We start from the raw sequence: 40,468 nt of genomic DNA, 5'->3' as shown, positions 1-40,468 counted from the left end.
CCGCAGACCTCCCCGCCCCTCCTGTCTCCCCGCATGCTCGGCATCGGCGCGGCCGTGGTCACCGTCGTGGTCTGGACCGCCTTCATCCTCATCGCGCGCGCCTCGGCCGCGCGCTCGCTCACGCCCTTCGACCTGGCCTTTGCCCGCGTCTGCGGCGCCAGCCTGGTGCTGGTGCCCTGGGGCGCGTGGCTGGCGACGAAGCACCGCGGCGCGGTGTCCTCGTTCTTCGGCCTGTCGCCGCTGTCGCTGCGCGTGACGGCCACCGCCGGCATCTTCGGCGGCGTGGCCTACGCGCTCATCGCCTACAGCGGCTTCTTCTTCGCGCCGGCCGGCCATGCGGCCGTGCTGATGCCCGGCAGCCTGCCGCTGTGGACCACGCTGCTGGCCGCGCTGGTGCTGCGCGATCGCATCACGCCCACGCGCGCCATCGGCCTGGCGATGATCGTCGCGGGCGACCTCGTGGTCGGCGGGCGCAGCCTGTTGCACGCCTTCGAGGGCGGCGAGGTCTGGAAGGGCGACCTGATGTTCATGGGCGCCGCCTTCTGCTGGGCCTGCTACAGCGTGGTGGCGCGCCGCCACGGCCTGGACGCCGTGCGCGCGACCATCGCCATCACCGTGTTCGCCTTGATGACCTACGTGCCGGTCTACACCTTGCTGGTGGCCTCGGGCGCGGTCGTGAGCCACATCGGCAGCGCGCCGTGGGGCGAGGTCGCATTCCAGATGGCCTTCCAGGGCGTCGGCTCGGTGGTGATCTCCGGCATCACCTTCACGAAGATGATCCAGCACTTCGGCCCCGTGCGCACCACGATGATCACGGCGCTGGTGCCGGGCCTGTCGGCCTTCGGCGCGGTGCTGTGGCTGGACGAACCGATGCACTGGAGCCTGGTCGCCGGCCTCGCGCTGGTGACGGCCGGCATCCTGTTCGGCGTGCGCAAGGCAGCGGCCGTGCGCGTGGCCGCGCCGGCGCCGGTCTGCCCGACGCCGTGCCCGGCGGGAATGGGGCGTCCGAATGTCTGACAAGCTCCTGGCCTTCGACACGAGCACCGAGCACCTGTCGGTCGCGGTGCGCCACGGCGACCGCGTGCTGGCGCACAGCGGCGTGGGCGGCGCGCAGGCGTCGAGCACGCTGCTGCCGCTGATCCGCGAGCTGCTCGCCGACGCGGGGCTCGCGCTGGCCGAGCTCGACGCCATCGTCTTCGGGCGCGGCCCGGGCTCCTTCACTGGCCTGCGCACCGCCTGCTCGGTGGCGCAGGGCCTGGCCTTCGGCGCCAAGGTGCCGCTGTTGCCGGTCGACACCCTGCTGGCCGTGGCCGACGAGGCGCGCCATGCCTTCGGCGCGCAGCGCGTGGTGGCCGTGCTCGACGCGCGCATGGACCAGCTCTACGCCGCGCACTACGACTTCGCCTCCGCCGGCCCGTTCGGCGGCGATCCCGAGCCGCTGCTGCTGGCCCCTGAGGCGCTCGAGGTGCCGGCCGGCTGGGCGCTGGCCGGCAATGCCTTCACCGCCTACGGCCCGCGCCTGGCGAACGCCACGGCCCGCCACGAGGTGCTGCCCACGGCCGCCGCCATGCTGCGGCTGGCGCCCGCGCTGCTCGCGGCCGGCCGCACCGTGCCCGCCGCGCAGGCCTGGCCGCTCTATGTTCGCGATAAAGTGGCGCAAACCACCGAGGAACGCGCCGCCATCAAGGCGGCGGCCGCCGTTCCGCCGAACCCCGCATGAGCGCTGTCCTCCAGTCCGTCGAAGCCCGTCTTGAACCGCTCACCGTCGAGCGGATCGATGCCGTGTGCGCGGTCGAGCAGACGGCCTACACGCACCCCTGGACGCGCGCCAACTTCACCGATTCGATGGCCGTGGGCTACCACTGCCAGTGCCTGCTGGCGCCCGGCGTGGCGCCGGGTGTCGACTCGCCCTGCACCAGCCTGGGCGAAACGCTGATCGGCTACTTCGTCGCCATGAAGGGCGTGGACGAGGTGCACCTGCTCAACATCACCGTGGCGCCGGCCTTCCAGCGCCAGGGCTGGGCGCCGCTCATGCTCGAGGCGCTGGCCGGCTGGTCGCGCGGCGAGGGCGCGCTGTGGCTGTGGCTCGAGGTGCGCGAAAGCAACCGGCGCGCGCTCGACATCTACCTGCGGCAAGGCTTTCGCAGCGTCGGCGTGCGCAAGGGCTACTACCCGGCGTTCGACGGCAAGCGTGAAGACGCGGTCGTCATGAGCATGCGCCTCAACGAAACAGGCTCCGCCTGGGGAGCTTTGCGATGACGGACACCGCAGTCCACACCCTGCGCCTGGACGCGCGCCAGCGCGCCATGCTCGACGAGATGGGCGTGAAAGTCTGGTGGCCCGTGCCTCCGGAACCCGAGATCGAAGTCGAAGCCGAGCCGGAGGCTCCCGTGGCCGCTGATTCCGGCATGCCCGACATGCCCGAAGGCCCGCCGCTGGAGCTCGACGATCGCGACCAGTCCTACGACGCGCCGCCCCCGCCGCGCCCGGCACCCGCACCCGTCGCCCGTCCCGTGGCCGCCCCGGCGCCGCGTCCTGTCGCGCCGGCGCCCGTGGCGCAAGGCGCCGCCGTGCTGGTCGAAGCGCCCTGCCGCCTGTACGCCGACAAGGCCGATGCCGCAGCGCCGGTGCAGGGCGGCTGGCTGGTCGTGGCCGACATGCCGCCCGAGGCCGACGGCCGCCACGGCGAGCCCTTCGCGGGCGACGCCGGCCGCCTGCTCGACAACATGCTGCGCGCGCTGAAGCTGCACGACGGCCGCACGCCCGTGCACCTGATGCGCACGCACCGCGGCGTGGCCGCCGGCCAGCCCGGCAGCCCGCAGCCGATCGATGCCGCCTTCGACGCCCACGCGGTGGCGCTGGCGCCCAGCATCGTGCTGGCGATGGGCCCGCTGGCCGCGCAGAGCCTGATGCAAAGCCGCGATCCGTTGGGCAAGCTGCGCGGTCGCGCCGTGCCGCTGGCGTCGGCCAACGGCGTGCCGGTGGTCGCCACGTACCACCCCGCCTACCTGCTGCGCAACCCGGCCGACAAGGCCCGCGCCTGGGCCGACCTGTGCCTGGCGGCAGAGCAGGCCACCCCCACGGCCTGAGGCCGGCGGGCGGGGTCCGTAAAATCGGGCCCCATGACTTTCCTCGACAAGCTGGCCGCTGCACAGCAAACCAACGGTTCGTTGCTCTGCGTGGGCCTCGACCCTGAGCCAGCCAAATTCCCGGGGGCGTACAAGGGCGACGCCAGCCGCATCTATGACTTCTGCGCGCGCATCGTCGACGCGACGGCCGACCTGGTCATCGCCTTCAAGCCCCAGATCGCCTACTTCGCGGCCCACCGCGCCGAAGACCAGCTCGAGCGCCTGATGGAGCACATGCGCCGCAACGCGCCCCACGTGCCCACCATCCTGGACGCCAAGCGCGGCGACATCGGCTCCACCGCCGAGCAGTACGCGCTCGAAGCCTTCGAGCGCTACGGCGCCGACGCCGTGACCCTGTCGCCCTTCATGGGCTTCGACTCGGTCGCGCCGTATCTCCAGTACGAAGGCAAGGGCGCCTTCCTGCTGTGCCGCACCAGCAACCCCGGCGGTTCCGACCTGCAGGGCCAGCGCCTGGCCAGCGTCGAGGGCCAGCCCTTCCTGTACGAGCACGTCGCCCGCCTGGCGCAGGGCCCGTGGAACCTCAACGGCCAACTCGGCCTCGTGGTGGGCGCGACCTACCCGGCCGAGATCGAGCGCGTGCGCGAACTCGCGCCGACGGTGCCGCTCCTGATCCCGGGCGTCGGTGCCCAGGGCGGCGACGCGGTCGCCACCGTGCGCGCCGGCTGGCGCGCCGACGCGCCGATCATCGTGAACTCGTCGCGGGCCATCATCTACGCCTCGTCGGGCGAAGACTTCGCCGACGCGGCGAAGAACGCCGCGCGCACCACGCGCGACGCATTGGAAGCAGCGAAGCCCTGACGGGCCTTCAGTTCCGTCGCAGGCGGGTGAAGAGCTCGAATTCCCAGTTGCGCATGCCAAGGAGCAGGGTGTAGCCCTCGCGGTCCTTGGCCGACAGCTTCTGGTCGGTCTGGTGCTGCTGCGCAAAGTCTTGCGCCACGCGCTGCAGCCGCTCCATGAAGGCGGGCGCCAGCGACCGGCTGATCGAGCCGTGCACCAGCAGCAGGCCCTCGGCCGGGCCGTCGAAGCCGCCCTTGTAGTAGTCGAGCACCACGTTCTCGCGGAAGAACTCCATCACCGGGCCGTGCGGGCGCCAGCGGAAGGTTTTCGCGAGCTTCAGGCGATACCGGTTGAGCGGGCGCAGCTCGATGATGCCGATGCGGTCCAGCTGCGCCAGGCAGCCGATGCACTCGGCCTCGGTGATCCGGTACGACGACACGATCTGCTCCAGCGTCCACTGGCTCAGCACGCTGATCGCCACCAGCAGCAGCTTCTTGTCCTTGACCACGGCCTTTTCCTGCTCGTGCGTCAGCTCCTTCAGCAGCGGCTGGGCGTCGGCCACGCGCCGTGCCAGCTCGGCGAAATCGATCTTCAGGGCGCGGCAGATCGCATCGACGCGCGACAGCGGCATGTCGCTCTTGGCCAGCATGCGCTTGACGCTGGATTCCGCCATGTCCAGCGACCGGGCCAGGTCGGCATACGTCATGCGGGCGCTTTTGAGTTCGTTCTTGAGGGCCTGGACCAGGTCGACGGTGGTGCTCATGAAGGGAGGGTACGGGTTGAAGGTATAGAAAAAGGATACCGAAGGGAGTGAAATAGTGCCTCGTATCGATTCTCGATGCCTGGGGGAGGGCTGGCAACTAGATTCCACCCGCCAGCCACCACCCCACCGAGGAACGCCATGCTTCTGCCCACCCTGACACGCCGCGAACGCGGACTGTTGTTCACCTTCGCGCTGCTCTTGCTGATCGCCTTCTTCGGCCCGGCGCTGCCGGCCGCCGACGTGGCGATCGCCTCCGTGTTCGCCGACAACCGGCCGCTGTTCCACCTGCCCAACGCGATGGACGTGCTGAGCAACCTGCCGTTCCTGGCGATCGGCTGCCTGGGGCTGTACCGGCTCAACCGCATCGACCGCTCGCACCAGGAGGCACTGGCCGGGTTCCCGCTGGCGCCGCCCGCCAACGACCCGCCCGACAACACGCTGGACTGCGCCTGGCTGTTCTTCGCCGGCCTGATCGCCACCGCTGCCGGCTCGGCCTTCTATCACCTGCTGCCCGACGCGCCCCGCCTGGCCGCCGACCGCGCCGGCATGGCCGTGGCCTTCGCGGGCCTGATCGGCATCGCCGTCTGCGAGCGCGTCAGCCAGCGCGCCGGCTGGCCGGCCGCCTGGTTCGTGCTCACGGCCGGCCTGCTGGCGGCCGAGGTCTGCCAGGAAACCGGCAACGTGCTGCCCTGGGCGCTGGTGCAGTTCGGCGGCATGGCGGTGGTGCTCACGCTGGCGCTGGCCACGCCGATGCGCGGCGCTGTCGGGCTCAAGCTGGGCTGGGTGATCGCGTTCTATGTGGTGGCCAAGGCCTTCGAACTGGGCGATCACGCCATCTACGAAGCCACCGGCCACCTCGTGTCGGGCCACACGCTCAAGCACCTGGTGGCGTCGCTGGCCGGCCTGCCTGTGCTGATGGCGCTGTACCGCCTCGAAAAGGGCTGGCGCGCCACCCTGCTGCGGCACAATCCCGACCCAGCCGCCATCGCGGCATGACGCGGCTTGGCCACTGGAACGCCCGTGGCGCAGCGGTAGAAGACAAAGAGGAGATTGCATCGCATGACAACCCCCGCCGCCGCCGCGACTGCGCCCGTGGTGCATGAGCCCAACGCCCACGCGAACCAGTTCGCCCTGCTCGGCCAGCGGCGCTTCGCGCCCTTCTTCTGGACCCAGTTCGCGGGCGCCGCGAACGACAACCTCTTCAAGTTCGCCTTCACCGTCATGGTGACCTACCAGCTGCAACTGAGCTGGATGCCGCCCGCCATGGCGGGGCTGGTGATCGGTGCGCTGTTCATCCTGCCCTTCCTGCTGTTCTCGGCCACGGCCGGGCAGCTGACCGACAAGTTCGACAAGACGAAGATGATCCGCTTCGTCAAGAACCTCGAGATCGCGATCATGGTGATCGCCGCCTGGGGCTTCGTGCGCGCCGACGCGGTGGTGCTGCTGGGCTGCGTGTTCCTCATGGGGCTGCATTCCACGCTGTTCGGGCCGGTCAAGTTCGCCTACCTGCCGCAGGTGCTCGACTCGCGCGAGCTCACGGGCGGCAACGGCATGGTCGAGATGGGCACCTTCGTCGCCATCCTGCTGGGCCAGGTGGCGGGCGGGCTGCTGGTGGCGATGCCGCAGATCGGCCACACCACGGTGGCCGTGGCCTGCCTGCTGCTGGCGCTGGTGGGGCGCGGCGTGGCGCAGGCCATTCCGCCCGCGCCGGCCACCGATCCCAGCCTGGTCATCAACTGGAACCCCTTCAGCGAAACCTGGCGCAACCTGATGCTGGCGCGCGAGAATATCGTGGTGTTCCGCTCGCTGCTGGGCATCTCGTGGATGTGGTTCTTCGGCGCGGTGTTCCTGAGCCAGTTCCCCAGCTTCGCGAAGGAGGTGCTGCACGGCGACGAGCAGGTGGCGTCGCTGCTCTTGGTGGTGTTCTCGGTGGGCATCGGCGTGGGCTCGCTGCTGTGCGAGACGCTGAGCCGCCGGCAGGTGGAGATCGGCCTGGTGCCGCTGGGCGCCATCGGCATGAGCGTGTTCGCCATCGACCTGTACTTTGCCTCGCGCGCCTTGCCGCCTTCGGCCGGCATGGGCCTGGGCGCTTTCGTCCACCAGGCCGCGCACTGGCGCGTGATGGCCGACCTCGCGCTGCTGTCGCTCTTCGCGGGGCTGTACAGCGTGCCGATGTACGCCCTGATCCAGCTGCGCAGCCAGCCCACGCACCGCGCGCGGATCATCGCGGCGAACAACATCCTCAACGCGCTCTTCATGATCGGCAGCTCGGTGCTGGCCGGCGCGCTGCTGGGCGCGGGTTTCACCATTCCGCAGATCTTTTTGTTCACCGGCATCGCCAACGCGGTGGTGGCGTTCTACATCTTCATGCTGGTGCCCGAGTACCTGCTGCGCTTCGTGGCCTGGGTGCTGTCGCGCTTCGTGTACCGCTTCGACATCAAGGACGAGCAGCACATTCCCACGGAGGGCGCTGCCGTGCTGGTGTGCAACCACGTGAGCTTCATCGACGCGGTGCTGCTGATGGCCGCAAGCCCGCGCCCGATCCGTTTCATCATGGACCACCGCATCTTCAAGGTGCCCGTGCTCGGCTGGCTGTTCAAGCTGGCCAAGGCCATTCCGATCGCACCGCAGAAGGAAGACCCGGCCGCGTACGAGGCGGCCTTTGCCAAGGCCATCGGCGTGCTGCGCGAGGGCGACCTGCTGGGCATCTTCCCCGAAGGCGCGATCACGCGCGACGGCGAGCTGCAGCCCTTCAAGGGCGGCGTGATGAAGATCCTCGAGGGCGCGCGCGCCGAAGGCATCGAGCCGCCCGTGGTCCCGATGGCGCTGACCAACCTCTGGGGCTCGTACTTCAGCCGCATCGAGCTGCGCGGTGGTGAGCGCGTGGCCATGGCCAAGCCTTTCCGTCGCGGCTTCTTCAGTCGCGTGGGCCTGCGCGTGGGGCACCCCGTGGCGCCGCAGGAGGTGCAGCCCGAGACGCTGCGCCAGCGCGTGGCCGGCCTGCTGGCCTCCTGAGGCGTGCACCCCAAAGTATCTCTTCGGGATACTGCGGGACGCCAGGATCGCAACTGGTTGAAGTATTCGAGCCTCGCGGCGTGAAGGCGAACCATCATTCGCTCACCTTCACTGCGCCGCGAGGCCTTCATGCAACCCCTCTCATCCTCCCCCGTTTCGATCACCCAGCGCGACCTGCCGGCTTCGCGCAAGACCGCCCTGGTGCGCTCGATGGCCGCCCTGGCCTTCGCCGCCTGCGCCGCGTTCGCGGGTGTCGCGACGCCGCTGCCCGCACGGGCCCAGAGCGAGGCCTCGGCCGCGCTGTCGCTGCTGCCCGTGGCCTCGGTGGTCGGCGCCGCTTCGGTCGTCGGGGCGTCGGCTACCGCGGTGGTCGCCGTGCCCGCGGCGCTGTCGGTGGGCGGCTCGGTGCTCACCGTGATCGCGGTCGAGGCTTCGGTCGACGGCACCGTCTACCTGCTCGAACGCGCCTCGGACGGCGCCCGCGCCAGCGTCAAGGTGATGGGGCGCGCCACCCGTGGCGTGTCGGCGGCCGCCGGCACGGCCGTGGTCGTCAGCGTGATCGGCACGGGCGTCGTGCTCTCGGCCGCCGGCGAGGTGCTGGCCTTCGTGCCCAACGCGGTCGGCCGCGCACTGCTCCACAACGAAAGACTGTCGTGAAACCCGCCTTGCGCCCCGCGTTGCTGCTGGCGTTCGCCATCGCAGCGGTGCTGCCCTTGCAGGCGAACGCCGGCCGCTCGTGCGAACAGGTCAGGCCGACGCCGGCGCTGATCGTCAAGGGCATGCAGCTGGCCGAGCGCACCTCGCAGCAGCTCGACGCGAGCGGTGCGCGCGTGGTCATCCTGGCGCGCGCCGGACAGGACCTGAGCAAGTACGGCCTGCGCTATTCGCACCTGGGCATCGCCTACAAGACCGACGAGGGCCCGTGGCGCGTGGTGCACAAGCTCAACCACTGCGGCACCGCGGTGGCCGCGGTCTACCGGCAGGGGCTGGGCGAGTTCTTCCTCGACGACCTGTGGCGCTACGAGGCCGCCTGGTCCGTGCCCACGCCGGCGGTGCAGGCGCAGCTGATGGCCGCGCTGCGCGAGCCCGATGCGCGCCTCGTGCGCCTGAACGTGGCGCCCTACAGCATCGTGAGCTACGCCTGGGGCCAGAAGTACCAGCAGTCGAACCAGTGGGCCATCGAGACCCTGGCCGCCGCGATGGAGCCCGCCACCATCGGCACCCGCGCGCAGGCGCAGGCCTGGCTGCAGTTCAAGGGCTACGAGCCCACCACGTTGAACCTCGGCCCGCTGACCCGCCTGGGCGGGCGCGTGGGCTCGGCCAACATCGCTTTCGACGATCATCCGAACGAGAAGCGGTTCTCGGACCGCATCGAGACCGTGACCGTCGACTCGGTGTTCGCCTGGCTGCCGCGTGCGGGCTTAGGCGCGGCGCCGGTCACACTCAAGCTCTGAGCGAAGAGAAGCAACGAAGAAAAGAAAGAACGAAGGTAAGACCATGAGCAAATCCCTGCGCCTGTCCGAGAAGTGGTTCCGCCGCGGCCTGTGGCTGGTGGCGTTCGTGTTTGCGAGCTTCCTGATCGGGCTGGGCAGCACGATCGTGGGCGACCTGCCGCAGGTCGAGCGCGTGCGCGTGCTCGACGACTTCATCGACAAGCCCGCGGCCGAACCGCTGCGCGCCACCATCAAGGCCTCGGAGGCCGCCGAGCTGCAGGCCGCGCGCGACCTCGACCAGGCGCAGCTGCAGCTCAACACCGCGCAGCAGGCCAGCGCCAACGCGCGCGAGACCTTCGGCAACTGGATCGCCACGCGCCGCGCCACCGCGCAGCCCGACCAGGACACCGAGCTCATCGCGCGCACCAAGGCGCTCGACGCCTTCAAGCAGAAGGAAGACGCGGCGCAGCGCAAGGCCGACGCACAACGGCAGATCGCGCTCGACGCGCGCCAGGCCGAGCAGCGTGCGCGCGCGGCATTGGGCGTGCTGGAGCACGACGCGCAGCAGCGCCTGGACGCCGAGTACCGCCGCGTCGAACTGCGCGTGTTCGGCTACCGGCTCGCGCTGACCCTGCCGCTGCTGCTGGTGGCCGGCTGGCTGTTCGTGAAGAAGCGCAAGAGCACCTACTGGCCCTTCGTGTGGGGCTTCATCTTCTTCGCCCTCTTTGCCTTCTTCGTCGAGCTGGTGCCCTACCTGCCGAGCTACGGCGGCTACGTGCGCTACGTGGTGGGCATCGTGCTCACGGTGCTGGTGGGGCGCTACGCCATCGTGGCGCTCAACCGCTACCTGGCGCGCCAGAAGCTCGCCGAGCAGCAGCCCGACCAGGTGCGCCGCGAAGAGCTGAGCTACGACGTCGCGCTGGCCCGCCTGGCCAAGAGCGTGTGCCCCGGCTGCGAGCGGCCGGTCGACCTGAAGAACAACGAGATCGACTTCTGCCCGCACTGCGGCATCGGCCTGTTAGACCACTGCGGCCACTGCAGCACGCGCAAGAGCGCGTTCTCCAAGTTCTGCCATGCCTGCGGTACCTCGGCCGCTGCGCAGGCGCTGCATACACCTGTGACCGGCACTGCGCAATCGGTCACGCCGGGCGCACCGGTTCAGCCGGCCACGTAGCGAAAGCGCCGCACGGTCGTGCTACAACCCCGGGCTGCGTCACGCAACGCCGTGCCGCGGGTTTTCCCATTCACATTGACGGAGCACACCCATGAGCATTTTCGGCAAGATTTTTTCCAAGATTTTTCCGTCGGCCAACGCCGCTGAAGTCGTCGCCGCACCGCCGGCGGCAGCACCCGGCGCGCCGGCCGTTGCCGCACCGCCGCCCGCGATCCCGCTGGGCGACGTGCCCGCCGTCCTGGACGCGATGCCGGGTGCCGCCGGCCTGAACTGGCGCACCTCGATCGTCGACCTGCTCAAGCTGCTGGGCCTGGACAGCAGCCTCGCCGCGCGCAAGGAACTGGCCAGCGAAATCCTCTACAGCAACGGCGAACCGGGTTCGGCCGAATGGAACATCGGCCTGCACAAGCAGGTGATGACTCGCATCGCCGCCAATGGCGGCACGCTGCCGGCCGAACTGCGCGACTGATCGTCCCGCCACCCACGCAGCAAAAAGCCCGGCACGCCGGGCTTTTTTCTTTGGGGCGACCGTCGACGCGCTTCAGGTCCAGCCTGCGTCCACCACGTAATCCTGTGCGGTGCACATGCGCGAATCGTCGGCCGCGAGGAACAGCGCCATCGCGGCGATGTCTTCCGCCATCACGCGGCCCGGCAGGCACTGGGCCGCATCGATCTCCGCGCCCGATTCGGGCTTCACCCACAGCTTGATCTGCCGCTCGGTCATCACCCAGCCCGGCATGATCGTGTTGACCCGGATGTTCTGCTTGCCCAGGTCGCGCGCCAGCGAGCGCGTGAGGCCGATCACGCCCGCCTTGCAGGCCTGGTAGACCGGGTAGCCGCGGCCCTTCATGAGCCAGCTGATCGAGCCGAAGTTGACGATCGAGCCGCCGCCCAGCGCGCGCATGTCGTCGGCCACGGCCTGCGCGGCGAAGAACTGGTGCTTGAGGTTGACGGCCACGAGGCGGTCGAAGTCGTCGCTGGTCACGTCGGCCATCTCGTGGCGCCGGTCGTTGGCGGCGTTGTTCAGCAGCACCGACACCGGCCCGAAGCGTTGGCGCACCGCGTCGATGGCGGCGGCGAGGGCGGCCGTGTCGGTCACGTCGCAGGGCACGAACAGCGCGGGGTGCGCGCCTTGCAGCTGCGCGGCGAGCGCGCTGCCGGCGGTCGTGTCGAGGTCGCAGAAGCCGACCTTCGCACCTTGGGCATGAAAGGCCCGCACCAGCGATTCGCCGATGCCGCTGGCGCCGCCCGAGATGAACACGGTGCGGCCGGCCAGCGAGGGGTAGCGGGCGGTATAGGCCGTGGGTAGGGAGGCGTTGGTCATGAGGGTGAGGACAACCGCAGTGAAGACAGGGCAAGCGTACCGGATGACGGCGTCCCTGGTGCCGGCCGGGCCTCCACCCGGCGTATGGCTTCCGGCCTGTGGGCAGGGCGCCGTGGCAGGCATACGCTTCGACCCATGAGCTCCTTCAACCGCCGCTTCGTCTTCTGCCTCGCGCTTCTTCCGGCCGCCTTCGCGGCGCGGCACGTCCGCGCACAGGCTCCGGCGCCCGTGCTGCTCTTCAAGGTGATCTCGCCGCGCGACGACATCGTGGTGGGCATCGAGGCGGCCCAGCTGGGCGCCGGCGCGGCGCCGCCCGTGCAGCGGCTTGCGGCCATGCTGGCCGAGAAGGGTCAGCTCACGCTCTGGCAGTACGCCTCGCACAAGGACGCGAGCGGGGCGCTGGTGCAGGCGCCGCTCAGGCAGGTCGTGGTCTTCAGGAACGAGCTGCTGCGCATCGAACCCTACGCGACGCCCCTGGCCATCAGGCCTTAGACGCCGCGTGCGCGGTCGGCCTTGAACTGCGCGCGGAACGCCGTGAAGGTGCCCGCGTCGAGCGCCGCGCGGATCTCCGTCATCAGGTTCAGGTAGTAGTGCAGGTTGTGGATCGTGCACAGCATCGGGCCGAGCATTTCGCCGCAGCGGTCCAGGTGGTGCAGGTAGGCGCGGCTGAAGCCTTCGCGCCCGCCGTCGTTCCACGACACGCCCGAGGTGCCGGCGCAGGCGTGGCAGGTGCAGCTGGGGTCGACCGGCTGCGGGTCGCTCTTGTGGCGCGCGTTGCGCATCTTCAGGTCGCCGAAGCGCGTGAACATCGTGCCGTTGCGCGCATTGCGCGTGGGCATCACGCAGTCGAACATGTCGACGCCGTCGGCCACGCCCTGCACCAGGTCCTCGGGCGTGCCCACACCCATCAGGTAGCGCGGCTTGTTCGCCGGCAGCCGGTGCGGCGTGTGGCCCATGATGTGCAGCATCTCTTCCTTGGGCTCGCCCACGCTCACGCCGCCGATGGCGTAGCCGGGGAAGTCCATGTCGACCAGCGCCGCCAGCGACTCTTCGCGCAGGTTCTCGAACATGCCGCCCTGCACGATGCCGAACAGTGCGTTCGGGTTCGAAAGGCGCGTGAACTCGGCCTGGCAGCGCTTGGCCCAGCGCAGGCTCAGTTCCATCGAGACGCGCGCCTCGGCCTCGGTCGTGATGTGGCCCTTGGTGTCGTAGGGCGTGCACTCGTCGAACTGCATCACGATGTCGCTGTTCAGGATGGTCTGGATCTGCATCGAGACCTCGGGCGTGAGGAACAGCTTGTCGCCGTTGACGGGCGACGCGAACTTCACGCCCTCTTCGCTGATCTTGCGCATCGCGCCCAGCGACCACACCTGGAAGCCGCCCGAGTCGGTGAGGATGGGCTTGTCCCATTTCTCGAACTGGTGCAGCCCGCCGAAGCTCGCCATCACGTCCAGGCCCGGGCGCATCCACAGGTGGAAGGTGTTGCCCAGGATGATCTGCGCGCCCATCTCTTCGAGGCTGCGCGGCATCACGCCCTTGACGGTGCCGTAGGTGCCCACCGGCATGAAGATCGGCGTCTGGACCTTGCCGTGGTTGAGCGTGAGCGTCGCGCGGCGCGCGTGGCTGTCGGGGTCGGTCTTGAGGAGTTCGAAGTTCAGCATGATGTCGTTCAGTCCTGGGTGCGTGCGAGCAGCATGGCATCGCCGTAGCTGAAGAAGCGGTAGCCGTTGGCGATGGCGTGGGCATACAGCGCCATCACGCGCTCGTAGCCCGCGAAGGCCGAGACCAGCATCATCAGCGTGCTCTTGGGCAAATGGAAGTTGGTCACCAGCACGTCGACATGCGCGAAGGCGAAGCCCGGCGTGATGAAGATGCGCGTGTCGCCCGTGGCCTCGCCACTCTTGGCCCACGACTCGAGCGTGCGCACGGTGGTCGTGCCCACGGCGACCACGCGCCCGCCGCGGGCCTTGCATTCGGCGATGGCGCGCTGCGTGGCCTCGGGCACTTCGTAGCGCTCGGCGTGCATCGTGTGTTCGGCGATGTTCTCGGTCTTCACCGGCTGGAAGGTGCCGGCGCCCACGTGCAGCGTGACGTTGGCGCGCTGCACGCCGCGCGCTTCGAGTTCGGCCAGCAGGCCTTCGTCGAAATGCAATGCGGCCGTGGGCGCGGCCACGGCGCCGGGCACGCGCGCGAACACGGTCTGGTAGCGGCTTTCGTCGTCGGCCGAGTCGGTGTGCGTGATGTAGGGCGGCAGCGGCACGTGGCCGCAGCGCTGCATCAGCGCATACGGGTCTTCGCCGGCGTCGCTCTCGAAGCCGAAGCGGAACAGCGCGCCGTCTTCCTCGGGCCAGCGGCCCAGCAGCGTGGCGCGAAAGCCGCCCACCATCTCGAGCGTGGTGCCCACGGGCGGCTTCTTGCTGACCTTCATGTGTGCGACCACCTCGTGGCCCTGCAGCACGCGCTCGACCAGCAGTTCGAGCTTGCCGCCGGTCGGCTTCTCGCCGAACAGGCGCGCCTTGACCACGCGCGTGTCGTTGAAGACCAGCAGGTCGCCCGCGCGCAGCAGCGAGGGCAGTTCCTTGAAGATGCGGTCGGCCGGGGCGGGGCCTGTGCCGTCGAGCAGACGGGAGGCGGTGCGTTCGGTGGCCGGGTGTTGTGCCACCAGCTCGGGCGGCAGATGGAAATCGAAATCGGAAAGCGTGAAGGCGCGCATGGTGCTTGAGGGCCGGACGGGCCCGTGCCAAGGAGGCATGGGAAGGGAAAAAGGCGGAGAGCGGCGATTGTCCCATGGCCCGGAATCACGGGCGCCGCCGGGGGTTGCCGAGGCAGAATCGACGCATGGTCGATTCTTCCGTCGCGCGTGTCACGCCAGCCCCCGCCCCACCTTCCGAAGGCGAGCTCTTCAAGAAGATCCTGGGCGGCGCCTGGATGGGGCTGCACCCCGACATCCGCCGGCGCTTCGACAAGAACCCCCTGCCGGGCAAGGCGCTGCACTACCTGGGCGCGCTCAGCGAGCTGCGCTGCTCGCGCTTCGGCAAGCTGCTGGGGCACCTCACGCAGCCGATGATCCAGGGCGCGCTGATCCCCTACAGCGACAGCCACTTCCCGGTCGAGATCCAGGTCTACGCCCGGCCCGAGGACCCGGCCATCTACAAGCAGCGCATCTACCGCCTGCACGACCGCAAGCCCATCCAGTTCACCAGCTTCATGCGCGAGAGCGAGCGCGGCGAGGTGCTGGAGTACGTCGGCATGGGGCTGGGCATGAAGCTGGTGCTGAGCGTGGAGCCCAACGGCAGCCTGCATTTCCAGAGCGACGGCTATTTCTGGGAGGTGTTCGGCTGGCGCATTCCGCTGCCGGGCCTGTTCACGCCGGGCAAGACCTTTCTCTGGCACCACAACGAGACGCCCGAGCGCTTCAACATCCGCATCGAGATCCGCCACTGCCTCATGGGCACCACCTTCACGCAGGTCGGCGTGTTCGAGGAAGTGCCGGAGCCGCCGCCGCAGCCGCAGGCGGTGTCCGCATGATCGACACGCACCTGCTGGCCCTGCAGCTCATGGCGGCGCAAGGCGCGCTGGGCGCCTTCGACACGCTCTACCACCACGAAGGCACCGAGGCCCTTCCACGCCGCAGCACGGCGGGGCGCGAGCTGGCGATCCACGCCACGCGCTCGTCGATCTACTGCGCACTGTTCCTCGGGCTGTCGGCATGGGCCTGGCACGGCGCGTGGGCGTGGGTGCTGCTCGTGGTGTTCGGCGTCGAAATCGTGCTCACGCTGTGGGACTTCGTGGTCGAAGACGGCAGCCGCCTGCTGCCGCCCACCGAACGCGTGACGCACACGGTGCTGGCCATCAACGCCGGCGCGTTCATCGCGCTGCTGGCGATGAGCGCGGTCGGCTGGGCAGCGCAACCGACCGCGATGGTGTGGCAGCCGCACGGCTGGCTCAGCGCCTTCCTGGCGTTGTGCGGCGTGGGTGTCGGTATCTCGGGCCTGCGCGACGGCTTCGCGGCGCGCGCGCTGTTCAAGCAGCAGAAGCAGGCGCAGGTGCGCGCCGTCGAGGCCCCGGTGCATTTCGGCACGAAGCCGCAGCAGGTGCTGGTGACAGGCGGCACCGGCTTCATCGGCCAGATCCTCGTGCGCCACCTGCTGGCCGACGGCCATGCGGTGACGGTGTGGACGCGCGACGCGCGCGGCGCCGCCTGGGGCTTCGGCGGCGCGGTGCGCTGCGTGCAGTCGCTCGACCAGATTCCCGCCGCGGACACGATCGACGTGGTCGTCAACCTCGCGGGCGCGCGCATCCTCGGCCAGCGCTGGAGCGCGCGGCGCCAGCAACAGCTGCTGCAAAGCCGCGAAGGCCTGACGCAGCAGCTCGTCGCGTGGATCGCCACGCGCCCGCGCAAGCCGTGGCTGCTGCTCTCGGGCTCGGCCATCGGCTACTACGGCGTGCAGCCGCAGGGCGATGCCACCGAACTCACCGAAGACGCGCCGCCGCAGGACATCTTCATGTCGACGCTGTGCCAGCGCTGGGAGCGCGCCGCGCACGCGGCCGTGGCGCACGGTGTTCGCGTGGCCTGCCTGCGCTTCGGCTTCGTGCTGGGCCACCAGGGCTCGCTGCCGCAGCTGCTGATGCCCGTGCAGCTGGGCATGGGCGGGCGCCTGGGCAGCGGGCGGCAGTGGCTGTCGTGGGTGCATGTGCACGACCTGATCCGCGCCATCGCGCATGTGTGGACGGTGACGGAGCCGGACACCGGCCCGGCCAGCGCGCAGGCCTTCAACGTCGCCGCACCGGGTGCAGTGAGCCAGGAGGCCTTCACCCGCGTCGCGGCCAGCGTGCTGCACCGCCCCTGCTGGATGCCCACGCCCGCCGCGCCCGTGAAGCTGCTGCTCGGCGAGCAAGCCGACTTGCTGCTCGAAGGCCAGCGCGTGGTGCCGGCGCAGTTGCTGCGCAGCGGCTTCCAGTTCATGTTCCCCGATGCCCGCAGCGCCTTGACGGACCTTTGCCGTCCACGCTAGAAGCCTTGTCCGTGCCCGCCAAGAAAGAACCGACTCCCCCTGCCGCGCCGGCGTCACCGCCCGGCACCGGCCTGAGCCTCGTGCAGCGCGCGCTGCGCAAGCTCGGCCTCGTGCGCGACATCGACTTCGCGCTCTACCTGCCGATGCGCTACGAGGACGAGACCCGCATCGTGCGCCTGGTCGACACGCGCGACGGCGACATGGCGCAGGTCGAGGGCGTGGTCACCGAGTGCGAGGTGGTGTTCCGACCGCGCCGCCAGCTCATCGCCACCATCGACGACGGCAGTGACACCTGCCAGCTGCGCTTCTTCAACTTCTATCCCTCGCAGCAGAAGCAACTGGCGGTGGGCGCCAAGGTGCGCGTGCGCGGCGAGATGCGCGGCGGTTTCGTGGGGCGGCAGATCATGCACCCGACCGTGAAGGCGGCCGGCACGGCGCTGCCCAACGCGCTCACGCCCGTGTACTCGACCGTGGCCGGGCTCGCGCAGCCGGTGCTGCGGCGCGAGGTGCGCTCGGGCCTGGCGCGCGCGCTGCTCGACGAGACCATTCCAGTGCAGATCGGCCTACGCGGCGCGTGGGACCTGCGCAGCGCGCTGAGCTTCCTGCACTACCCGACGCCCGACGTGTCGATCGCCGCGCTCGAAGACCACAGCCACCCGGCGTGGCAGCGCATCAAGGCGGAAGAACTGCTGGCGCAGCAGCTCTCGCAGCTGCAGGCGCGGCTGGAGCGCGCGGCGCAGCGTGCGCCGGTGCTGCCTGCGTCCACCGACGCGGCGGCGAGCTCGCTGCATGCGCAGTTGCTCGCCGTGCTGCCCTTCGGCCTCACCGGCGCGCAGCAGCGCGTGGGCGAGGAAATCACGGCCGACCTGCACCGCCAGGTCCCGATGCACCGCCTGCTGCAGGGCGACGTGGGCTCGGGCAAGACCGTGGTCGCGGCACTGGCCGCGGCGCGCTGCATCGACGCGGGCTTCCAGTGCGCGCTGATGGCGCCCACCGAAATCCTCGCGGCCCAGCACTTCGGCAAGCTGGTCGGCTGGCTCGATCCCCTGCTGGCCGAGCGCGGCCTGCGCGTGGCCTGGCTCACAGGCAGCCAGAAGAAGAAGGAGCGCGACGAGATGTCGGCCGCCGTCGAGAGCGGCGAGGCCGCGCTGGTCATCGGCACGCACGCGGTCATCTCGGAGAAGGTGCGCTTCAAGAACCTGGCGTTGGCCATCATCGACGAGCAGCACCGCTTCGGTGTCGCGCAACGCCTGGCCCTGCGTGGCAAAGCCGGCGGCGACCTCGAACCGCACCTGCTGATGATGAGCGCCACGCCCATCCCCCGCACGCTCGCGATGAGCTACTACGCCGACCTCGACGTCTCCACGCTCGACGAGCTGCCGCCCGGCCGCACGCCCATCGTCACCAAGCTGGTGGCCGACCACCGGCGCGACGAGGTCATCGACCGCATCCAGGCGCAGATTTCGCAAGGCCGGCAGGTCTACTGGGTCTGCCCGCTGATCGAGGAGAGCGAGGCGGTCGACCTGCGCAACGCCACCGAGACGCGCGACGAACTCGCCGGCACGCTGGGCGAACACATCCAGGTCGGCCTGCTGCATTCGCGCATGCCCACGGCCGAGAAGCAGGCGGTGATGGCCGCCTTCACCGCGAACGAGATCCAGGTGCTGGTGAGCACCACGGTGATCGAAGTGGGCGTCGACGTGCCCAACGCCTCGCTGATGGTGATCGAGCATGCCGAGCGCTTCGGCCTCTCGCAGCTGCACCAGCTGCGCGGGCGCGTGGGGCGCGGCGCGGCGGCCTCGGCCTGCGTGCTGCTCTATGCGCCGGGCGACAGCGGCCGTGTGGGCGAAGCGGCGCGCGCGCGGCTCAAGGCCATGGCGGAGACCGGTGACGGCTTCGAGATCGCGCGGCGCGACCTGGAGATTCGTGGCCCCGGCGAGTTCCTCGGTGCACGTCAGTCGGGCGCGCCGCTGCTGCGCTTTGCCGACCTCGCGACCGACACGCTGCTGCTCGACTGGGCGCGCGAACTCGCGCCGGTGATGCTGCAGAAGCACCCCGAGCTGGCGCAACGCCACATCGACCGCTGGCTCGGCACCAAGGCCGAATACCTCAAGGCCTGAGGAGGTCCAGCAGCCGGTCGAGCCCGCCCTCGTCGATCGACAGCATGGCGGCCTCGCGCACCAGGGGCTTGGCGTGGTAGGCCACCGACAGCCCGGCCACACGCATCATCGGCAGGTCGTTCGCGCCGTCGCCCACGGCAATGGCCTGGGCCGGCGGGATGCCCATCGCGCGGCAGCATTCGAGCAGCTTGTCCTTCTTGGCCTCGCCGTCGCAGATGTCGCCCCAGGGCTGGGGCAGCATGCGACCGGTGAGCCGGCCGTCTTCGATCTCCAGCACGTTGGAGCGCGTGTCGTCCAGCTGCAGCCGCTCGCGCAGGCGGTCGGTGAAGAAGGTGAAGCCGCCGCTCAGCAGCACGACGCGCAGGCCGGCCTGCTTGCACGCGGCGATCAGCGTCTCGGCGCCGGGGTTCAGGTGCAGGCGCTGGTCGTACACGGCCTGCAGCGCCGACAGCGGCACGCCGCGCAGCAGGGCCACGCGCCGGCGCAGGCTGTCCTTGTAGTCGGTGATCTCGCCGCGCATCGTGGCCTCGGTGATCGCCGCGACCTTGGGGCCGCAGCCCGCGATGTCGGCGATCTCGTCGACCGTCTCGATGTCGATCAGCGTCGAGTCCATGTCGAAGGCGATCAGCTTGAAGTCCGACAGCCGCAGGGGAGGAAGAGTGAGCGTGGTGGTCATGGGGTGGGGCTTCCCGCGTTCCAGTGCTGCGTGCCGAGCCAGTCGACGAACTGCCGTGCCAGCGCGGCCACCGGCCCTTCGGTGCGGTACAGCGCGTAGACGCCGGAGGCCGGCAGGCGGGGTTCGGGAAACACCAGGCGCAGCCGGTCGGCGCGGATGTCTTCCTCGAGCAGGCACCAGGGCGCCAGCGCGAGCCCCAGGTCGTTCATGGCGGCCTGCATGCAAAGAAACTGATGGTCGAACACGGGGCCGGGCAGCTGGGGCGGCACGCGCACGCCGGCCAGCTCGAACCAGCGCGGCCAGTTCTCCACTTCGCCGGCGGCCTGCAGCAGCGGGTGGCCCAGGCAGTCGGCCATGCTGGCGATGCGGTGCCGTTCGATGAAGCGTGGCGACGCCACGGCCACGAGGTGGTCGTCCAGGCAGCGCACGCAGGTGTGGTCGGGGCGCTGCATGGGAATGCGGCGGATCAGCACGTCGCTGCCGGCCTCGGCCTGGTCGAAGAACTGCCGGCCCAGGGTCGACAGCTGCACGTCGGTCTGCGGCGCCAGGGCCTGAAAGCCGGCCAGCCGCGGAATGAGCCACTTCATCGCCAGCGAGGGCGTGGTGCACACGCGCAGGCTGGCGCGCTGGTGGGGCGACTTCAGCGCGGCCGTGGCGCTGGCGATGCGGTCCAGGCTGGCCTGCACCTCGGCGAAGTAGTCGCGCGCATGGGGCAGCAGCGTCGCGCCGCGGGCCTCGCGCGCGAACAGCGGCTGGCCCAGGTAGTCCTCCAGCAGGCGGATCTGCTGGCTGACGGCGCTGTGCGTGATGCTGAGTTCGTCGGCGGCCGCGGTGAAGTTGGCATGGCGCGCCGCCGCTTCGAAAGCGCGCAGCGCTTTCAAAGGGGGGAGGCGTCGGGTCACCACATGCGTACCTTGGCGAGCGGGCTTGTCTTCCTCATGTTCTTTTCGTGTTCGGTTGCGTGCCGCCCGGGGTTGGAGGCCGGCGCGCATCGTAGACCGGGAAGCCTGCAGAAAAACTAACCGGCCGCCTTAAAAAATACGGCTGGTGGCACGCAGGGGGCGCACCTAGCATCGCGCTTCCTTCCACCCTGAACAAGAGACATGGCTTCCATCACCATCGACAACGTCGTGAAGCAGTTCGCCAACCAGACGGTGCTGCAGAACCTGTCGCTGCATGTGCCCGATGGCGCCTTCTACACCCTGCTGGGCCCCAGCGGCTGCGGCAAGACGACCCTGCTGCGCTGCATCGCGGGCTTCAACGAACCCGACGGCGGCCGCATTCTTTTCGACAAGGACGACGTGACGCGCGTGTCCACCCACCACCGCGACATCGGCATGGTGTTCCAGGACTATGCGCTGTTCCCCGACAAGACGGCCTTCGACAACGTGGCTTACGGCCTGCGCGCGCGCAAGGTGCCCAAGGCCGAGATCGCCCGACGCGTCAACGAGGCGCTGGACAAGGTGAGCCTGCTCGCACTGGCCGACCGCTACCCCGCGCAGATGAGCGGCGGCCAGCGCCAGCGCGTGGCGCTGGCGCGCGCGCTGGTGATCCGCCCGCGCGTGCTGCTGATGGACGAGCCGCTGTCCAACCTCGACGCCAAGATGCGCCTGCAGATGCGCGACGTGATCCTGGACCTCGTGCGCGAGGCCGGCATCACCACCGTGTTCGTCACGCACGACCAGGAAGAGGCGCTGGCCATGTCCGACCGCATCGCCATCATGGACCGCGGCAGCATCGCGCAGCTGGGCACGCCCGAAGAGCTGTACGGCACGCCGGTGAACGCCTACGTGGCGGACTTCATCGGCTCGGCCAACGTGATCCCGGTGCCGGCCGAGTCCGCCGGCGGGGCCGCGTCGCACGTGCGCTACCAGCTGTGCGGCCAGCAACTGGACGGCAAGCAGGGCGGCGCCGCGCTGGGCGCGCAGGGCATCCTCATCGCGCGGCCCGAGGCGCTGTCGCTGATGGCGCCCGCGCCTCACGTGCCCAACGCCATCGCGGGCGAGGTGCTGCGCCGCCAGTACCTGGGCTTCAAGACCGCCTACCGCATCCGGCTGCACGACCAGTCGGAGATCCGCGTCGAGCTGCACGCCGGCAACATGGTGGCCGACTTCCAGGCCGGCGATGCGGTGCAGGTGCTGGTGCCGGCTGACAGCCGCGTCGTCGCCGCCTGAACGGACACGCACGCCATGAAAATCAACTGGTGGCCCTGGGGTTTCTTGACCCTGCTCAGCCTCGTGCTGCTGCTGTTCTTCGTGTTCTACCCGCTGGGCACGCTGTTCGTGAACAGCGTGCGCGACGAGTCGGGCGCGTTCTCGCTGTCCGGCTTCATCACCTTGCTGCAGGACAGCGAATACCTGCTCGCGTTTCGCAACACGCTGGTGCTCGGCGTGTCGGTCACGGCCTGCACCGTGGCCGTGGGCGTGCCTTTCGCCTACATGGTGGCGCGCTACGACTTCCCGCTGAAGAACCTGGTGGCGGTGCTCCCGATCATGACCATCGTGATCCCCGAGATCATCGTGGGCCAGTCGTGGCTGCTGCTGCTGGGCAACAACGGGCTGGTGACCAACCTGCTCGCGGGCGCGGGCATCACGCTGCCGACCTTCTACGGCTGGACCGGCATGGTGTTCTCCATGACGCTGGTCTACTACACCTACATCTACCTGGGCGTGCTGGCCGCGCTGCGCGGCTTCGACGGCCAGCTCGAAGAGGCCGGCCTGAGCCTGGGCACTTCGCCGCTGGTGACCAAGCTGCGCGTGCTGGTGCCGGTGATCCTGCCGGCGGTGCTGGTCAATGCGCTGGTGGTGTTCACGCTGGTGGTGGGCAACTTCGCGCTGTCGGTGGTGCTGGGCAGCAGCGTGCCGCTGCTGTCGGTCATGACGTACAACGCCTTCGTCGGCGAGATGGGCGGCAGCCCCACGCTGCAAAGCGCGATGTCGGTGGTGTCCATCGGCATCGTGGCCATCGTGCTGTTCTTCCAGAAGCGCGTGGTCGAACGCAAGATCTACACGATGACGCAGGGCCGCGCGCCCGCCGTGGTGCGCGTGCGCTCGGGCGCGGCGGTGTTCTACACGCTCAGCGTGGGCGTGATCATCGTGCTGTCGATGCTGCCGCTGCTCATCGTCTTCGTGGGCGCCTTCACCGAGACCAGCGGGCCCGTGATGCGCTGGGGCCAGTGGTCGCTGTCCAGCCTGGAACGCGCGCTGCGCGGCGCGCCCGAGCCGATCATCAACTCGCTGAAGTTCGCCTCGATGGCGACGGTGGTGGGCGTGGCCTTCGCAGTGCTCGTGAGCTACCTGACGATCAAGAAGCGCAACCCCTTCACGCAGCTGCTGGACTACATCGTGGTGCTGCCGCTGACCATCTCGGGCACGGTGCTGGGCATTGCGCTGGTGCAGACCTTCAACACCGGCTGGCTGGTGCTGGCGGGCACCTCGGGGATCATGGTGCTGTGCTACACGGTGCGCCGCCTGCCCTTCGCGGTGCGCAATGCGTCGTCGACGCTGTTCAACATCTCGGACTCGATCGAGGAGGCCTCGATCAGCCTGGGCGTGTCGCCGCTGAAGACCTTCTTCAAGGTGCTGCTGCCGGCCATGAAGGCCTCGATCATCTCGGCCGCCATCCTGATGTGGGTGACCACGATCTCGGAGCTGTCGGCCTCCATCGTGGTCTACACGGGCGGCCTGGAGACCATGCCCATCGCCATCTTCCGCCAGGTCGACGGCGGGCGCCTGGGCCTGGCCTCGGCCTACGGCGCGGCGCTGGTCAGCGTGATCCTGCTGCCCATCGTGGTGGCGATCAAGGTGTTCCGCATCAATCTCTTCTCCAGCAAATGACCCACCCATTCACTTCAACCTGCGAGGTTTTCATGTCCTTCAAGTCCCTGGCGAAATGCGCGTTCGCGACCCTGGCCCTCACGGCGGGTGTGGCGGGTGCGCAGACGGTGGTGCTCTATTCGTCCAACAACACCGAGACCGTCGAGACCGCGCTGGCCGTGGTCAAGAAGAAGGCGCCCGGGCTCACGGTGCAGCAGGTCACGGGCGGCACCGGCACGCTGATGAAGCGCATCCAGGCCGAAGCCAAGAACCCGCGCGGCGACGTGCTGTGGAGCGGCGGCTTCGGCACGCTGGGCGCCTACAAGGACCAGATGGCGCCCTACAAGTCGCCCGACCTCGCGGCCGTGCCCGCGGCCTTCCGCGGCCCGAACGACCTGTGGGTCGGCACCAACGTGCACGTCATGGTGATGATGGTCAACGAGCGCCAGCTCAAGGGCATGCCCGCGCCCAAGACCTGGTCGGACCTGATGCGCCCCGAATGGAAGGGCAAGTTCGCCATCACCGACCCGAGCAAGAGCGCCACGGCCTACATGCTGGTGTACGGCCTGCTCAAGCAGTTCGGCCGCGACGGCCTGGGCAAGCTGGCGGCCAACGCGGTCGTCACCGCGTCGTCGGGCAGCACCTACAAGGGCGTGGCCGCCGGCGAGTACCCGGTGGGCCTGACCATCGAGTACGCGGCGCAGGAGTACGTGGCGGGCGGCCAGAAGGAGATCAAGCTGGTCTATCCCACCGAAGGCAGCTACCTGGCGCCCGAAGGCATGTTCATCGTGAAGGGCGCGAAGAACATGGACGCCGCCGTCGCGCTCTACAACGGCCTGCTGAGCAAGGAAACGCAGCAGGAGCTGCTGGTGAAGAACTTCCGCCGTCCGGTGCGCAGCGACATCGCGGTGTCCAAGCTCACCTCGCTGCCCGACCTGAGCGCCATCAAGGTCTTCCCGCTCGACCAGGAAGCGGCCTCGGCGGAGTACGAGCAGCTCGTGGCGCTGTGGAACCTGGCGGTGAAGGCGCGGTGACAAGTACGGCGAAGGCGCCTTCGACGCCGGTCAGCGCCTTCGATCTGTTCAAGATCGGCATCGGCCCCTCGAGCTCGCACACGGTCGGGCCGATGATCGCGGCGCGGCAGTTCGCCTGCCTGCTGCAAGCGCAAGGCCTGCTGCCGCAGGTGGCCGCGCTGGTGACTCAGCTGTACGGCTCGCTGAGCGCCACCGGCCGCGGCCACGGCACCGACCGCGCCGTGCTGCTCGGGCTCGCAGGCCACCGGCCGGACCGCATCGACCCCGACACCATCGAGCCCGCCATCGCGGCCATCCGGCGAGAGCGGCGGCTGCACCTGCTCGGCACGCACGCCGTGGCGTTCGACGAGAAAGAGCACCTGCTCTTCCTGCGCAAGAGCCTGCCTCGGCACCCGAACGGCCTGCGCTTCATCGCGCTGGATGCGCAGGGCCAGGCCCTGGCCGAGGCGGATTACTTTTCAGTGGGCGGCGGCTTCGTCGTCGATGCACAGGGCGAGAGCGTGCGCAACGAAGCCGGCGTGCAGCGCCCGGCGCCGGCCGCCTTGCCCTTCGCCTTCGACAGCGGCGCGGAACTGCTGGCGCAATGCCGCGCGCAGGGCCTGTCGATCGCCGCGCTGTTGATGGCCAACGAAACGCAATGGCGACCGCAGGCCGAGGTGCGATCGGAGCTGCTGCAAGTGTGGGACGCCATGGCCGGCGCCGTGCGCCGCGGCTGCGCGAGCACCGGCACCCTGCCCGGGCGCATGCAGGTGCGGCGGCGCGCGGCCGATCTGTTCGGGCAGCTGCAGGGCAATGGCACGGCGCAGGCCGCGCCCGACCCGCTCGCGGCGATGGACTGGGTCAACCTGTACGCCATGGCCGTCAACGAAGAGAACGCGGCCGGCGGGCGCGTGGTCACTGCGCCCACCAACGGCGCGGCGGGCGTGATCCCGGCGGTGCTGCACTACCACCAGCGCTTCTTTCCCGGTGCGGGCGACGAGGCGGTGGTCGAGTTTTTGCTCACCGCGGCGGCCATCGGCATCCTCTACAAGAAGAACGGCTCGCTCTCGGGCGCCGAGGTCGGCTGCCAGGGCGAGGTCGGCGTGGCCTGCTCGATGGCGGCGGGCGCGCTCGCCGCGGTGATGGGCGGCACGCCCGGGCAGGTCGAGAACGCCGCCGAGATCGGCATGGAGCACAACCTGGGCATGACCTGCGACCCGGTCAGCGGGCTGGTTCAGATCCCGTGCATCGAGCGCAACGCAATGGGCGCGGTGAAGGCCATCAACGCGGCGCGCATGGCCCTGCGCGGCGACGGCTCGCACTTCGTGTCGCTGGACAAGGTCATCCAGACCATGATGCAGACCGGCGCGGACATGAAGACCAAGTACAAGGAAACCTCGCGCGGCGGCCTCGCCGTGAACATCGTCGAGTGCTGACCGCCGCGCGGCCGCGGCTCAGCCTGCAGGCCGGCGCGTGAACGCGAGGATCAGCCCGAAGCCGACCATCATGCTGCCGCTCACGCGGTTGAACCAGCGCATCGCGCGGCTGCCGTTGGCCAGGCGGCGCATGCGCGCGCCGAGCAGCGCATACAGCGCGATCGCGACCAGCTCGAACACCAGGAAGGTCACGCCCAGCAGCACGTAGCTCGACGCGTACGCACTGGGCACCACGAACTGCGGGAAGAAGGCGGTGAACACCAGGATCGCCTTCGGGTTGCCGGCCGCCACCGTGAACTCCTGGCGCACCAGCGCGCGCATCGACGGCGGTGCGGCCTCGTGCGCCTGCACCTGCGCGGTCGGCGCCGGCGCGCGCAGCAGCCGGACGCCGATCCACACGAGGTACGCGGCGCCGATGTACTTGATGACATCGAAGGCCAGCTCCGACGCCACCAGCACCGCGCCCATGCCCAGGCCCGCGATGGCGATCATGACCGCGAAGGCCACGAGCCGGCCGCTCGCCGCGATCACGGCCGGCGACACGCCGTGCTTCGCGCCGTTGGTGACCGACAGCAGGTTGTTGGGGCCGAACGCCATGTTGATGGCGAAGCAGGCGGGCAGGAACAGCAGGTAGGCGGACAGGGTCATGGCGCATCCGGCGGTGGGGGTGGCGGGGTGGTCATTATTTCAGCACCTTGCCCCGCGCAGGTGCGCCGATGCGAAGCCCGGAGGCGGCCTATTCCACGTCCGTCATCTGCCGCGCGTAGACGGCCAGCACGATGCGCTCGGAGTGGATCAGGTAGTCGTTCAGCGCCGCCGAGCCCTCGGCGAACTTGCCGGCCTCGATGAGCTCGAGCAGCTTCGTGTTCATGTCCACGTAGGGCGCGTGCAGGAACTCCGGGTCTTTCAGCAGCCCGAAGGCCAGCCGCAGCTCGACCAGGATGTGGGCGAACAGCACGTTGAGCCGCTCGCTGTCGGCCAGCTCGACGATGCCCTTGTGGAACTCCATGTTGGCCGTGCCCACGCCCAGCCAGTCGCCGGCGTCGCGGCATTTCAATGCCATCTCGACCGCCTCGCGCATGTGCTTCTTGGCGGGGTGGCGCGGGTAGGCCTGCGCCAGCGCCTGGCACTCGATGAGCCGGCGCACGCGGTAGATGTCGATGATCGACGCGATGCTCGGCACCGCCACGAACACGCCGCGGTTGGGCGCGTGCTTGAGCAGGCCTTCCTTGGTCAGCGTGCGGAACACCTCGCGCAGGGTGTTGCGCGAAATCTCCAGGCTGTCGGCCAGCGCGGCCTCCGACAGCCGCTGCCCTGGCGAGAACTCGCCCTTCACGATCTTCTGGCGGATCAGCTCGGCCACGCGGTCGTTGAGCGTGAGCGCGCCGGCGGCCGGCGAGGCGGGGGAAGTGGGGGAATCCAGTCGGGTCATGCCGGTCGGTCGGAGGGGAAAAGAGAGGGGCGCAGCGAGCCTGCGTTGTAACAGACGGCTCCCTTGCCACGCCGCGCCCGTGCACCGAAACGTGCCCGTTTCAGGGTTTTCATGGGGGTATTCGGGCACTGTTGTTGGGCACACTACATTAAATTGTTCAACAACTTGTTTGAAATGAGTGATTCATAAGAAATGAATTGCTCATTCATTGGCATGAGGTTTGCATCAATCGACCGCACCGGTGCCCCTGCGCCGGTGTTTTGCATTGCAACGAAAGACCAACCATGACACCTGAAGTCCCCCTGTGGCCGCTGATCGGCGTGGCCGTGATCATTGCGGGGTTCATCCTGCGCTTCAATCCGATGCTGGTCGTGATCGTCACGGCCATCGTCACGGCGTTCGCCGCCGGCTTCGGCCCGATGGCGATCCTCACGGCCATCGGCACCGGCTTCATCAAGACGCGCAACCTGCCGCTGATCATTCTTCTGCCGCTGGCGGTGATCGGCCTGCTGGAGCGCCACGGCCTGCGCCAGCACGCGCAGAACTGGATCAGCCGCATCAAGTCGGCCACCGCCGGGCGCCTGCTGATCGTCTACCTCGCGGCACGCGAACTCACCGCGGCCATGGGCCTGACCAGCCTGGGCGGCCATCCGCAGATGGTGCGTCCGCTGCTCGCGCCGATGGCCGAAGGCGCCACCGAAACGCGCTACGGCAAGCTGCCCGACCGCATCCGCCACAAGCTGCGCGCCTACGCCGCGGCCACCGACAACGTGGGCCTGTTCTTCGGCGAAGACATCTTCGTGGCCTTCGGCGCCATCGTGCTCATGACCACCTTCCTGCACGAAGCGGGCATCGACGTGGAGCCGCTGCACATCGCGATGTGGGGCATTCCCACGGCCATTGCCGCCTTCATCATCCACGCCTGGCGCCTGCGCCGGCTCGACCAGGCGCTGGCCCGTGAACTGGGCGGCGCTGCAGAAGCCGACGTGCCCGCCACCGCCGTGCCCGCCAAGGAAGGACGCTGAGCATCATGATCCTCTCGATCCAGCACCTGTACCTCCTGGTCGGCTTCATCCTCGCCGTCACGGCCGTGATGACGCTGGCCGACCGCCAGCATCCCAAGCGCTACACCAGCGCGCTCTTCTGGGGCATCTATGCGCTGGTCTTCCTGGTCGGCGACAAGCTGCCGCCCGCGCTCGTGGGCGCCGGTGCGATCGGCATGGCCGTCATTGCCGGCCTGCGCGGCGTCGGTGCGGGCAAGCACCGCGAGCCCACGCCCGAGCAGTACCAGGCCAGCGCCACGCGCCTGGGCAACAAGCTGTTCATTCCGGCGCTGGCGATCCCGCTGGTCACCGTGATCGGCACCGTGGGCATGAGCCACATCAAGCTCGGCGGCACGCTGCTGCTCGACCCCAAGAACACCACGCTGGTGAGCCTGGGCATCGGCTGCGTGGTGGCGCTGGCGCTGGCCTGCTGGCTGACGCGCGAGACGCCCGTGCAGGGCATGCGCGAGTCGCGCCGCCTGACCGACGCGCTCGGCTGGGCCGTGGTGCTGCCGCAGATGCTCGGCATGCTGGGCCTGGTGTTCTCCGACGCCGGCGTGGGCAAGGCGGTGGCGCACATCACCACCAGCTACATCAACATGGACATCCGCTTCGTCGCCGTGGCGGTGTACGTGCTGGGCATGGCCCTGTTCACCATCATCATGGGCAACGGCTTCGCGGCCTTCCCGGTGATGACGGGCGGCGTCGGCGTGCCGGTGCTGGTGGGCGTGTACCACGGCGACCCGGCCGTGATGGCGGCCATCGGCATGTTCTCGGGCTACTGCGGCACGCTCATGACGCCGATGGCGGCCAACTTCAACATCGTGCCCGCGGCGCTGCTGGAGCTGCCCGACAAGAACGCGGTGATCAAGGTGCAGATACCCACCGCGGCCGCGCTGCTGGTGGTCAACATCTTCCTGCTGTACTTCCTGATGTTCCGCTGAGGCACCGCGCATGACCACCGCCACCGATGCCAAGGCACGCCGCGTGCTGCTCGCGGGCTTCGAGCCCTTCGAGAACGACCCGGTCAACCCTGCGTGGGAGATCGCCCGCGCGCTCGACGGCTGGGCCTGCGAAGGCGCCGTGGTGCAGGCGGTGCAGCTGCCCTGCGTGTTCGGCCGCGCCATCGACACGCTCGACGCCGCACTGGCCGGCTCGCCGCTGCAGCTGGTGCTGTGCATCGGCGCGGCGGGCGGGCGCACCGAGATCTCGATGGAGCGCGCCGCGCTGAACATCGACGACGCGCGCATTCCCGACAACGCCGGCCAGCAGCCCGTCGACCTGCCTGTGGTCAGGGACGGCCCGGCGGCCTACTTCTCGACGCTGCCGATCAAGGCCATGGTGCGCGACATGCGCGCGGCGGGCCTGCCTGCGGCCGTGTCGAACAGCGCGGGCACCTTCGTGTGCAACCACATCTTCTACGCGCTCATGCACCGGCTCGCGACGCGCCCGGCGCTGGCGCACACGCGCGGCGGCTTCGTCCACGTGCCCTACCTGCCCGAGCAGGCCGCCTCGAAACCCGGCGTGGCGAGCATGGCGCTGGACGCGCAGGTGGAGGCCTTCCGCGTGGCGATCCGCACCGCGCTCACCGTGCGCCACGACGTGCGCGAGACCGCCGGCCGGCTGCATTGATTCCTGAGGCGTGCGTGCACGCCGGAGACCCCCGATGAACATCGACTTGAACAGTGACCTCGGCGAAAGCCTCGGCGTCTGGCGCATGGGCGACGACGCCGCCATGCTCGACATCGTCAGCAGCGCCAACGTGGCCTGCGGCTTCCACGCCGGCGACCCGGCGGGCATCCTGCGCACGCTGCGCCAGGCGAAGGAACGCGGCGTGGCCGTGGGCGCCCATGTGGCCTACCGCGACCTCGTCGGCTTCGGCCGTCGCAACATGGACGTCGACAGCGCCGACCTGCGCGCCGACGTCATCTACCAGATCGGCGCCCTGAAGGGCCTGGCCGCCGCGGCCGGCACCGAGGTGCGCTACGTGAAGCCGCACGGTGCGCTGTACAACACCATCGCGCACGATGAGCGCCAGGCACGCGACGTGATCGCGGCCCTGCGCGAGATCGACGCCGGCCTCGTGCTCGTCGCGCTCGCGGGCTCGCCGCTCGTGGGCTGGGCCGAGGCCCAGGGCCTGCGCGTGGTGGCCGAGGCCTTTGCCGACCGCGCCTACACGCCGCAGGGCTCGCTGGTGTCGCGCCGCGAACCCGGCGCCGTGCTGCACGATGCGAACGACGTGGCCGAGCGCATGCTGCGCCTGGCCCACGAAGGCACCGTCACCGCCATCGACGGCAGCGTGGTGCGCATCCGCGCCGACTCGATCTGCGTGCACGGCGACAGCCCCGGCGCGGTCGAAATGGCGCGCCGCGTGCGCGAGCGGCTCGTGCAGGCCGGCGTGACGATCCGCCCCTTCGCCGAGGCCACCACCGCATGACGGCCTCGATGCGCTTTCTTCGCGTCAACCTGAATGCCGTGCTGGTCGAGCTCGACGACCTGGCGCAGACGCTCGCGCTGCTGGCCTCGCTGCGCGCCGAGCCCCTTGCCGGCATCGACGAGCTGGTGCCCGCCGCGCGCACCATCCTCATCACCTTCCGCCCCGCCGTGCTGTCGGCGGCTGCGCTGGCACACGCCGTGCGCCAGCGAAAGCTCGACGCCCGCGAGACGCGCATCGACAAGCGCATCGAGATTCCCGTGCGCTACGACGGCGAAGACATCGCCGAAGTGGCCGGCCTGCTCGGCATAACACCCGACGAGCTGGTGCGCCGCCACACCGGCAGCGACTACACCGTCGCCTTCACCGGCTTCGCGCCCGGCTTCGCCTACCTGAGCGACGGCCACCCCAGCCTGAACGTGCCGCGCCGCGCGGTGCCGCGCACCCGCATCCCGGCCGGCGCCGTCGGGCTCGCGGGCAGCTTCAGCGGCGTGTACCCGCAGGCCAGCCCCGGCGGCTGGCAGATCATCGGCGTGACCGACACGCCCATGTGGGACCTGTCGCGCGAAACGCCGGCGCTGCTGCAGCCCGGCGATGCGGTGCGCTTTGTCGATGCCACGTCGTTGAAGGTGGCGTTGCCTGTGGCGGAGCCCGTGGTTGCGGCGCCCGCGCCTGCGGCCGTTGAAGGCGGCAGCGCCTTTGAAGTTCGCGCCGCTGGCTTGCAGGCGCTGTGGCAGGACGGCGGTCGCCATGGCCAGGCGCGGCAGGGTGTGTCAGCCTCCGGTGCGATGGACCAGCGCTCGCTGCAGGCGGCCAATCGACTGGTCGGCAATGCGTCGGACGTGGCCTGCCTCGAACTCGCCTACGGCGGCTTCCAGTTCGTCTGCCGCGGCAACGCAGTGATCGCTGTCACTGGCGCCGACGGCCCGCTCACGCTGACCCGTGCCGACGGCGCGCAATGGCCGTTGCCGCGCTACCAGCCCGTCGCGCTGGCCGACGGCGACACCGTCACCATCGGCGAGCCCGTCGCCGGCATCCGCAGCTACCTGGCCGTGCGCGGCGGCTTTGCCGTGGCGCCCGTGCTCGGCAGCTGCGCGACCGACACGCTGGCCCGCATCGGCCCGCCCGCCGTGGCGGCAGGCGATGTGCTGCCCGTGCGTAGCGTTGCCACCGGCGCCGTCGTCGGCGCCACCGAAGTGCCACCGATCGATCTGCCCACCGTGCAGGACGAAGTCGTGCTCGACATCGTGCTCGGCCCGCGCACCGACTGGTTCACCGCCGACGCCGTCGAGCACCTGTGCAGCCAGCCGTGGGTGGTGACGCCGCAATCGAACCGCGTCGGCATCCGCCTGAACGGCGAAACGCCGCTGGTGCGTGCCAACACCGCCGAGCTGCCCAGCGAGGGCACGGCGCGCGGTTCGATCCAGGTGCCGCCCAGCGGCCAGCCCGTGCTGTTCCTGGCCGACCACCCGCTCACCGGCGGCTACCCCGTGATCGCGTCGGTCGCCACCCACCACCTGGACCGTGCGGGGCAGATCCCCGTGAACGCCCGCGTCCGCTTCCAACCGATGGCCGGCCACGGCCCCATCGAACTTTGATTTGAGATCGAGAGTCCCGCGATGAAAAAAGTCCTGATCGCCAACCGCGGCGAAATCGCCGTGCGCATCGCGCGCGCCTGCGCCGACCACGGCGTGCAGTCGGTCGCCGTCTACGCCGATCCCGACCTGAATGCGCTGCACGTGCGCCGCGCCGACGAGGCCTACGGCCTGGACGGCCACCGCCCGGCCGACACCTACCTCAACATTCCCAAGCTGCTGGCCATCGCCAAGCGCAGCGACGCCGATGCCGTGCACCCCGGCTACGGCTTCCTTTCCGAAAGCGCAGCCTTCGCGCAGGCCGTGATCGACGCCGGCCTGACGTGGATCGGCCCTTCGCCCGCGGCCATCGCCACGCTGGGCGACAAGGTGCAGGCCCGCAAGCTCGCCCTGAAGGTCGGCGCGCCGCTCGTCGCGGGCACGGCCGACCCGGTCAGCAACGCGGGCGAGGTGCTCGCCTTTGCCGAACAGCACGGCCTGCCGATCGCGATCAAGGCGGCCTTCGGCGGCGGCGGGCGCGGCATCAAGGTCGCGTGGCGGCTCGACGAGGTCGAAGGCCTCTACGAATCGGCCGTGCGCGAAGCCATCACCGCCTTCGGCCGCGGCGAGTGCTACGTCGAACAGTTCCTCGACCGCCCGCGGCACGTCGAGGCGCAGGTCATCGCCGACACCCACGGCAACGTCGTCGTGCTCGGCACGCGCGACTGCTCGCTGCAGCGGCGCAACCAGAAGCTGGTCGAAGAAGCGCCCGCACCGTTCCTGAGCGACGCACAGCGTGAGCGCATCCACCAGTCGGCGCGCGACATCTGCGCGGCCGCCGGCTACACCGGCGCCGGCACCGTCGAGTTCATGCTGAGCGCGAGCGGCGCCATCTCTTTTCTCGAGGTCAACACGCGCCTGCAGGTCGAGCACCCCGTGACCGAGGAGACCACCGGCATCGACCTCGTCATCGAACAGCTGCGCATCGCCGAAGGCCTGCCGCTGTCAATCAAAGAGACGCCCGCACCGCGCGGCCACTCCTTCGAATTCCGCATCAACGCCGAAGACGTGGGCCGCGGCTTCCTGCCGACGCCCGGCCCCGTCCATGTGTTCGACGCCCCCTCGGGCCCGGGCGTGCGCGTGGACACCGGCGTGGACGCCGGCTCGCAGGTGCCCGGCACCTTCGACTCGCTGATGGCCAAGCTCATCGTCACCGGCGCCACGCGCGCCCAGGCCATCGCACGCGCGCGCCGCGCGCTCAAGGAATTCCGCATCGAAGGGTTGGCGACGGTGCTTCCGTTTCACCGCGCGGTGATGGCGCACCCCGACTTCGTGTCGGAAGACGCCTTCAAGGTCCACACACGCTGGATCGAGACCGACTTTGCGAACGACGAAGCGGCAGGCATACGACCTGATCCGTTGCCGGACGCCTCGCCGCACCGCACGGCCATCGAGATCGACGGGCGGCGCATGTCGCTGGGACTGCCTGCGGAGTTGCTGCGTGGGTTGGCGTCGGCGGGTGGTGGTGCTGCTGCTGCGCCTGGCGTTGTGGCGAACGCACCGGCGGCCGATGCCGCTGCTGTGGCTGCGCCGGTGTCGGGCACGTTGCAAGGCTGGAAAGTCGCGGACGGCGACGAGGTCGCTGAAGGTGCGGTCATCGCGGTGATGGAGGCGATGAAGATGGAGATGCAGGTGGTTGCGCACCGCGCGGGGCGCATCGTGTTCGCTGCGGCGGCGGGGGGCTATGTGGCGGCTGGGACGGCGATTGCGCGCATTGGGTGAGTGAGGGCGGCCGTCAAGGCTTGAGGAAGAGAGCGACCGGATTCATCTTGATCCGGCCTCACCGAGCGGCGATGGCCGGACAACTGGCGGCTGTAGGTTCTGCGAGGTGATGACGGAACCTGCAATGGGCTTCTTCAACTCTTGTCGAACACGCGCCGGTAACGCCCGTGGCCGCGGGGTTCGCGGCGGCTGGCGGTGCCCAGGAGCTTCAATGCGAGCGTCGCCATCGTGCCTGCGTTGTCTCGCAGATCTTCCGCATCTGCATCCGTCATCAGAGGCAGTGTTCCCGGTTCTTTTGCATCCTGTGCGATCACGCGGCGTTCGAAGTTGTTGAGTTCATAGCCGCGGGCATAGTTGCGCAGGTTCGTCGCGCGAGAGGGGAGGGTCTCCTCGTCTGCCGCCTTCAGCAACCGGTCATGCGTGGCTTTTTTCTGCTTGATGGCGGCCACGAAGTCATCGCGGTTCTCCTTCGTGATGGGGCCGAGCATCCAGAAGCCGCCGTGCGAGTCGTGGACATACTTGTCGAAGAAGTCGTTGGCGGTTTGCGGAACATCCTTGGCAGCAGCGACGGCGCGTAGGAGGCGCTTTTCCACCTCGTTGGCGCGGGGCGGCTGGTCAACGTAGACGCCCGCTCTGGGAACGAACACCCGTCGGGGCTGGTTGGCCGCCTGGGCGGCCTTGATGTCCTCACGCCAGTCGAGTTCCGACTCCCAGAGATCCTGTCGGTCCTGCTTGTTGGAGGCTTCGTAACTCGCCATGGCCTTGAAGGTGGCTTCGTCGCTCTTGGACGCACGCCAGCGCCAATACAGCTCCATGTGATAGCGCATGCGGTTTTGCACGGGCTCCCCGCCGTTGGCGACGTTCTGCTTTTCCTCCGTCGTGGTCCAGGCTGCGTAGTCGCTGAAGGCTTTATCGAGCCCAGGGTCGACCTTGAAGTCTCGCTCGATCACCGCGTCCATCTCGTTCAATGGGCGGACTCGTACGCCTGCCGAAACTGCCTCGAAATACATGTCCATCAAGGGAATCTGCGAGAGCAATGAGGTACGTCCGCCTACGCCTTTTCCCTGGGACTTCGACGGGTAGCCTCCGCCCAGGTCAGAGTGGGCCCCCGGATAGACGAACTCCTTGGTGTTCGGCGGGTAGCTCGTGGCCCTGATGCGCGCCGTAGACAGCGGAAACGACTGGCGTATTTCATGGGCCGCCACATAGTGAACGGTCTGGTTGACACCGTGGATGTCCATGGTGCCGTCAGCCCAGTCCTGAAAGCCTTCGCCAACGGGCGACGAATCGGCCAGCCCGACAGACGCCACGGTGTCGAAGATGCCCAGGAAATGAAGCTCCAGCGTCGCTTCGCCGATCGTCATGTTCTCGGCGACCAGCTGGATCCACTGGCAAAAGGCGCGCGCTTCGGCTGCACCACGCGAAAAGCCGAAGACCGACAGATGCATCTTGGTCACCCGCGGCCGCTGGTCCTTGATGGCTTTCAGCAGGCGCTCTTGAATGCCCCTGAAGATGCTGATCATCTTGTTGTCGCTCAAGCGCCACCAGGTCTTCAGCCGGTCGGTGCAGAGCTCCTTCATCTCGTCCGGCTGGATGAGGTCGGACGTGTGATACGCCCGATGCAATGCGTTGTAGACCTGAATCAAGGCCCAATGGATGCGTGCCTCACCACCGGTGCCGAAACGCTTGCCGTTGTCCAGTTCCTTGTCCTCGCCGATCTCGGGGAAGTGCGTGCCGACGCCGGGTATGTAGTAGCGAAAGTTCTCGACCTTGTCGTCCTTGTGCGCGTTGAAGAGACTGACCACGTTCGTGTGGCTTTGGTCGCGTGTGTCGCGGATCAGGTTGTTGTTGGTGCCGTCGAAGAACAGGCCCACGTGGATCTCTTTGGCGCAACTCAGGGCATCGGCCTTGCTCGGGTCGGCGCTGGCGGCGCGTTGGCACAGTTCGCGTGCGGTCAGGGTCCGGTCGGCGCGTGAGTGGTCGCCAGGCAGCCCGGGCTGGTAGTTCGCGCCGCCCGGGTCGTTGTCCCACCAGTCGCCTGTGGGCGCTGTGGGTAGCGGTCGATAGGTCGAGGACCATGTTTCGGCCCTGCCAGCCCCGTCCGACCACACCAGTATCTGCAGCCCTGTTTCCTTGAGGATGCACTCGGCTGTACAGAGTTCGATGGTCTTGAAGTAGAAGCAGCGCTTGTCGTAGGTGTTGGCGTCAAAGCTGACCTCGTACCAGCCTTCGCGAAATTCGTCCATGTGTCGCTCCCCGGGTTCTTTGGGATGTTTCTTGGCTGACCTGGCTCACCATTTCCAATTGGGTGGTTTCACGGGGTACGCAGGGCCGGGGTAGTCCTTGGCCCCTGCCCCCTTGCTGGAAATGATCAGCCGAACTTCACCTCCGGAAAGGAAATGGATGTTGAGCGTGCTGCCCGGGACGTCATATTTTTCGATCGGGACGACTTTCTCGTGCCACTGCTGGACATACGCCTCCGGCCGCCTGTCACCGGGAATCCCGCTGGATGTAGCCCACCTCACTTTGGCGCTGAGGCCCGGACGCCATTTGGCGGGGTAGGAGATGCAGCAGACGAAGCTTCCGCCGCCACCGTAGGCGCTTGAGTGCCCGGCGAAGATGCCATCGACGTACGGTTCGATGTGGTCGCCCGTGTGGTTGTACGGGCTGAGGTTGGCGCTGTAGCTTTCTGACGTGCGCTCCTTGCTGCTGCAAGCAGCCAGCGGGAGCACCAGCAGTGCCAATGCGCAAAGTGTCAGGGTGGTCGTGCGTTTCATGACGTGTGGCCTTTCAATGCGTTCACGTGTTGTGTCTCGGGTTTCCGAAAATCCTTGCTCGCCTTGAGTCACCACTTCCAGCTCGACGGCTTCACCGGGTAGTCGGGGTAGCCCTTCGCGCCGGAGCCCTTGCTGGAGATGACCAATCGAACATCGCCTTCAGCCAGGAAGTGCACGTTGAGCGTGCTGCCTGGGATGTCGTATTTGTCGATCGGGACGATCTTCTTGTGCCAGTGCGGCTTGATTGCGTCGGGACGCGTATCGCCTGGAGTCCCGCTCGAGGTTGTCCACTCCACCGTTGCGCTGAGTCCGGGACGCCATTGAGCCGGATAGGAGATGCAGCACACAAAGCTGCCGCCACCGCCGTAGGGGCGCGAATTGCCGCCACCTGCCCCATCCACATAGAACTCGTGGATGTAGTCCTCTGTGTGGTTGTAGGCACTGAGGTTGGCGCTGTAGCTTTCAGCTGCCGGCTTCTTGCTGCTGCAAGCTGCCAGCGGCAGTACTGCCAGTGCGCAAAGCGTCAGGAGCGCGGTACGTTTCATGGCGTGTGGCCTTTCAATGCGCGCATGGATTGTTTGCCTCATGCTCACCATTTCCAATCCGGCGGCTTCACCGGATAGGCGGGGCCAGGGTAGCCCTTGGCGCTGGCCCTCATGTTGGAGATGACCAGCCGCACTTCGTTGTTCGGCAAGAAGTGCACGTTCATCAGACCACCCGGCACGTCATATCGATCGATCGGAACGACCCTCTCGTGCCAGCGGGGCGTGATGGCTTCGGGGCGCTTGTCGCCAGGAATTCCGCTCGATGTCGTCCATTTCACCGTCGCGCTGAGCCCGGGACGCCATTGAGCTGGAGCAGAGATGCAGCACACGAAACTGCCGCCGCCTCCGTACGGACTCGAGTTGCCGCCACCCGCTCCGTCCACATAGAACTGATGGATGTAGTCCTCTGTGTGGTTGTAGGGGCTGAGACTGGCGCTGTAGCTTTCAGCCGCCGGCTTCTTGCTGCTGCAAGCCCCCAACAACGCCAACGCGCAAAGAACCAGGAGAGCAAGGCGCTTCATGAAGCCTTCCCCTCCAACGCCTTCCACAGCGCGTCGCTCCAGCCCTTCATCAGGCCCGACAGGCTGGAGCCTTGTGCGACGGTCTTCCATGTGTCCGACAGATCGGGATGCTGATAAAAGTCATCGCCGCAGGTCAGCGAGAGCACCACGAACTGCAGCCGGTCGGGGTTGCCTGCCACGTGCAGGCGCGTGGCAACCGCGAGCGCGCGCTGGAGCCGCTGATGAAACGCCGCCCGGTCGGTCTGCGGCACCAGCTGCGACACCGTCTCGAGCAACTGCGCAAAGATGCCGTCGGCTTCCGAGGCATCCAGGAGCGTCGCGAATTGCGATGCATCGAGTTCGAGATGGTCGCGGGCATCGGCCACACCGTCCTTCCCAGAAGCTGCAAACCAGTTGCCGACCACGGCACCGCTGCGATCGAACCACTGCCATTGCGAGATGGCCTGCGCCACGCGCCGTGCCTGTGGCTCGGCCAGCGTGGCGAGCAGCGTCGGAAGAACGCGCACATCGCCCATGCGGCAATGCAGCTTCAGGCCGTCGTGCCGCGCCTGGGCCAGGTAGCCGAAGCAGGCCTGCAAATCCGCAGCGACGTGGCTGGAGGCGATCCAGCTGAATGCGGGCGCCGCCGGGTCGATCGTGGCGAGGCGCCGCAAGCCCTCGGCGCGCACCTCGTCGTCTGGTGGCAGTTCCAGCAGCTGCGGTCCCCTTGCGCCGTAGGCCTCCAGCGGAGTGTTGGCCAGCGCATTGACGTGCGACCACCCGTTGCGGCGCAGTACCGATGCGAGGCGCGCCGGGTCGAGCAAGGCCGCATCGACCAGCAACCAGAGGCCGACGGATGACGGTTGGGCGTCGGCCATCGCTTGCACGGCATGGGCAAGGTGGAGGGGGTCGATCGGATCGGTCGCGAATTCCAACGCCGAACTCACTGCAAGGCGGAGAAGGGGGCTCCGCTTTGTGCGGCCTTCAGCATGCACTCGATGCAGATGCTCTGCGGGAACAGCGGCAGCCCATACGGCGAGCTTGTCGGCCCAGCCAACTTCCGCTGCACCGAGTGATAAGTGATCTTCCCCGGGCACTCGAAGGTGATGTCCCCATCCTGCAGCGTGATCGACGCGCCCTGCGCCGTCGCGATGCGGATCTTCTTCTTGGCCGCGAACTCCACCGTCTGGTCGATGCTGGCGATCTTCAATGCCTCCTTGGCCTGCACGCGCAACTCGTCGTGCTGCGCCTGGAAGTCCAGGTCGCCGTTGCCCGCGATCACCGACAGGCCCGCGTCTGCATCGGCCTTCTGCGCCCCGGCCAGCACGCTGATGGCTTGCCCGCTGTGCACGCGCAGCACGTCGGCCAGCGCCAGGTTGATGTCGCCGCCGCTGGCCAGCGTGGCGGTCTCGCCGCTGACGACCTGCAGCTGCTGGCCCGCCACCATCGCCAGGCCGCCGCGTGCGGCCAGTGCGATCACGGCATCGCTCGTGTGCGGCACCTTGCCTTCGCCGGTGGCGATGGCCTTGTCTGCCGCATCTGCGTAGGCAGTGTCGAGCGCATCGGCCGTCACCATGCCGCTGGCGGTGTGCTCCATCGCGGCGTAGGGGGCGCGTTCCTTGTCGAGCTGGGATTCGTTGGCCTTGTTCGCGCCGATGTGCCCTGCCAACTGCACAGTCTCGTGGGTCCTGGCGGCGTCGCTCAGAGCCTGACCCAGCTGCTGCACCTGCTTGAGCAGCGCCATGCCGGCGGCGAAGTCGCCCACGGGCTCGAGCTTGTGGCCGCCTGCGCCGTGGTACGTGCTCAGCAGCACGCCCTTGCCGCCGCGCAGGGCCGCATAGCCGTCCGTGCGCAGCTCCAGGCCCTGGCCTCGGAAGCTGCCTCGGAAGTTGTCGGCCTGGTGGATGAGGTGGCCCAGGTTCAGCTGGCTGTGGGCGGTGCTGGCGTGCAGTTGCACGCGCAGCTGCTGGTTCGAATCGTCGAACACCAGCTGGCTGAAGCCCTCGCCGCCGAACTCCTTGGTCTTGAAGCCGCTCAGGGCGGCCGCGTTGCGGTGACCCTTGTCGTCGGCGCTGGCGCCGTGCCAGGGCGGGGCATGGCCGGCCGCGAGGTTGGCCTGGGCGCTGGGCGAGGCGTTGCTGGCCTGGGCGAAGACGTCGTTGGTGTCGTTGCTGCCCTGTTCGCTGTCGCGTGACGCACCGCCGGGCGTGGGGGCGATGCCGCCGTCGCCGCGGCCGTTGTACAGCGCGCCGACGATGACGGGCTGGTCCACGTCCAGGTCGACGAACTTGACCAGCACTTCCTGCCCGATGCGCGGCAGCCACTGCCAGCCCATGCCGGGGCCGGCCTGGCGCTGGGCCACGCGGATCCAGCGGGTGCTGCGGTTGTCCTGGGCGCTGTCTCCATTGCTGTTGCCGTTCTCGCTCGATCCGTTCTGCCAGTGGAAGCGCACGCGCACGTCGCCGCGGTCGTTGCAGTACAGCTCGTCGGCGCCATTGGGCGAGGTCTCGCCAGCGGGGCCGACCACGATGGCGCTGTGCACGCCGCTGGCCGTGGGCCTGGCGTGCAGGCGGGCGCCATCGGCCGCGGCCAGTGCCGGGCGCCAGGGGCGCGGGGCGTGCACGCCCGAGAAGCTGTTGGCGTAACCCTGGGCCTGGGCGGTGGCCAGGCT

The 40,468-nt window shown here is 68.9% G+C and carries 39 protein-coding genes; 25 read left to right on the top strand and 14 right to left on the bottom strand.

What is annotated here, in order from left to right; all coding sequences use genetic code 11:
* The first annotated feature begins 21 nt into the window (after window positions 1–21).
* From AC07XP_RS27120 to pyrF, 5 genes are read left to right on the top strand one after another with little or no spacing between them, the layout of a single operon-like run.
* A complete protein-coding gene (locus AC07XP_RS27120) occupies window positions 22–1,017 on the top strand; it encodes a DMT family transporter (protein WP_495266418.1) in 996 nt (331 codons plus the stop codon).
* A complete protein-coding gene (tsaB, locus tag AC07XP_RS27115) occupies window positions 1,010–1,720 on the top strand; it encodes a tRNA (adenosine(37)-N6)-threonylcarbamoyltransferase complex dimerization subunit type 1 TsaB (protein ID WP_495266416.1) in 711 nt (236 codons plus the stop codon). The genes AC07XP_RS27120 and tsaB overlap by 8 nt, the downstream gene beginning before the upstream one ends.
* On the top strand, window positions 1,717–2,259 hold the full coding sequence (rimI, locus tag AC07XP_RS27110; protein ID WP_495266415.1) for a ribosomal protein S18-alanine N-acetyltransferase: 543 nt from the start codon (window positions 1,717–1,719) through the stop codon (window positions 2,257–2,259). The genes tsaB and rimI overlap by 4 nt, the downstream gene beginning before the upstream one ends.
* The gene (locus AC07XP_RS27105) at window positions 2,256–3,089 is read left to right on the top strand and encodes a uracil-DNA glycosylase (RefSeq protein ID WP_495266414.1); all 834 of its coding nucleotides are present in this window, start codon (window positions 2,256–2,258) and stop codon (window positions 3,087–3,089) included. The genes rimI and AC07XP_RS27105 overlap by 4 nt, the downstream gene beginning before the upstream one ends.
* A gap of 33 nt (window positions 3,090–3,122) precedes the next feature.
* Window positions 3,123–3,947 carry an orotidine-5'-phosphate decarboxylase gene (gene pyrF / locus AC07XP_RS27100; protein WP_062477481.1) on the top strand — a complete coding sequence of 275 codons (825 nt, stop codon included), beginning with the start codon at window positions 3,123–3,125 and terminating at the stop codon, window positions 3,945–3,947.
* A gap of 7 nt (window positions 3,948–3,954) precedes the next feature.
* Here pyrF and AC07XP_RS27095 read toward each other — a convergent pair whose 3' ends face one another.
* Complete coding sequence (locus AC07XP_RS27095) at window positions 3,955–4,689, bottom strand: helix-turn-helix domain-containing protein (protein WP_062477478.1); 735 nt, start codon at window positions 4,687–4,689, stop codon at window positions 3,955–3,957.
* A 138-nt stretch (window positions 4,690–4,827) separates the two neighbouring features.
* On the opposite strand from AC07XP_RS27095, the gene AC07XP_RS27090 reads away from it, so the two are divergent.
* From AC07XP_RS27090 to AC07XP_RS27065, 6 genes are all read left to right on the top strand, one after another.
* Window positions 4,828–5,685, top strand: coding sequence for a hypothetical protein (locus AC07XP_RS27090; RefSeq protein WP_062477475.1), 858 nt, complete (start codon window positions 4,828–4,830; stop codon window positions 5,683–5,685).
* Window positions 5,686–5,748: 63 nt separating this feature from the next.
* Entirely contained in the window at window positions 5,749–7,704 is a 1,956-nt protein-coding gene (locus tag AC07XP_RS27085; RefSeq protein WP_495266413.1) for an MFS transporter, read from the top strand.
* Window positions 7,705–7,914: 210 nt separating this feature from the next.
* Window positions 7,915–8,361, top strand: coding sequence for a hypothetical protein (locus AC07XP_RS27080; RefSeq protein ID WP_062477469.1), 447 nt, complete (start codon window positions 7,915–7,917; stop codon window positions 8,359–8,361).
* Complete coding sequence (locus tag AC07XP_RS27075; RefSeq protein ID WP_062477466.1) at window positions 8,358–9,158, top strand: DUF2145 domain-containing protein; 801 nt, start codon at window positions 8,358–8,360, stop codon at window positions 9,156–9,158. Before AC07XP_RS27080 ends, AC07XP_RS27075 begins: the two co-directional genes overlap by 4 nt.
* Window positions 9,159–9,201: 43 nt before the next feature.
* Window positions 9,202–10,311 (top strand): serine endopeptidase, encoded by a 1,110-nt coding sequence (locus tag AC07XP_RS27070; protein WP_495266412.1) that lies wholly within the window; start codon window positions 9,202–9,204, stop codon window positions 10,309–10,311.
* A gap of 91 nt (window positions 10,312–10,402) precedes the next feature.
* Window positions 10,403–10,780 (top strand): DUF3597 domain-containing protein, encoded by a 378-nt coding sequence (locus tag AC07XP_RS27065; RefSeq protein WP_095747238.1) that lies wholly within the window; start codon window positions 10,403–10,405, stop codon window positions 10,778–10,780.
* Window positions 10,781–10,852: 72 nt separating this feature from the next.
* Here AC07XP_RS27065 and AC07XP_RS27060 read toward each other — a convergent pair whose 3' ends face one another.
* Window positions 10,853–11,635 (bottom strand): SDR family NAD(P)-dependent oxidoreductase, encoded by a 783-nt coding sequence (locus tag AC07XP_RS27060; protein ID WP_495266411.1) that lies wholly within the window; start codon window positions 11,633–11,635, stop codon window positions 10,853–10,855.
* A 135-nt stretch (window positions 11,636–11,770) separates the two neighbouring features.
* Here AC07XP_RS27060 and AC07XP_RS27055 point away from each other — a divergent pair, with 135 nt between their 5' ends.
* Window positions 11,771–12,127, top strand: coding sequence for a hypothetical protein (locus tag AC07XP_RS27055; protein WP_495266410.1), 357 nt, complete (start codon window positions 11,771–11,773; stop codon window positions 12,125–12,127).
* Here the strand turns inward: AC07XP_RS27055 and tgt are convergent.
* A complete protein-coding gene (gene tgt, locus AC07XP_RS27050) occupies window positions 12,124–13,296 on the bottom strand; it encodes a tRNA guanosine(34) transglycosylase Tgt (protein WP_062477456.1) in 1,173 nt (390 codons plus the stop codon). The two genes, AC07XP_RS27055 and tgt, sit on opposite strands and share 4 nt — an antisense overlap.
* A gap of 8 nt (window positions 13,297–13,304) precedes the next feature.
* Window positions 13,305–14,348, bottom strand: coding sequence for a tRNA preQ1(34) S-adenosylmethionine ribosyltransferase-isomerase QueA (gene queA / locus AC07XP_RS27045; protein WP_095747235.1), 1,044 nt, complete (start codon window positions 14,346–14,348; stop codon window positions 13,305–13,307).
* A gap of 125 nt (window positions 14,349–14,473) precedes the next feature.
* On the opposite strand from queA, the gene AC07XP_RS27040 reads away from it, so the two are divergent.
* The 3 genes from AC07XP_RS27040 to recG are packed head-to-tail and all read left to right on the top strand — an operon-like array spanning window position 14,474 to window position 18,770.
* Window positions 14,474–15,163 carry a DUF4166 domain-containing protein gene (locus AC07XP_RS27040; RefSeq protein WP_495266409.1) on the top strand — a complete coding sequence of 230 codons (690 nt, stop codon included), beginning with the start codon at window positions 14,474–14,476 and terminating at the stop codon, window positions 15,161–15,163.
* Window positions 15,160–16,650, top strand: a complete 1,491-nt coding sequence (locus tag AC07XP_RS27035; protein WP_495266408.1) for a TIGR01777 family oxidoreductase — start codon at window positions 15,160–15,162, stop codon at window positions 16,648–16,650. The genes AC07XP_RS27040 and AC07XP_RS27035 overlap by 4 nt, the downstream gene beginning before the upstream one ends.
* 11 nt (window positions 16,651–16,661) lie before the next feature.
* On the top strand, window positions 16,662–18,770 hold the full coding sequence (gene recG, locus AC07XP_RS27030) for an ATP-dependent DNA helicase RecG (protein ID WP_495266407.1): 2,109 nt from the start codon (window positions 16,662–16,664) through the stop codon (window positions 18,768–18,770).
* Here the strand turns inward: recG and serB are convergent.
* Complete coding sequence (gene serB / locus AC07XP_RS27025) at window positions 18,760–19,446, bottom strand: phosphoserine phosphatase SerB (protein ID WP_495266406.1); 687 nt, start codon at window positions 19,444–19,446, stop codon at window positions 18,760–18,762. The two genes, recG and serB, sit on opposite strands and share 11 nt — an antisense overlap.
* Window positions 19,443–20,327 carry a LysR substrate-binding domain-containing protein gene (locus tag AC07XP_RS27020; protein WP_240531241.1) on the bottom strand — a complete coding sequence of 295 codons (885 nt, stop codon included), beginning with the start codon at window positions 20,325–20,327 and terminating at the stop codon, window positions 19,443–19,445. The genes serB and AC07XP_RS27020 overlap by 4 nt, the downstream gene beginning before the upstream one ends.
* Before the next feature lie 222 nt (window positions 20,328–20,549).
* Here AC07XP_RS27020 and AC07XP_RS27015 point away from each other — a divergent pair, with 222 nt between their 5' ends.
* Genes AC07XP_RS27015 through AC07XP_RS27000 form a run of 4 tightly spaced genes read left to right on the top strand, consistent with a single transcriptional unit; the run spans window position 20,550 to window position 25,710 of the window.
* Complete coding sequence (locus AC07XP_RS27015; RefSeq protein WP_062477439.1) at window positions 20,550–21,620, top strand: ABC transporter ATP-binding protein; 1,071 nt, start codon at window positions 20,550–20,552, stop codon at window positions 21,618–21,620.
* Window positions 21,621–21,635: 15 nt separating this feature from the next.
* Window positions 21,636–23,282: an ABC transporter permease gene (locus AC07XP_RS27010; RefSeq protein ID WP_062477436.1), complete on the top strand. Its 1,647-nt coding sequence runs from the start codon at window positions 21,636–21,638 to the stop codon at window positions 23,280–23,282.
* Window positions 23,283–23,314: 32 nt separating this feature from the next.
* Window positions 23,315–24,295 carry an ABC transporter substrate-binding protein gene (locus tag AC07XP_RS27005; RefSeq protein ID WP_307637652.1) on the top strand — a complete coding sequence of 327 codons (981 nt, stop codon included), beginning with the start codon at window positions 23,315–23,317 and terminating at the stop codon, window positions 24,293–24,295.
* The gene (locus tag AC07XP_RS27000) at window positions 24,292–25,710 is read left to right on the top strand and encodes an L-serine ammonia-lyase (RefSeq protein ID WP_495266405.1); all 1,419 of its coding nucleotides are present in this window, start codon (window positions 24,292–24,294) and stop codon (window positions 25,708–25,710) included. The genes AC07XP_RS27005 and AC07XP_RS27000 overlap by 4 nt, the downstream gene beginning before the upstream one ends.
* An 18-nt stretch (window positions 25,711–25,728) precedes the next feature.
* On the opposite strand, the gene AC07XP_RS26995 is transcribed toward AC07XP_RS27000, so the two are convergent.
* Both AC07XP_RS26995 and AC07XP_RS26990 read right to left on the bottom strand, forming a co-directional pair.
* The gene (locus AC07XP_RS26995) at window positions 25,729–26,358 is read right to left on the bottom strand and encodes a LysE family translocator (protein WP_492741875.1); all 630 of its coding nucleotides are present in this window, start codon (window positions 26,356–26,358) and stop codon (window positions 25,729–25,731) included.
* Window positions 26,359–26,446: 88 nt separating this feature from the next.
* Entirely contained in the window at window positions 26,447–27,142 is a 696-nt protein-coding gene (locus tag AC07XP_RS26990; protein ID WP_447748110.1) for a GntR family transcriptional regulator, read from the bottom strand.
* Window positions 27,143–27,426: 284 nt separating this feature from the next.
* On the opposite strand from AC07XP_RS26990, the gene AC07XP_RS26985 reads away from it, so the two are divergent.
* The 6 genes from AC07XP_RS26985 to AC07XP_RS26960 are packed head-to-tail and all read left to right on the top strand — an operon-like array spanning window position 27,427 to window position 33,975.
* Window positions 27,427–28,167, top strand: coding sequence for a DUF969 domain-containing protein (locus AC07XP_RS26985; protein WP_062477421.1), 741 nt, complete (start codon window positions 27,427–27,429; stop codon window positions 28,165–28,167).
* 5 nt (window positions 28,168–28,172) lie between these two features.
* Window positions 28,173–29,129 (top strand): DUF979 domain-containing protein, encoded by a 957-nt coding sequence (locus tag AC07XP_RS26980; RefSeq protein WP_062477418.1) that lies wholly within the window; start codon window positions 28,173–28,175, stop codon window positions 29,127–29,129.
* A 10-nt stretch (window positions 29,130–29,139) separates the two neighbouring features.
* A complete protein-coding gene (pcp, locus tag AC07XP_RS26975; protein WP_495266404.1) occupies window positions 29,140–29,817 on the top strand; it encodes a pyroglutamyl-peptidase I in 678 nt (225 codons plus the stop codon).
* Between the two features lie 34 nt (window positions 29,818–29,851).
* Window positions 29,852–30,622: a LamB/YcsF family protein gene (locus AC07XP_RS26970; protein WP_495266403.1), complete on the top strand. Its 771-nt coding sequence runs from the start codon at window positions 29,852–29,854 to the stop codon at window positions 30,620–30,622.
* 8 nt (window positions 30,623–30,630) lie between these two features.
* Window positions 30,631–32,217 carry a 5-oxoprolinase subunit B/C family protein gene (locus tag AC07XP_RS26965; RefSeq protein WP_495266417.1) on the top strand — a complete coding sequence of 529 codons (1,587 nt, stop codon included), beginning with the start codon at window positions 30,631–30,633 and terminating at the stop codon, window positions 32,215–32,217.
* A 21-nt stretch (window positions 32,218–32,238) separates the two neighbouring features.
* On the top strand, window positions 32,239–33,975 hold the full coding sequence (locus AC07XP_RS26960; protein ID WP_495266402.1) for an acetyl/propionyl/methylcrotonyl-CoA carboxylase subunit alpha: 1,737 nt from the start codon (window positions 32,239–32,241) through the stop codon (window positions 33,973–33,975).
* Between the two features lie 134 nt (window positions 33,976–34,109).
* Here the strand turns inward: AC07XP_RS26960 and AC07XP_RS26955 are convergent, their stop codons facing one another.
* The 6 genes from AC07XP_RS26955 to AC07XP_RS26930 all read right to left on the bottom strand — a co-directional run.
* Window positions 34,110–36,221: a T6SS phospholipase effector Tle1-like catalytic domain-containing protein gene (locus AC07XP_RS26955; protein WP_495266401.1), complete on the bottom strand. Its 2,112-nt coding sequence runs from the start codon at window positions 36,219–36,221 to the stop codon at window positions 34,110–34,112.
* A 45-nt stretch (window positions 36,222–36,266) separates the two neighbouring features.
* Window positions 36,267–36,752 (bottom strand): DUF3304 domain-containing protein, encoded by a 486-nt coding sequence (locus tag AC07XP_RS26950; protein ID WP_159279246.1) that lies wholly within the window; start codon window positions 36,750–36,752, stop codon window positions 36,267–36,269.
* Window positions 36,753–36,820: 68 nt separating this feature from the next.
* Window positions 36,821–37,297, bottom strand: a complete 477-nt coding sequence (locus AC07XP_RS26945; protein WP_495266400.1) for a DUF3304 domain-containing protein — start codon at window positions 37,295–37,297, stop codon at window positions 36,821–36,823.
* A 44-nt stretch (window positions 37,298–37,341) separates the two neighbouring features.
* On the bottom strand, window positions 37,342–37,818 hold the full coding sequence (locus AC07XP_RS26940) for a DUF3304 domain-containing protein (protein WP_495266399.1): 477 nt from the start codon (window positions 37,816–37,818) through the stop codon (window positions 37,342–37,344).
* Window positions 37,815–38,732, bottom strand: coding sequence for a DUF4123 domain-containing protein (locus AC07XP_RS26935; RefSeq protein WP_495266398.1), 918 nt, complete (start codon window positions 38,730–38,732; stop codon window positions 37,815–37,817). The genes AC07XP_RS26940 and AC07XP_RS26935 overlap by 4 nt, the downstream gene beginning before the upstream one ends.
* An 8-nt stretch (window positions 38,733–38,740) precedes the next feature.
* Window positions 38,741–40,468 (bottom strand): type VI secretion system Vgr family protein (locus tag AC07XP_RS26930; RefSeq protein WP_495266397.1); only part of this gene is annotated, 1,728 nt, incomplete at its 5' end.

The organism is Variovorax sp. GW531-E2 (genome assembly GCF_059423125.1).
This window is presented reverse-complemented; position numbering and strand designations above follow the sequence as displayed.

Coding starts and splice junctions, on each gene's coding strand:
- tsaB (WP_495266416.1), top strand. CDS start 1,010: ATGTCTGACAAGCTCCTGGCCTTCGACACGAGCACCGAGCACCTGTCG.
- AC07XP_RS26960 (WP_495266402.1), top strand. CDS start 32,239: ATGAAAAAAGTCCTGATCGCCAACCGCGGCGAAATCGCCGTGCGCATC.
- AC07XP_RS26965 (WP_495266417.1), top strand. CDS start 30,631: ATGCGCTTTCTTCGCGTCAACCTGAATGCCGTGCTGGTCGAGCTCGAC.
- AC07XP_RS26985 (WP_062477421.1), top strand. CDS start 27,427: ATGACACCTGAAGTCCCCCTGTGGCCGCTGATCGGCGTGGCCGTGATC.
- queA (WP_095747235.1), bottom strand. CDS start 14,348: ATGCGCGCCTTCACGCTTTCCGATTTCGATTTCCATCTGCCGCCCGAG.
- AC07XP_RS27085 (WP_495266413.1), top strand. CDS start 5,749: ATGACAACCCCCGCCGCCGCCGCGACTGCGCCCGTGGTGCATGAGCCC.
- AC07XP_RS26970 (WP_495266403.1), top strand. CDS start 29,852: ATGAACATCGACTTGAACAGTGACCTCGGCGAAAGCCTCGGCGTCTGG.
- AC07XP_RS27010 (WP_062477436.1), top strand. CDS start 21,636: ATGAAAATCAACTGGTGGCCCTGGGGTTTCTTGACCCTGCTCAGCCTC.
- pyrF (WP_062477481.1), top strand. CDS start 3,123: ATGACTTTCCTCGACAAGCTGGCCGCTGCACAGCAAACCAACGGTTCG.
- AC07XP_RS27105 (WP_495266414.1), top strand. CDS start 2,256: ATGACGGACACCGCAGTCCACACCCTGCGCCTGGACGCGCGCCAGCGC.
- AC07XP_RS27015 (WP_062477439.1), top strand. CDS start 20,550: ATGGCTTCCATCACCATCGACAACGTCGTGAAGCAGTTCGCCAACCAG.
- AC07XP_RS27080 (WP_062477469.1), top strand. CDS start 7,915: ATGGCCGCCCTGGCCTTCGCCGCCTGCGCCGCGTTCGCGGGTGTCGCG.
- tgt (WP_062477456.1), bottom strand. CDS start 13,296: ATGCTGAACTTCGAACTCCTCAAGACCGACCCCGACAGCCACGCGCGC.
- AC07XP_RS27095 (WP_062477478.1), bottom strand. CDS start 4,689: ATGAGCACCACCGTCGACCTGGTCCAGGCCCTCAAGAACGAACTCAAA.
- AC07XP_RS27040 (WP_495266409.1), top strand. CDS start 14,474: ATGGTCGATTCTTCCGTCGCGCGTGTCACGCCAGCCCCCGCCCCACCT.
- AC07XP_RS26955 (WP_495266401.1), bottom strand. CDS start 36,221: ATGGACGAATTTCGCGAAGGCTGGTACGAGGTCAGCTTTGACGCCAAC.
- rimI (WP_495266415.1), top strand. CDS start 1,717: ATGAGCGCTGTCCTCCAGTCCGTCGAAGCCCGTCTTGAACCGCTCACC.
- AC07XP_RS26945 (WP_495266400.1), bottom strand. CDS start 37,297: ATGAAACGTACCGCGCTCCTGACGCTTTGCGCACTGGCAGTACTGCCG.
- AC07XP_RS26980 (WP_062477418.1), top strand. CDS start 28,173: ATGATCCTCTCGATCCAGCACCTGTACCTCCTGGTCGGCTTCATCCTC.
- serB (WP_495266406.1), bottom strand. CDS start 19,446: ATGACCACCACGCTCACTCTTCCTCCCCTGCGGCTGTCGGACTTCAAG.
- AC07XP_RS27070 (WP_495266412.1), top strand. CDS start 9,202: ATGAGCAAATCCCTGCGCCTGTCCGAGAAGTGGTTCCGCCGCGGCCTG.
- AC07XP_RS26950 (WP_159279246.1), bottom strand. CDS start 36,752: ATGAAACGCACGACCACCCTGACACTTTGCGCATTGGCACTGCTGGTG.
- pcp (WP_495266404.1), top strand. CDS start 29,140: ATGACCACCGCCACCGATGCCAAGGCACGCCGCGTGCTGCTCGCGGGC.
- AC07XP_RS26940 (WP_495266399.1), bottom strand. CDS start 37,818: ATGAAGCGCCTTGCTCTCCTGGTTCTTTGCGCGTTGGCGTTGTTGGGG.
- AC07XP_RS27090 (WP_062477475.1), top strand. CDS start 4,828: ATGCTTCTGCCCACCCTGACACGCCGCGAACGCGGACTGTTGTTCACC.
- AC07XP_RS27035 (WP_495266408.1), top strand. CDS start 15,160: ATGATCGACACGCACCTGCTGGCCCTGCAGCTCATGGCGGCGCAAGGC.
- AC07XP_RS27065 (WP_095747238.1), top strand. CDS start 10,403: ATGAGCATTTTCGGCAAGATTTTTTCCAAGATTTTTCCGTCGGCCAAC.
- AC07XP_RS26990 (WP_447748110.1), bottom strand. CDS start 27,142: ATGACCCGACTGGATTCCCCCACTTCCCCCGCCTCGCCGGCCGCCGGC.
- AC07XP_RS27055 (WP_495266410.1), top strand. CDS start 11,771: ATGAGCTCCTTCAACCGCCGCTTCGTCTTCTGCCTCGCGCTTCTTCCG.
- AC07XP_RS26995 (WP_492741875.1), bottom strand. CDS start 26,358: ATGACCCTGTCCGCCTACCTGCTGTTCCTGCCCGCCTGCTTCGCCATC.
- AC07XP_RS27060 (WP_495266411.1), bottom strand. CDS start 11,635: ATGACCAACGCCTCCCTACCCACGGCCTATACCGCCCGCTACCCCTCG.
- AC07XP_RS27005 (WP_307637652.1), top strand. CDS start 23,315: ATGTCCTTCAAGTCCCTGGCGAAATGCGCGTTCGCGACCCTGGCCCTC.